The organism is Catellatospora sp. NPDC049133, assembly GCF_040648455.1.
In the GTDB taxonomy this organism is placed as follows: domain Bacteria; phylum Actinomycetota; class Actinomycetes; order Mycobacteriales; family Micromonosporaceae; genus Catellatospora; species Catellatospora aurea.
The window spans coordinates 57,451-103,119 of the sequence record NZ_JBEZDT010000035.1 but is presented as its reverse complement, the minus strand read 5'-3'; the positions used below and the strand labels follow the sequence as shown (position 1 = coordinate 103,119).

Annotated in this window: 35 protein-coding genes (1 of these 35 only partly in view); 17 read left to right on the top strand and 18 right to left on the bottom strand. The window is 70.4% G+C overall.

The window, feature by feature from the left end; genetic code table 11:
* The first annotated feature begins 249 nt into the window (after positions 1 to 249).
* From AB0B35_RS32545 to AB0B35_RS32530, 4 genes are all read left to right on the top strand, one after another.
* A complete protein-coding gene (locus AB0B35_RS32545; protein ID WP_361052779.1) occupies positions 250 to 1,725 on the top strand; it encodes an endo-1,4-beta-xylanase in 1,476 nt (491 codons plus the stop codon).
* A gap of 191 nt (positions 1,726 to 1,916) precedes the next feature.
* Positions 1,917 to 3,959, top strand: a complete 2,043-nt coding sequence (locus AB0B35_RS32540) for a family 43 glycosylhydrolase (protein WP_361052794.1) — start codon at positions 1,917 to 1,919, stop codon at positions 3,957 to 3,959.
* A 158-nt stretch (positions 3,960 to 4,117) separates the two neighbouring features.
* Positions 4,118 to 4,801: a hypothetical protein gene (locus AB0B35_RS32535; protein ID WP_361052776.1), complete on the top strand. Its 684-nt coding sequence runs from the start codon at positions 4,118 to 4,120 to the stop codon at positions 4,799 to 4,801.
* 73 nt (positions 4,802 to 4,874) lie between these two features.
* Positions 4,875 to 5,357 (top strand): hypothetical protein, encoded by a 483-nt coding sequence (locus AB0B35_RS32530; protein WP_361052773.1) that lies wholly within the window; start codon positions 4,875 to 4,877, stop codon positions 5,355 to 5,357.
* 40 nt (positions 5,358 to 5,397) lie between these two features.
* Here AB0B35_RS32530 and AB0B35_RS32525 read toward each other — a convergent pair whose 3' ends face one another.
* Positions 5,398 to 6,264, bottom strand: coding sequence for an alpha/beta hydrolase (locus tag AB0B35_RS32525; RefSeq protein ID WP_361052770.1), 867 nt, complete (start codon positions 6,262 to 6,264; stop codon positions 5,398 to 5,400).
* A gap of 183 nt (positions 6,265 to 6,447) precedes the next feature.
* Here AB0B35_RS32525 and AB0B35_RS32520 point away from each other — a divergent pair, with 183 nt between their 5' ends.
* Positions 6,448 to 7,950 (top strand): class I SAM-dependent methyltransferase, encoded by a 1,503-nt coding sequence (locus tag AB0B35_RS32520; protein ID WP_361052767.1) that lies wholly within the window; start codon positions 6,448 to 6,450, stop codon positions 7,948 to 7,950.
* Positions 7,951 to 8,026: 76 nt separating this feature from the next.
* A complete protein-coding gene (locus tag AB0B35_RS32515; protein WP_361052764.1) occupies positions 8,027 to 8,662 on the top strand; it encodes a DUF998 domain-containing protein in 636 nt (211 codons plus the stop codon).
* Here AB0B35_RS32515 and AB0B35_RS32510 read toward each other — a convergent pair.
* Entirely contained in the window at positions 8,648 to 9,331 is a 684-nt protein-coding gene (locus tag AB0B35_RS32510) for a HEAT repeat domain-containing protein (RefSeq protein WP_361052761.1), read from the bottom strand. The genes AB0B35_RS32515 and AB0B35_RS32510 overlap by 15 nt on opposite strands.
* A 140-nt stretch (positions 9,332 to 9,471) precedes the next feature.
* Between AB0B35_RS32510 and AB0B35_RS32505 the strand changes: the two genes are divergently transcribed.
* On the top strand, positions 9,472 to 10,185 hold the full coding sequence (locus tag AB0B35_RS32505) for a GNAT family N-acetyltransferase (RefSeq protein WP_361052758.1): 714 nt from the start codon (positions 9,472 to 9,474) through the stop codon (positions 10,183 to 10,185).
* A 76-nt stretch (positions 10,186 to 10,261) separates the two neighbouring features.
* Here the strand turns inward: AB0B35_RS32505 and AB0B35_RS32500 are convergent, their stop codons facing one another.
* Positions 10,262 to 10,498 (bottom strand): hypothetical protein, encoded by a 237-nt coding sequence (locus AB0B35_RS32500; RefSeq protein WP_361052755.1) that lies wholly within the window; start codon positions 10,496 to 10,498, stop codon positions 10,262 to 10,264.
* 168 nt (positions 10,499 to 10,666) lie between these two features.
* Positions 10,667 to 11,152: a hypothetical protein gene (locus AB0B35_RS32495; RefSeq protein ID WP_361052751.1), complete on the bottom strand. Its 486-nt coding sequence runs from the start codon at positions 11,150 to 11,152 to the stop codon at positions 10,667 to 10,669.
* A gap of 970 nt (positions 11,153 to 12,122) precedes the next feature.
* Between AB0B35_RS32495 and AB0B35_RS32490 the strand changes: the two genes are divergently transcribed.
* The 4 genes from AB0B35_RS32490 to AB0B35_RS32475 are packed head-to-tail and all read left to right on the top strand — an operon-like array spanning position 12,123 to position 17,206.
* On the top strand, positions 12,123 to 13,529 hold the full coding sequence (locus AB0B35_RS32490; protein ID WP_361052748.1) for an MFS transporter: 1,407 nt from the start codon (positions 12,123 to 12,125) through the stop codon (positions 13,527 to 13,529).
* A 37-nt stretch (positions 13,530 to 13,566) separates the two neighbouring features.
* Positions 13,567 to 14,436: a hypothetical protein gene (locus AB0B35_RS32485; RefSeq protein ID WP_361052745.1), complete on the top strand. Its 870-nt coding sequence runs from the start codon at positions 13,567 to 13,569 to the stop codon at positions 14,434 to 14,436.
* Between the two features lie 2 nt (positions 14,437 to 14,438).
* On the top strand, positions 14,439 to 15,197 hold the full coding sequence (locus AB0B35_RS32480; protein ID WP_361052743.1) for an MBL fold metallo-hydrolase: 759 nt from the start codon (positions 14,439 to 14,441) through the stop codon (positions 15,195 to 15,197).
* Positions 15,185 to 17,206: a phage holin family protein gene (locus tag AB0B35_RS32475; RefSeq protein ID WP_361052740.1), complete on the top strand. Its 2,022-nt coding sequence runs from the start codon at positions 15,185 to 15,187 to the stop codon at positions 17,204 to 17,206. The genes AB0B35_RS32480 and AB0B35_RS32475 overlap by 13 nt, the downstream gene beginning before the upstream one ends.
* Here AB0B35_RS32475 and AB0B35_RS32470 read toward each other — a convergent pair.
* The 3 genes from AB0B35_RS32470 to AB0B35_RS32460 all read right to left on the bottom strand — a co-directional run bounded on the left by AB0B35_RS32470 (position 17,203) and on the right by AB0B35_RS32460 (position 19,611).
* On the bottom strand, positions 17,203 to 18,249 hold the full coding sequence (locus AB0B35_RS32470; protein WP_361052737.1) for a questin oxidase family protein: 1,047 nt from the start codon (positions 18,247 to 18,249) through the stop codon (positions 17,203 to 17,205). The genes AB0B35_RS32475 and AB0B35_RS32470 overlap by 4 nt on opposite strands.
* Before the next feature lie 80 nt (positions 18,250 to 18,329).
* Positions 18,330 to 18,965 (bottom strand): hypothetical protein, encoded by a 636-nt coding sequence (locus AB0B35_RS32465; protein WP_361052734.1) that lies wholly within the window; start codon positions 18,963 to 18,965, stop codon positions 18,330 to 18,332.
* A 40-nt stretch (positions 18,966 to 19,005) separates the two neighbouring features.
* On the bottom strand, positions 19,006 to 19,611 hold the full coding sequence (locus AB0B35_RS32460; protein ID WP_361052732.1) for a TetR/AcrR family transcriptional regulator: 606 nt from the start codon (positions 19,609 to 19,611) through the stop codon (positions 19,006 to 19,008).
* 66 nt (positions 19,612 to 19,677) lie between these two features.
* Between AB0B35_RS32460 and AB0B35_RS32455 the strand changes: the two genes are divergently transcribed.
* Positions 19,678 to 20,586 carry an alpha/beta hydrolase gene (locus tag AB0B35_RS32455; RefSeq protein WP_361052729.1) on the top strand — a complete coding sequence of 303 codons (909 nt, stop codon included), beginning with the start codon at positions 19,678 to 19,680 and terminating at the stop codon, positions 20,584 to 20,586.
* A 7-nt stretch (positions 20,587 to 20,593) separates the two neighbouring features.
* Here AB0B35_RS32455 and AB0B35_RS32450 read toward each other — a convergent pair whose 3' ends face one another.
* Positions 20,594 to 21,655 (bottom strand): saccharopine dehydrogenase NADP-binding domain-containing protein, encoded by a 1,062-nt coding sequence (locus AB0B35_RS32450; protein WP_361052727.1) that lies wholly within the window; start codon positions 21,653 to 21,655, stop codon positions 20,594 to 20,596.
* A 103-nt stretch (positions 21,656 to 21,758) separates the two neighbouring features.
* On the opposite strand from AB0B35_RS32450, the gene AB0B35_RS32445 reads away from it, so the two are divergent.
* Entirely contained in the window at positions 21,759 to 22,739 is a 981-nt protein-coding gene (locus AB0B35_RS32445) for a helix-turn-helix domain-containing protein (RefSeq protein ID WP_361052724.1), read from the top strand.
* 33 nt (positions 22,740 to 22,772) lie between these two features.
* Here the strand turns inward: AB0B35_RS32445 and AB0B35_RS32440 are convergent, their stop codons facing one another.
* The 3 genes from AB0B35_RS32440 to AB0B35_RS32430 are packed head-to-tail and all read right to left on the bottom strand — an operon-like array spanning position 22,773 to position 26,055.
* A complete protein-coding gene (locus AB0B35_RS32440; protein WP_361052721.1) occupies positions 22,773 to 24,419 on the bottom strand; it encodes a CotH kinase family protein in 1,647 nt (548 codons plus the stop codon).
* Entirely contained in the window at positions 24,419 to 25,096 is a 678-nt protein-coding gene (locus tag AB0B35_RS32435) for a DUF4956 domain-containing protein (RefSeq protein WP_361052718.1), read from the bottom strand. Before AB0B35_RS32435 ends, AB0B35_RS32440 begins: the two co-directional genes overlap by 1 nt.
* Positions 25,093 to 26,055: a polyphosphate polymerase domain-containing protein gene (locus AB0B35_RS32430; protein WP_361052715.1), complete on the bottom strand. Its 963-nt coding sequence runs from the start codon at positions 26,053 to 26,055 to the stop codon at positions 25,093 to 25,095. Before AB0B35_RS32430 ends, AB0B35_RS32435 begins: the two co-directional genes overlap by 4 nt.
* 260 nt (positions 26,056 to 26,315) lie before the next feature.
* On the opposite strand from AB0B35_RS32430, the gene AB0B35_RS32425 reads away from it, so the two are divergent.
* Both AB0B35_RS32425 and AB0B35_RS32420 read left to right on the top strand, forming a co-directional pair.
* Positions 26,316 to 27,017 carry a response regulator transcription factor gene (locus tag AB0B35_RS32425; protein ID WP_361052712.1) on the top strand — a complete coding sequence of 234 codons (702 nt, stop codon included), beginning with the start codon at positions 26,316 to 26,318 and terminating at the stop codon, positions 27,015 to 27,017.
* Entirely contained in the window at positions 27,014 to 28,366 is a 1,353-nt protein-coding gene (locus AB0B35_RS32420) for a HAMP domain-containing sensor histidine kinase (RefSeq protein WP_361052709.1), read from the top strand. Before AB0B35_RS32425 ends, AB0B35_RS32420 begins: the two co-directional genes overlap by 4 nt.
* An 87-nt stretch (positions 28,367 to 28,453) precedes the next feature.
* Here the strand turns inward: AB0B35_RS32420 and AB0B35_RS32415 are convergent, their stop codons facing one another.
* Together AB0B35_RS32415 and AB0B35_RS32410 are read right to left on the bottom strand one after the other, a co-directional pair.
* Positions 28,454 to 29,845, bottom strand: coding sequence for an MDR family MFS transporter (locus AB0B35_RS32415; RefSeq protein ID WP_361052706.1), 1,392 nt, complete (start codon positions 29,843 to 29,845; stop codon positions 28,454 to 28,456).
* 322 nt (positions 29,846 to 30,167) lie between these two features.
* Positions 30,168 to 30,455 carry a hypothetical protein gene (locus AB0B35_RS32410; RefSeq protein WP_361052703.1) on the bottom strand — a complete coding sequence of 96 codons (288 nt, stop codon included), beginning with the start codon at positions 30,453 to 30,455 and terminating at the stop codon, positions 30,168 to 30,170.
* 284 nt (positions 30,456 to 30,739) lie between these two features.
* Between AB0B35_RS32410 and AB0B35_RS32405 the strand changes: the two genes are divergently transcribed.
* Positions 30,740 to 30,886, top strand: coding sequence for a hypothetical protein (locus AB0B35_RS32405; RefSeq protein ID WP_361052700.1), 147 nt, complete (start codon positions 30,740 to 30,742; stop codon positions 30,884 to 30,886).
* A 123-nt stretch (positions 30,887 to 31,009) separates the two neighbouring features.
* Here the strand turns inward: AB0B35_RS32405 and AB0B35_RS32400 are convergent, their stop codons facing one another.
* Positions 31,010 to 31,384, bottom strand: coding sequence for a PRC-barrel domain containing protein (locus AB0B35_RS32400; protein WP_361052791.1), 375 nt, complete (start codon positions 31,382 to 31,384; stop codon positions 31,010 to 31,012).
* 492 nt (positions 31,385 to 31,876) lie between these two features.
* Between AB0B35_RS32400 and AB0B35_RS32395 the strand changes: the two genes are divergently transcribed.
* Positions 31,877 to 32,665 carry a trypsin-like serine protease gene (locus AB0B35_RS32395; protein ID WP_361052697.1) on the top strand — a complete coding sequence of 263 codons (789 nt, stop codon included), beginning with the start codon at positions 31,877 to 31,879 and terminating at the stop codon, positions 32,663 to 32,665.
* 181 nt (positions 32,666 to 32,846) lie between these two features.
* Here the strand turns inward: AB0B35_RS32395 and AB0B35_RS32390 are convergent, their stop codons facing one another.
* The 4 genes from AB0B35_RS32390 to AB0B35_RS32375 form a co-directional block, all read right to left on the bottom strand.
* Positions 32,847 to 36,473, bottom strand: coding sequence for a LamG-like jellyroll fold domain-containing protein (locus AB0B35_RS32390; RefSeq protein WP_361052694.1), 3,627 nt, complete (start codon positions 36,471 to 36,473; stop codon positions 32,847 to 32,849).
* 5 nt (positions 36,474 to 36,478) lie between these two features.
* Positions 36,479 to 39,535, bottom strand: a complete 3,057-nt coding sequence (locus AB0B35_RS32385) for a DNRLRE domain-containing protein (RefSeq protein WP_361052691.1) — start codon at positions 39,533 to 39,535, stop codon at positions 36,479 to 36,481.
* 539 nt (positions 39,536 to 40,074) lie between these two features.
* On the bottom strand, positions 40,075 to 40,413 hold the full coding sequence (locus AB0B35_RS32380) for a hypothetical protein (protein WP_361052688.1): 339 nt from the start codon (positions 40,411 to 40,413) through the stop codon (positions 40,075 to 40,077).
* On the bottom strand, positions 40,413 to 45,669 hold the 3' portion of the coding sequence (locus AB0B35_RS32375; protein ID WP_361052685.1) for a polymorphic toxin-type HINT domain-containing protein. It continues 1,541 nt past the right edge of the window; 5,257 of the gene's 6,798 nt are visible here — the last part of the coding sequence; its start codon lies off the right edge, out of view; it ends in the stop codon at positions 40,413 to 40,415. Before AB0B35_RS32375 ends, AB0B35_RS32380 begins: the two co-directional genes overlap by 1 nt.

The window sequence follows — 45,669 nt, the reverse complement described above, 5'->3', positions numbered from 1 at the left end:
CAGACCATGACCATCGACCCCTGCAACCTGCAACTGCTCTACCAGGGCCGCTCGCCCAACTCCGGCGGCGACTACGGGCTGCTGCCCTACCGGCCGGGCCTGCTCACCCTGCAGCGCTGACGCCACCGGCACCACACCGGCCGTGCGGGCACGCCCATGCCCGCACGGCCGGCACAACGACCTATCGCACCTCCCGGGCAACCGCCCGGGCGGCTCCACGGACCTGTCCACCGCTCCCAGGAGACAGACATGAAACGAACGAACGTCCGCACGTTCCGTGCGGCTCTGACGGCGACGCTGCTCGTGGCCGCGACCGCCCTGACCACCATCGCCATGGCGAACTCCGCCAGCGCGGGCACCACCCTCGGCGCCTCCGCCGCCGAGCGGGGCCGCTACTTCGGCGCCGCGATCGCGGCGTACAAGCTCAGCGACTCGACCTACGTCGGCATCCTGAACCGCGAGTTCAACTCGGTCACCCCCGAGAACGAGATGAAGTGGGACGCCACCGAGCCGTCGCAGGGCAGCTTCAGCTACGGCAACGCCGACCGGATCGTCAACCACGCCCAGGCCAACGGGATGCGCATCCGCGGCCATGCCCTGCTCTGGCACGCCCAGCAGCCCGGCTGGGCGCAGAACATGTCGGGCAGCGCCCTGCGCTCGGCGGCGATCAACCACGTCACACAGGTGGCGACCAAGTACCGCGGCAAGATCCACTCGTGGGACGTGGTCAACGAGGCGTTCGCCGACGGCAGCGGCGGCGGTCGGCGTGACTCGAACCTGCAGCGCACCGGCAACGACTGGATCGAGGCCGCGTTCCGCGCCGCACGGGCGGCCGACCCGAACGCCAAGCTCTGCTACAACGACTACAACACCGACGGGATCAACGCGAAGTCGACCGGCATCTACAACATGGTGCAGGACTTCAAGTCCCGCGGCGTGCCGATCGACTGCGTCGGCTTCCAGTCCCATCTGAGCAACTCGGTCCCCTCGGACTACCAGGCGAACCTGCAGCGTTTCGCGAACCTGGGCGTCGACGTCCAGATCACCGAACTGGACATCTCCGGGTCGAACCAGGCCGCGGTGTACGCCACGGTGACCAACGCCTGCCTGGCCGTGGCCCGCTGCAACGGCATCACCGTGTGGGGAATCCGCGACAGCGACTCCTGGCGCACCGGCCAGAACCCGCTGCTGTTCGACTCCTCCGGCAACAAGAAGGCCGCCTACACCTCGACGCTCAACGCCCTCAACAACGGCACGCCGTCGAGCCCGGCACCGTCCACGCCGAGCGGCTCCATCGACACGAGCGCCTGGTACGTCCTGGTCAACCGCAACAGCGGCAAAGCCGTCGACGTGTACAACTTCTCCACCGCCGACGGCGGCCGCATCACCCAGTGGACGCGCGGCAACGGCAACAACCAGCAGTGGCAGTTCGTCGACTCCGGCGGCGGCTACTACCGCATCAAGTCCCGCCACTCCGGCAAGGTCCTCGACGTCTACAACTTCTCCACCGCCAACGGCGCGTCGATCGTTCAGTGGGCCGACGCCAACGGCACCAACCAGCAGTGGCGCGTGATCTGGTCGGGCGGCTACCTCCGGCTGATCAACCGCAACAGCGGCAAGGCCCTCGAAGTCCAGGGCGCGTCCACCGCCGACGGCGGCAACATCGTGCAGTACGACGACTGGGGCGGCAACAACCAGCAGTGGCAGCTCATCCGCGTCGGATAGCCCACCATGATCAGCCGTCGGTGCACGGGTGGCCGCAGCCCCGCACCGGCGGCCTGCTCCACGAATCCCCGCCGCGAACCTCGGCGCGGCGGGGCCCGCCATGAGACAAGGAGGATGCCGTGAGCGGCATCGGCACCATCACCCATGTCCGGCCTCCCCGGCGAGGCTGGCGCGCCGCGCTGATCACCGTCGTGGTCACCGCGCTGGCCGGCACGGGCCTGGCCGTCGTCACCACCAGCGCGGCACAGGCCGCGACCGTGGACACCAGCGCCTGGTACATCCTGGTCAACCGCAACAGCGGCAAAGCCCTCGACGTCTACAACTTCTCCACCGCCGACGGCGGCCGCATCACCCAGTGGACCCGCGGCACCGCCAACAACCAGCAGTGGCAGTTCGTCGACTCCGGCAGCGGCTACTACCGCATCAGATCCCGCCACTCCGGCAAGGTCCTCGACGTCTCCAACTTCTCCACCGCCAACGGCGCATCCGTGGTGCAGTGGTCCGACCTCAACGGCACCAACCAGCAGTGGCGGCTGGCCGACTCGCCCGACGGCTACGTCCGGTTCATCAACCGCAACAGCAGCAAGGCCCTGGAAGTGCAGGGCGCGTCGACCGCCGACGGGGCCAACATCGTGCAGTACGACGACTGGGGCGGCAACAACCAGCAGTGGCAGCTCGTCCGCGTCGGGACCAACCCGAGCCCGAGCGCGTCCTCCTCACCGCCGCCATCGGGTGGGACCTTCGCCAACCCGGTGCTGTGGCAGGACTTCGCCGACATCGACATCATCCGCGTCGGCGACACCTACTACTACTCCGCCTCGACCATGCACTACTCCCCCGGCGCGCCGATCCTGCGCTCGTACGACCTGGTCAACTGGGAGTTCGCGGGGCACTCGGTGCCGACACTCGATCATTCCAACGCCTACAACCTCAACGGCAACGGGCGCGCCTACGTCAAGGGCATCTGGGCGTCCACCCTCAACTACCGGCCCTCCAACAGCACCTTCTACTGGATGGGCTGCATGGAGTTCAACAAGACCTACGTCTACACGGCCTCGGCCGTGGACGGCACGTGGTCGAAGCGGTCCACGATCAACAACTGCTACTACGACGCCGGGCTGCTCGTCGACGACAACGACACCATGTACGTCGCGTACGGCAACTCCAACATCAGCGTGGCCCAGCTGTCGGCCGACGGGCTCAGCCAGGTGCGCACCCAGCAGGTGTTCACCACCCCGTCCAGCGTCGGCACCCTGGAAGGGGCCCGCTTCTACAAGCGCAACGGCAGCTACTACATCTTCCTCACCCGCCCCGCCAACGGGCAGTACATCCTCAAGTCGTCGAGCCCGTGGGGCCCGTACACGATGCAGCAGCTCCTGCTCAACCTGCCCGGCCCGGTCTCCGGCGGCGGCGTGCCCCACCAGGGCGGCCTCGTCCAGACCCAGAACGGCGCCTGGTACTACTTGGCCTTCGTCGACTCCTACCCCGGCGGGCGCATCCCGGTGCTCGCCCCGGTCACCTGGACCGCCGACGGCTGGCCCCAGCTCCAGCTCGTCAACGGCGCCTGGGGCAGCAGCTACCCGAAGCCGAACCTGCCCGCCCCGCCGCGCCAGGTCAAACCGATGATCGGCACCGACACGTTCAGCGGCACGGCACTCGGGCCGCAGTGGGAGTGGAACCACAACCCCGACACCAGCCGGTACACCGTCAACAACGGCCTGCGGCTGCAGACCGCCACCGTCACCAACGACCTCTACAACGCCCGCAACACCCTGACCCACCGCATCCAGGGACCGAGCTCGACCGCCACCATCGCCCTCGACTACTCGTCGATGCGCGACGGCGACCGGGCGGGCCTGGCGATGCTGCGCGACTCCTCGGCCTGGATCGGCGTCAAACGCGACAACGGCACGACCCGAGTCGTCATGACCAACGGGCTCACCATGGACGGCAGCTGGAACACCACCGGCACCGGCAGCGAGAACGCCTCGGCGTCGATCTCGGGCGGGCGGATCTGGCTGCGCGTCAACGCCGACATCCGGCCCGGCAGCGGACGCCAGGCACGCTTCTCCTACAGCACTGACGGAACCAACTTCACCGCACTGGGCTCCGCGTTCACCCTCAACAACGCCTGGCAGTTCTTCATGGGCTACCGGTTCGGCATCTTCAACTACGCCACCCAGGCCCTGGGCGGCTCGGTCACCGTGTCCCGGTTCGACCTGACCACGCCGTAACCCGGTCGCCGCAGGCCACGGCAGGGCCGGTGCGGACACACAGCTCCGCACCGGCCCTGCGCCGTCCGCGCACCCCTGAACCCGCCGGACGGCTGATACAGCGCGCATGCGTGGTACGGCAGCCTGGAAGGCCGCCGACCCGTTACCCGAGGATGACCGTGCTCGACTTCGAAACCCTGCTGACGTCGTTCCTCTTCTACCTCGTCCTCGGCCTGGTGCTGATCGCCGTCGCAGGCTCCGGCCAGCACCGCGGCATCGACCGGCGGGAGCGGGCCAGGAAGCGGCGGGAGGCGGACCTCGCCGCGGCGGAGCAGTTCTACGCCGTACACGGCGAATTCCACGGCCTATGGCAGGAATGGACGGCCGTACGCCGGCAGACGTTCAGCGCGGCCGACCGCGAGCAGCACCGCTGGACGCTGTTCGGCCGCGCCACCGCAGCCGATGCCCGGGTGGAAGGGCTGGTCACCAGGCTGGCCACGGAGCGCCACCTCACCGATCGGGAGCGCACCCTGCTCGGCTGCTACCGCCAGGCGTACCGGACGCTCGGCAGCTGCCTGGAGGCCGACCTTCCACTCGGAGTCGCCCTGCGCCGCCAGCCGGACGGCGGCATAGTGCCCGCGGACCACGAGGTCTGGGCCGGCTCGCAGACCGACTCGTACCTGACCTTCACCGAGCTGGCCACGGCGGTCGGCGCACTGATCGCCGCGTCGGGCCTCGTGCCGTCGGAGACCCACGCCCGGGCGTCCATGCGCGTGATCACCAGCGACGAGTTCCAGAGCCCGGCCTGGGTGCCCCTCGCCCGCGCTGCCCTCGACGTGTCACCTGACGCGCGGCGCGGCTGAACGTAGCGGGCCGGCTGTCGGTGGTGGGCGGCATGATCCGAGCTACCCACCCGCTCGCCGCAGGGAGACCATCGTGAACGACGGCCGTGCCGACTTCGACTTCATCTTCGGGCGGTGGCGGGTGCGCAACCGCAAGCTGCGCGACGTCGCCGATCCGGCCTGCACCGAGTGGGTCGAGTTCGACGCCACCGCCCACGCCGAGCCGATCCTCGGCGGGCTCGGCCACGTCGACCGCATCTGGACCGACGCCCCGCCCGGCGAGCAGCCGTTCGAGGGGTTCACGCTGCGGCAGTTCGACCCGCAGGCCCGGGTCTGGCGGATCTGGTGGGCTTCCAGCCGCAACCCGGGCCACCTCGACCCGCCCGTCGAGGGCGCCTGGCGCGACGGGCGGGGTGTCTTCGACTGCGAGGACGTGCTCGGCGGTCACCCGGTCAAGGTCCGCTTCGAGTGGACCCGGGACGGCATGGACGCCGCCAGGTGGCAGCAGTCGTTCTCGTACGACGAGGGCGTGACGTGGCGGGTGAACTGGGTCATGGACCTGTCCCGTACCGCCTGAGCGGGCGGGACGGCGACCGCGGCCGCCCCGCCCGCGGGCCTCAGGCGTTCTCGGCGAGGACCTCGCGCAGCTTGGCGGCGAACTCCGCCGGCTTGCCGGGCATGCCGAACTCACCGCCCATGAAGCCGCCGTGGTTGCTGGGGAACACCACCGCGGTGGTGCCCAGCCGCTCGGCCAGCGCGACCCCGCCGCGGTAGGCCATCGTGCCCGCCGACTCCTCGCCGACGGCCGGCACGATCCGGGTCGACGCCGCACGCAGCGCGTCGAGGTCGGGCTCGTAGTGCGTGCAGCTGATCAGGTTCTGGCCCAGCAGCACGTCGTCGCGGGAGCCGTCGTCCTCGGCCGGCATGCCGAACTGCGCCGGGTCGGGCGCGACCGCGTAGTCCGCCGGGAACTCGCCCTGGTGACCGACCGCGGCGATGAAGGCCGCCATGCCCGCACCGGAGCCTTTCGCCTGGTACGTGTCGCGGATGAAACGGATCGCGGCGAGCGCCTGCTCCCGGTCGGGCAGCAGGGTCCCGGCCGGCGGCTCGTGGGCGACCAGGATGCGCACGTCGGCCGGATGCCGGGCGACCAGGGCCAACGTGTTGACCGCCCCGCCGCTGCTGGCGAAGATGTCGACCGGTCCCCCGCCGAGCTCGGCGATCAGCCGGTGCAGGTCGTCGGCGTGCACGTCGGGGGTCGACTCCTCGGCGTCCGGGGTGCGGACGCTGCGCTCCGCGCCGCGCGGGTCGTAGGTGACCACGGTGCGGTCGGGGAAGTATCCGGCGAGCGTGGTGAACCCGCGCGCGTCCATGGGCGAGCCGATCAGCAGCAGGGCCGGTTCGGTGGTGTCGGCGTTCTCGCGTACGTCGTAGTGCAGGACCGCGCCGGGAACGTCCAGGGTGTGGGTCTTCGCGTCAGCCATCGGTGCCACTCCTTCTCGGGTCATGTCCAGGTAGACCGTCGCCGCCCGGGAAACTCATCGGTGCGCGGCCGAGAACTTTCCCGGCGTCACCGAAACGGGCAAATGCCTCAGCCAGCATAGTCCGGTGTCCCACCGCCGACCTGCGATGAACAGCTCCGCCCGCGCATGCGGTATCAAGTTCCGATGGAATTCGTGCTGTTCCCCGGACGCCACCACCTGCTGACCCGGTTTCAGGCCGACCGGCTCGTCGAGCTGGCCGCCCGGCACGGCGCGACGATCGTCTGGGCGGTGACCTCGGCGAACCACGACAACACGCGCCGCAACCCGGTTCCGTACCACCGGCGGGAGGCGGCCGTCGAACGCTTCAGCGCGACCACCGGCCTGCGCTCGGTGGTGGTGCCGGTCTTCGACATGCCGCCGACGCCGCGGTTCGCCGAGGTCACGATCAAGAACATCACCGCCGCCACCGGTATCGAGCTGACCCCGCGCAACACCGTCGTGGCCTGTTCCACCCCCGACGTCGCCGCGCTGTACGAGCGGCTCGGCTTCGCGATCGACCCCGTCGAGGCCGGGCAGTCCCCCGCCGCCGAGCGCCCCTGGGACGTGCTGCTGCGCCTGGCCGCGGGCGACGAGACGTGGCGCGAGCTGGCCCATCCCGCCACCGTCGACGTGTTCGACCGCTACCGCCTCACCGAGACCGTGCGCACCGTCGTCAACGACCCGGTCGTCGGCGACGAGGGCGGCCTCACCGCGACCCGCGACTACCGCGCCTACGTGGAGGCGTTCGCCGACAGCGCCGCCCGCAAGTGGGCCGCGGCCCGCGAGCACGTGCAGCCCGGCCGGGTCGTCGACATCGGCTGCGGCGCGGGAGCCGTGCTCGAACTCGCCGACCGCGAGCCGGCCCTGCGCGAGAGCGACCTGATCGGGGTCGAGGTTGCCCGCCACCTGTTCGACGAGTGCGTGCACCGCAAGGCGCAGGGCGTCTTCGCCAACCCCAACGTGTTCTTCTACCGCCGCAACGTGCTCGGCGGCGCGGTGTTCCCCGCGCGTTCGATCAACACGACGCTGACCTTCGCGCTGACCCACGAGATCTGGTCGTACGGCGACCAGGAGAAGTCGCTGCGCGCCTTCGCCCAGGCCATCTTCGACCACACCGCGCCGGGCGGGGTCTGGATCAACAGTGACGTCTGCGGCCCCGGCGACCGCGACCGTCAGGTGCTGCTGCGCCTGGAGCGCGGCGACGGCGAGAACCCCGACCGGCCGCGCACCGACCTGGCCGGCCTGCCGTCCGCGCAGGTCGCCGCATATGTCGCCGGGCTGTCCACGCGGGCCCGCTTCGACCAGTTCACGGTCGACTTCGCCTTCGGTGTGCCGCACGTCCCGGCCGGTGACACCGTCCGGCTCTCGTTGGGCGACGCCATGGACTACCTGACCCGCAAGGACTACTCGGCGAGCTGGCTGTCGGAGACCCGCGAGCAGTTCTGCGGTATGGCGTACGCGGACTGGCGGCGCCTGCTCACCGACGTCGGCTTCGAGCTGGACCCGGCCTCGGGGACCAGCCGCAACGACTGGATCGTCGACAACCGGATCGCCCCGGTCGCCGCGCTGACCGACCTCGACGGCACGCCGCTGGACTGGCCGGTGACCCACCTGCTGGCGGTCGCCCGCCGCCCGCTGAACTCGTGAAACCGACAGTCGGGGTCAGCGGATCCGGCCGCCTTCGCCGGGCGCGCGCCCCTTGGTCGATGAGTCTGATGTCGACATGGTGAGACAACGGCTGGGTGCGGCCTGCTGGATGCTGACGATCGTCTACTTCCTGGTGCAGCCGGTCGTCGCGGCGGCCTGGGATCCGGCATACAGCTTCGCCGACAACACGATCAGCGATCTCGGCAACGCGATCTGCACGACCTCGGACGAATCGTGGCGGCCCGGGGTCTTCCTGTGCTCGCCCCGGCACGTGCTGATGAACGCGACGTTCGTGCTGGTCGGCCTGTGCACGGCGGTCGGTGCGCTGACCACCCGGGGCTGGTGGCCGCGGCATCGCCTGGCGGGGTCGGGGCTCGCCCTGATCGCCGTCAGCGGCGTCGGCGCCGTGCTGGTCGGTCTGGCGCCCGGTGACGTGAACATGCCGCTGCACCTGGTCGGGGCGGGATTGCAGTTCCCGGCCGCGCTCAGCCCACTGCTGCTCGGGCTGGCCACACCCCGGGAGCGGCGGCGCGAGCGGGCGTTCTCGCTCACGATGGGCGTCGTCGGGATCGTCGGCTGCGTGCTGTTCGCCAGCGGGCTGCATCTCGGGCTGGGCGTCGGCGGCACGGAACGGCTCGGCTTCGACCCGCTCACCGTCTGGACGGTCGTGCTCGGCACGGTGATCTGGCGCGGCGGATCAATCCGGCGCTGACCCGCCGCCATCCCCGGCGGCCAGGTGGACCCGGGCCAGCTCACGGATCTGCTCGTCGGGGTCGTCCACCAGATCGGCGAGTGACCGGGCGACGAGTTCGGGATCAGCGCCCGAGATCTCCTCGACCATCGCGTACAGAGCGTAGTACCGGGTGTCGGCCTCCTCGTCCCGGCACAGCGACCGCAGCGCCTCCAGCGCCTTCGGCTCGATCCGCTCCGGGTCAACCAGCGCCGGAAGCACCGCCGCGACGTGGAAGCGGACCCACCGGTTCGGGTGCCCGGTGAACCGGAGCACCTCGTCGAGGGCCTCCCACGCCGCGTTGTACCCGAGCGCCGAGATCACGTTCTGGAGCACATACGGGTCCTGCTCCCGATCGAGCCGCCCGACCAGCAGCGGTATCGCCTGCGTGCTGAACGGCCTGCGTCCCGCGTCGTCCTGCCGCCCCAGTTCCCGCAGGACCCGCACGCCGAGTTCGCGCGCGTCCGGGTCCTCGTCGTCCAGCAAGCGCACCGCGGTGGCGTACACCGCCCGGGTCGGCCGCTCGTGCAGGGCGACCAGGTGTGGAGCCGGGTCGAGAGGGTCGCCCTCGGAGACCTCGGTCGCCGCTGCGGCGAACAACTCCGCGTCCGGCATCCAAGCCGGTTCGACCCTGCGGTCCTGATTCCCCATCAGGCCATTGTCGGCCGCCGCTCAACGGGGTTTCGCGCCGGAGCCCAACGCGGCCTTGGCCGTCGAATCTAGACTCCATTCACGACCGTCAGTGTCGGGCTGGAGTCCGCACCGGCCCTCGCAGCGACCTGGGGACCAGAATGGCCGATCCGCTCGACGACCCCGTGCGATCCGCGCTGACCGGACCGCACGCCCACCTGGCGCAGCGGCGTGGCCGCATCCTGCGCTATCCGCCGGAACTGTCGAGGTTCATCGCGATCCCGCATCCGACGACCGCCGAGGACTGGGCCGACGCCGCCGCGCTGGTCGGCCCCGAGCGAGCCCCGGTCGCGGGCGTCGTCGTCGCGCCGTACGACGGTTGGAAGGTCACCGGCGTCGGACCCGGTCTGCAGCTCGTCGAGGACGCCGTCGAGCCGCGCTACGACGACGAGGCGGTGCGGCTCGGCCCGGCCGACCTGCCCGAGATCGTGGCGTTCGTCGCCCGGCACCGCAACGGCCGCTTGTTCACGCCGCGCACCCTCGAACTGGGCACCTACCTCGGCATCCGCCGTGGCGGTGTGCTGGTGGCGATGGCCGGGGAGCGCCTACGGCCCGTCGGCTGGAACGAGCTCAGCGCCGTCTGCACCGACCCCGCCCACCGCCGCCAGGGCCTGGCCATGCGGTTGGTCCGCGCGCTGATCGCCGGTATGCGCGAGCGGGGCGAGCGGGCTTTCCTGCACGTGAGCGACGGCAACCCCGGCGCGTACGCCATGTACGAGCGGCTCGGCTTCCGCGTGCGGCGGCCGATCACCATGGGCTCGGTGCACATTCCCGAGGTTCACCTTCCGGCCGCGTTCCGGCCGGGCCACAGCTGACGCCAGGAAACGGGCAAGGGGGTGGCCGGACCGGCCGCCAGGTGCGCGAACGCCCCCAGTGGCCGGTCCGGTTCGTTCACCGGCAGGTCAGGCAGCCCTCGGACGCAGGCAGACCGGGGTGCGGCAGGTCGTCGCGGTGCTCGGGCTGGGCCTTGGTGATCCGGGGCGGTGACACCAGCAGGAAGCCTCGGGACAGGTCGGAGTCGATGAACCCGACGAGGACCGGGTTGCGCGGGTTCGCCGGGTCGTTCTCGAAGCCGGACGCGGCCCATCCGGGCACGGTGTTCACGGCCGCGCCACGGGTACGCAGCACGTTCTTCGCCGCGGTGCGAGCCGCGGGCCCGGTTCACGGGCCAGGGCTCACCGACCGGCCCACCAGCGGCCGCACACCCCGAGCAGCACGCACATGAAGCCGGTGAGCAGCAGCGATACGACGTCGGGACCGCCCGTCACCGGGAGCACGCCGGTCGCCACCACCCGGTCAGCGAACTGCCTGAAACGTCACGTTCCAGTTCGTCGTCCACGTCATGCCCTGGCAGATCAGGGGCGCGTCGCCGAACTTCACCCCGTCGCCGATGGTGTAGTCGAAGTCGCCGCCCTTGGCCAGCGTCGGCAGCGCCGGGTACATGCCCTGGTTCGTGATGACGTACGCCTTGCACGTGTCCACGTCTGCCTCGGCCACCCCGCTGACCGTGACCGCGCCGGGGCTGATGCCGGTGACCTGTGCCCGCACGTTCGAGTTCGGGTTGTGGATGGCCAGTTTCACGTTCGACGACTCGCCCGGCAGCAGCGGCGAGCTGAGCTGCTGCCCCACGACGGTGATCTCCTGGACGATTTCGGCTCCACCGGTGGCTCCGGCCACGATGGTGGAGCCGAACACGGCCCACGCGGCGGTGGCGGCCACGATGGTGCCGAGCACGGCCGTGCCGACGACGGCGGTCCGCTTGGTGATCCGCTGGTGCTTCATGGTGTCCTCCTGGGCACAGTGGGTCGGCCCGCGCGCCACACGGCGCGCCGGCTGCTGGTTGACGTGGTGTTACGCCGCGGACGCGGGCGTCGCGGGGACAGGTGGCGACGGGTCGGCCGTCGCGGTTTCGGGGGTCGGGGTTTCGGACGGCTCGGATTCTGGAGCCGGGTCAGGCACCGTCTCGCCGGTCGGCGGCGGATCGGCCGTCGGTGACGGCGACGGCGACGGTGAGGCCGTCGGCACCGGCGAAGGGCCGGTGGACGCTGACGCGCCCGGCTCTTCGGTGCCCGGTCGGGTGGTTCCGGCCGGAGCCGGGGCCGCTGGGGTGGCTGTCGGCCCGGCGTGCGCCGACGGGCTGGGCCACCTTCCGGCAGCGTGGCCTTCGACCGGTGCCTGTGCGGAGCCGCGCCAGGACGGAGCCGCGGCTGCGACAGCACCCGCCGCGATCAGCACAGTGGCGGCCGCCAGCGCACCGGTGGCGAGCATGCGTCGGCCTCGCCGGGTCAGCGGCTGGTGCACCACGGGCGGCCTCCTGTGTCGGGTGCCGCTGCGCGGATCGCCGGGAGGCGTCCGGTCGCGGCCACGCGAACAACCCTGCCGCATCAGGTATGGAATGGGGCATAGGGAACACGGTGCGCTACCGCTGACACATAGGGCGGCTGTCCAGCGCAGACGTGCATCGACCGGCTCCGGGCGAACTACCCAGAAAGGATGAATCGAACAATATGGATAGACTGCTTGCCGTGCATCCCCCATGCCGCAACAAACGCCAAAACGCAACCGGGTGCTCGCTGCGGACTCCCGAGGTGAAGGGAATACGCGGTTTATCATCGGCCATTTGCAATATAACGACATGAACCGGACACGCTTAATACGCTGTAGGGCACCCGCGCCCTGCGAACAGGCGCGTGGAGAACCTGGACAGGCTGCTCGATGCGGCCCACGCACACGGGCGATCGAGGAGGCACCCATGACCACGGCCCGATCCCCCGCCGCCGAACCGCCCGCGCGGGCCCTGCGCCAGATGCTCGTGCCGCTCGCGCTGGCGCAGTTCATCTGCAGCTTCGCCGGCTCGAACATGAACGTGATGATCAACGACATCAGCCAGGATCTGGACACGACCGTGCAGGGCGTCCAGATCGCCATCACGATCTTCCTGCTGGTGATGGCCGCCCTGATGATCCCCGGCGGCAAGCTGACCGACCGGTACGGCCGCAAGCGCTGCTTCCTCGCCGGCCTCATCCTCTACGGCATCGGCGCGCTGCTCAGCGCCGTGTCACCCGGGCTGGGCGTGCTCATCCTCGGCAACTCGATCCTGGAGGGTGTCGGCACCGCGCTGCTCATCCCGCCCGTCTACATCCTCACCACCCTGCTGTTCAGCGGCGTCGCCGCGAGGGCCAAGGCGTTCGGCGCGATCAGCGCGATGGGCGGCGTCGGCGCGGCGGCGGGACCGCTCATCGGCGGCCTGATCACCTCTGCGCTGAGCTGGCGCTGGGCCTTCGTGTTCCAGGCCCTGGTGATCGTGGTGATCATCGTGCTGGGCCGCAAGGTGCTCGACCCGCTGCCACCGGACCCGACGCGCCCGTTCGACACCCGCGGCGCGGTGCTGTCGGCGGCCGGGCTCATCCTCGTCGTCGCCGGCATCCTCGCCGCCGACGACAACGGGTGGCTGATGCTCGGCCTGATCGCCGCGGGCGTGCTGCTGCTGTTCCTGTTCTTCCGGTGGGTACGCGCCCAGGAGCAGGCCGGCCGCGAGCCGCTGCTGTCGACCGCGCTGTTCCGCAACCGCACCTCCAACCTGGGCCTCATCACGCAGAACGCCCAGTGGCTGATCCTGATGGGCACCTCGTTCACCGTGGCGGCGTACCTGCAGGTGGTCCGCGGCTACGACGCGATCCAGACCGGCGTCATCTTCACCGCCGCGACGGTCGGCCTGCTGGTCTCGTCGCTGGCGGCCGAGCGCCTGGCCAAACGCCGCCCGCAGCGCACGCTGATCCAGGCGGGCTTCGTGCTCACCGCGGCCGGTGTGCTGGTGCTGCTCGCCCTGGTCGCCGGGACGCCCGGGGTCTGGGCGTTCGCGCCGGGGCTGCTGCTCATCGGGCTCGGGCTGGGCCTGATGCTGACCCCGTCGGTCAACGTGGTGCAGTCCAGCTTCGGTGACGACCTGCAGGGTGAGATCTCCGGCCTGTCCCGCAGCGTGTCCAATCTCGGCTCGTCACTGGGCACCGCCGTCGCGGGCACCATCCTCGTCGCGGGCATCACCGCGACCCCCGGGCGGGCGTACGGGCTGGCCATGGCCGTACTGGCCGTCGTGGCGCTGGCCGGGCTGTTCGCGGCCGCGAAGCTGCCGAGAACAGCCGCACCCTCAGTGCCCTGATCTGCCCATGTCCCAGACCTACCAGGCAGGAGACCACGTGGACACGTTGCAGCTGCTGCTCAACGCGATAACCGTGATCTTCATTTCGTCGACCATGTTCGCGGCGGGCCTCGGCGCGACCCTGCCCGCCCTGCGCCGGGCGTTCACCGACGTGCCCCTGCTCGTGCTCGTGCTGCTGGCCAACCTGGTCGTCATCCCGCTGCTGGGCTGGGGGCTGGCCGCCCTGCTGCAGCTCGCGACCGCGCCGTTCATCGCGCTGCTGCTGATCGCGTGCTCACCCGGCGGGCCGTTCGGGGCCAAGCTCGGCATGATCCAGCGTGGGGACGTCACCACCGGCGCCGCCATGCAGGTGCTGCTCGCGGCCATCGGCAGCGTCACCTTCGCGCTGACCGCCAACGTGCTGCTCACGGCGGCCGACGTGGGCGGCGGCATCTCGCTCGACGTCGGCGCGCTGGTGCGCACCGTCGCGATCCTGCAGCTCGTGCCGTTCGCGATCGGCCTGCTGCTGCGCCACTACACCGCCGACACGGCCCTGTCCTGGCACCCGGCCGCGGTCAAGGTGTCCAACGTGACGTTCCTGATCGTGCTCGGCGGGATGCTGCTGGGCAGCTGGAGCGACGTCGTCGACCTGCTGGGCTCGCGGGCGCTGCTGGCCGGGTTCCTGTTCTCCGCCCTCGCCTTCGCCCTGGGCACACTGCTGTCCACCGGGTCACCGGCCCGGCGCACCACCATGGGCGCCGTCACCGCCGTACGCAACCTCGGCCCGGCCCTGGCCGCCATCGGAATCGCCTTCAGCGACCAGCCCGCCGTCCTCGGCGCGCTCGCCGCCATCCTGCTCAGCGGGCTCTGCGCGGCCATCCCCATCACCGCGGCCCTCGCCCGCCGCCGCAGCGCGTCCCGGACCTGACAGTGGCCTGCTCCCTGGTGTTCCTCGGTCACTCGACGGTCCTGCTCGACCTCGACGGCGTCCGGGTGCTCACCGATCCCGTGCTGCGCGGCCGTCTGACGTTCCTGCGCCGGATCGCCGCGCCGGTCACGCCCGCCGACCACGCCGACGTCGACGTCGTCGTGCTGTCCCACCTGCACCACGATCACTGCGACCTGCGCTCGCTGGCACTGCTCGGCCGCGACGTGCGCATCGTCGCACCCGACGGCGCCGGGGACTTCCTGCGGCGGCGGGGCTTCCGGCGGGTGGTCACGTTGCAGGCGGGCGAGTCCCACCAGGTCGGCCCGGTGACCGTGACCGCGACCCCGGCGGTGCACGACGGCAGGCGCGAGCCGTTCGGGCCCCGGGCCGCCGCGGTGGGATACCTCATCGGGACCGGGCGGACCGCCGTCTACTTCGCCGGCGACACCGACCTGTTCGCCGGGATGCGCGACCTGTCCCCGGACCTCGACCTCGCCCTGATCCCGGTCTGGGGCTGGGGACCGAACCTCGGCCCGGGGCACCTGGACCCGCGGCGCGCCGCCGAAGCCGTCGCGCTGCTGCGCCCGCGCCGTGCCGTGCCCATCCACTGGGGCACGCTGTTCCCGTACGGCCTGCGCGTCTTCTACCGCGACCGGCTGCGCGAGCCCGCCCGCGCCTTCGCCGCCGCCGTCGCGGCCCGCGAGCTGCCCACCGAGGTCACGGTGCTGGCCCCCGGCGGCGGGCTGACATGGCAGCCGTGAACCTGCGCCGCGTCGGCGGCCGGCTGCGCCCGGCGATCGTCGTGCTGCTGCTCGACTGGGCGGCGCTGAGCATCGCGATCGCCGTCACGCCGGGCCTGTCCGCGAGCACCGGATGGGACGTCCTACTGGCCGCGGTGCTGCTCGCGATCGCCGCTGCGGTGCTGCGGCCGGTGTTCGCCGTGTTCGCCGCCCGGCTCGGCTGGACCGGAGTCGTGGCGGGCTGGCTGCTGACCCAGTCGCTGCTGGTTTACCTGGCCCTGATCCTCGCCCCACACATCACGGTGGACGGCTTCTGGCCCGCGTTCTGGGCGTCGTGGATCTACTCCATCCTGGTCAGCGCCGGGATGTGGCTCGTCACCGCGGGCGACAACTCGGCGATGCTCGCGCATCTGCTGCGGTCCACGAAGAAGACCCGCCGCGAAGCGGTCGCCACCGCGGTCCCCGGCGTGCTGATGATCCAGATCGACGGGTTGTCGGCACCGCTGGCCCGCTGGGCGATCCAGGCGGGAAACCTGCCGACGCTGACCCGCTGGATCCGCTCGGGCAGCCACACGCTGGCCGAATGGCATGCCCAGCTGCCCGCGACCACCCCCGCCAGCCAGGCCGGCCTGCTGCACGGGGCGAGCGCGCACGTGCCCGCGTTCCGCTGGCTGGAGAAGGAGACCGGCCGCCTCGTGGTCACCAACCACCCCAAAGACGCCGAGTACGTCGAGCAGAGCTTCTCCGACGGGCGGGGGCTGCTCGCCGACGGCGGGGTGAGCCTGTCCAACGTCTTCTCCGGCGACGCGCCGGTGAGCCTGCTGACCATGAGCACGGTGGGGCGCAAGGGCAGCCGGCGCGGCCCCACCCGGGAGGTCAGCAGCTATCTGGTCGACCCGTTCGGCCTGACCCGCTCGCTGGTGCTGACCGCCGGAGAAATGATCAAAGAGGTGTTCCAGGCGCGGCGACAGCGGGCCCGCGACATCGAACCCCGGGTGCACCGTGCCGCGTCCTACGTCGCGCTGCGCGGCGTGACCAACGTGCTGCTGCGCGACCTCAACCTGAACCTGGCGGCCGAGCACATGATGCGCGGCGCACCGGCCCTGTACTGCGACTTCGTCGACTACGACGAGATCGCCCACCATGCCGGGCCGACCCGGGCGGAGTCGCTGGCCTCCCTGGACGGCATCGACTGGGTGCTGGGCACGCTGGAGCAGCTCGCGCGCAGCGCGCCACGGCCGTACCACATCGTGGTCCTGTCCGACCACGGGCAGAGCCAGGGCGCGACGTTCCTGCAGCGGTACGGCACGACGTTGGAGGCCCTGGTCCGAAAGCTGATGGCGGGCGACGGCGCGGACGTGGCGACCGCGCCCGAAAACGAGCAGTGGGGCCGGGTCCGGGCCCTGCTCACCGAAGTCAGCGGTGAGCAGAAGGTCGTCGGCCGGCTGACCCACGACGTGCTGAAGGCGCGGGACCAGGAACCCGCGCCGGGGCCCGCCGCGGGTGCGGAACTGGTCGTCGTCGCGTCCGGCAACCTGGGCATGGTCTACCTCGCCCGGGAGCGCCGCCGCCTGACGCTGGAGGAGATCGAGGCCCGGCACCCGAACCTGCTGACCGGCCTCGTCGCCCACCCGGGCATCGGGTTCGCGATGGTGCGGTCCAGTGCCCGTGGACCGATCGTGCTCGGCCGCGACGGCGTCCGCCACCTCGCCGACGGGCGGATCGACGGCGCGGATCCCCTCGCCCCCTTCGGCCCGCACGCGGCCGACGATCTGCGACGGCACGACACGCTGCCGCACGTCGGCGACGTCGTGCTCAACAGCCTGCTCGATCCGGCGACCGGTGAGGTGGCCGCGTTCGAGGAGCTGGTCGGCTGCCACGGCGGGCTGGGCGGGTGGCAGACCCGGCCGGTGCTGATCCACCCTGCCGAGTGGCCCGCGCCCGGCCCTCTCGTCGGCGCGGACGCGGTCCACCGGCAGTTGGTGCGCTGGCTGGCGAACCTCGGACTGCGGACGCGGCCGCCCGGCTAGCCCCGGACGATCAGGTCGTTGGCGTACGTCGCCACGTCCAGCACCGCCTGCTCGCCGGTGCGCCGGTGCACGTCAAGGGCCGCGTCGATGAACTTGATGCCGTGCGAGTCCTGATCGTGCAGCCCGCGCGCCATCAGGTCGGCCGGATCCGTCGCTGCGCGGACCGGCATCGGCCGGGCCTCGGCCGGCGAGTACGCGCTCGTCACCGCCGCCGTCGCGGCCCACGCGGCCTGGATGCTGGGCTCCCACAGCGCGGCGGGCAGCACCGGCAGCACCCGCGCGATCGCGTTCGGCGCGGTGGTCGCGTGCACCAGCATCACCGGGTTGCCGTGCCCGTGCGTACCGAACCGCAGCGCCGCCGCCTCGACGATGGCGGCGAGCCGGTCCGGCGCGCCCGCCTCGGCGTCGCCTGGCACGGCCCCGGCCGACTCCGGCCATCCCGGCAGGTCGGCGAGCTGTGCGAGCCGGTTGCGGATCCCGGACCGCTGGTGCGGCACCCGGGGCACCGCGTCGAGCGCCGAACGCGGATCGCTCGACCGGTACGGTCCCTTGCCCGCCGGTGCGAGCGGCTGCCAGCGGGCGGCCCAGTAGCCCAGGCCCGCGCCCAACTCGGCCACCCGGGCCGGGGTCGCCGCGCCGTCCTGCTCGCTGTCGAGCAGGGCGCGCACCGCGTGCCCGACCCTGATGACGCCGTGCGTGGCCCCGGCGGCCACGCCCGGCAGCAGCCGGGGCCACCACTGGATCAGCACCTCGCGCCAGGGCCGCTCGGTGAGCTGCCGTTCGAAGAAGGTGAGCCAGTCACCGGTGCGGACCGGGTCGCCCAGCGGATCGCGCCACTCGCCCGCCGAGATGCGCTGGATGCCGCGCGGGCGTTCGGACAGCCGGTCGGCGTAGCCGTCGATCCAGGCGTGCACCTGGTCGGCGTGTCCATGCCGGACCAGTGCCTCCGCCGCCATGGGCGCGTGGTTGGACAGCCAGCCGTCGCGCTCCGGCCCGGTGTGCTGCAGCCGCTGGTATACCTCGTCGAGAACCCCGTTTGTCATGCTCAACATCTTTCGACTTCAAGTCGACTTGATGTCAAGAGCGTCTGAACGGGCAAAAGTACGCGAACAGCGTCGGCGGGTCACCATCCCCCGGCGGCTTCGCCGAGGATGCCGCCCCGGACCGCGCGGGCCAGTCCCTGTGCCAGTTCTTCGTCATGCGGGCCGACGTGCACGTACAGGCTGTGTCCTGGCGGCGGATCGCGGTGCCACATCTCCGCCCCGTTGAGACCCAGCTCGAATCCGGCCTCGTTGTGCCGCCCTTGCCAGCACACGTGCCAGGAGACCGACGCCGGATCGGTGCCGACCGCCGCGACCACGAGATCGGCCGGGTCCTCATGCAGCTCGTGCTCGCGGGTGAAGACCGTGGCTTCGAGCCGCGGCAACCTCGACAGCGCAGCGACGACGTCGTCGCTCAGGTCGGCCATCAGGTATGCGCTGCCGTCACGTCGCCGGGTCATCCGGCGGGCGGCCGGCAGGAGCGGGTCGAGCACCGCCGCCACCTGCTCGAACAGCTCCGCAGGGACGTCCACCGAGACGTGGGCGCGGTCCAGTGGCAGGTAGCGGGCGAGGTCCCGGTGGGTGTCGAGCTCGATGTACGCCGAGACGTACGACGGGCAGCAGGTCGGCGACCGCAGGTCGAGCAGCTGCCGCGTCTTCGCGTAGACGGCGTCGAGGTCGTCGCTGGTGTAGATCCGGTACACGGTCGAGTTGCCCACGGCGGAGCATCATGCCACCAACCGCGGCGCGCCGACGAGGTCAGGCGTGCGCGGTGGCGGTGGTGAGTTGGGCGAGGTGACGGTCCACGACCGCCAACGCGTCCCGGTGTGACAGCGCGCCGGCGAGCACCGGCAGCCGCAGCCCGTCCAGCAGCGCGGCGAGGCGCTGGGCTTCGGCGGGCGCGTCGATCGCCGGCCCGGCGCTCTCGAACACGGTGCCCAGCGTGCGGACGAACCCGGCGAAGGCCGGGGCGAGCGCGGCGGCGAGCGCCGGCGCGACGGCCGCCCGGGACAGGAACGCGACGGCGACCAGCGCATCGGCCCGTCCGGCCGCATCGTGCGGCAGGTACTCGGCTGCTATCGCGCGCAGCATCGCCGCGGGTTCTCCCGCGGGTGCACCGGCGAGCCGGTCGCGGACCCGGCCGGCGAAGCGGTCGTGCACGCTCAGGCTCAGCCAGTGCTGCAGCGCGTAGAGCAGCATCTCGTCCTTGGTGGCGAAGTAGTGCTGGACGGCGCCCATGGACACGCCGGCCTCGTGGGCGACCTCGCGCAGGGATACCGCTTCCAGGCCCTGCGCTCCGGTGATGCGCAGCAGCGACTCGACGATGTGGCGGCGGCGCTGATCATGATCGACCTTGCGGGGCATGGCCAGAACGTACCTTCCCGTGGTTACAATGCAGTCGCATTGCAAAACTACCGCGAAGAGGCCACGGTGACCATACGGACGGCACACAACGGAGAAGTCGAGCTCGCGTACGAGACCTTCGGCGCGCCCGGCGGCGAGCCGTTGCTGCTCATCATGGGCCTGGACTTCCAGATGGTGTTCTGGCCCGACGACTTCTGCCAGGCGCTGGCCGACCGCGGCTTCCACGTCGCTCGCTACGACAACCGCGACGCCGGGCTGTCCACGCACTTCACGTCGCCGCAGCGGGAGAACCCGTTCCGGGTCCTGTTCAGCGGCAGCCGCAAACCCGTCTACACCGCCTCGGACATGGTCGACGACGGGCTGGCCGTCATGGACGCCCTCGGCTGGGACTCCGCCCACCTGTGCGGCGTCTCGCTGGGCACCGGCCTCGCACTGGCCACCGCCGTCCTGCACCCGCAGCGGGTGCGCACCATCACCGCCGTCGCCGGCGGGCCCTCCGGAAAACTCAGCCTGCTGCGTTACGTGAAGTTCGGCGTGTTCGGCCGCTTCGCCCGGATCAAGCACCCCGACACCGACGCGGGAGCGGTGCAGACCCTGGTCGACATGATCCGGCTGCTGTCCTCCCCGCACCATCCGTTCGAGGAGGAGTGGGCCCGATCCGTGGCGCGGCTCAGCCACGCGCGGTCCCCGCGTGATCCCAGCACGACGCAGCGCCAGACCGCCGCCGGGCTCAACCTCGGCGCGACGGGCCGCCGGCTCGGCGAGATCACCGCACCGACACTGATCGTCAACGGAACCGACGACCCGCTCATCCGCGCGTCCGCCGGAGCCGCGCTGGCCCGCCGGATCCCCGGCGCACGGGCTGTGGTGTACCCCCGCATGGGCCATGTCCTGCCCGAACACGTGTGGGCCGCCATGGCCGACGCCATGGCGGCCCAGGCCGGACTCGCCGCCGGACCGGTCACCACCGGCTGAGGCCCGATCAGGCGAACTGCGCCACGCGAGACTCGTGGCGCGGCTCGACCGACAGGTGAGCCGACAGCGCACCCAGGAAGTCGGCCGCGTCGAACATCTCGCCGGCGGAGGCGACCCCGGTCGTCTTCGCCTGCCCGGCGAGGATGCGGTGGACCGCTTCGACCGCGAGCGGCGCGCTGATCGCGTAGATGTCCCGGCCCGTGGCGACGACGCGGCGTTGCGTGTCGCCGGTGCGCACGACGACGTCGACCACGAACGTCTGCGCGGACCGGCCGCTGTCGTCGACCGCGGCCGGCGCGGGCGAGTCCGGGGCCGCCAGGTCCCTGGCCGCGTCGGCGGTCATGTACGTGCGCACCTCGGGGATGTCCAGGTGGCTGGGGACGGCGACGACGTCGGCCATCGTGAACCCGCCGAGGACCGGCCGACTGCCCAGCGGAGCCGGGAACTCCCAGTCCAGGGTCGGCAGGTCGCGCTCGGCGGCGTAGTACTCCATCCGGCCGCCCGTGTAGCGGACCCGGCGGCCGTCGCGCCGGTCCCGCGAGACGGTGCCGGACACGACGGTCCCGGGCGTGGGGTGCCAGCTGCTCAGCCCGTACGCGACGTGCGCCTCGTCGGCCGTGGTCCAGTCCCCCATCGCCGTGGTGACCAGCAGGTCGCCGAGCCCGCCGAAGAACGCCATCGCCGGGACCACCGCGACCCCCGCCTCCCGGGCACGGTCGGCGAAGTGCGCGAACGTGTCGAGGTTGGCCTCGATCTCGGCGGCCACGTCCACGTACGGGATGCCGCCGCGCAGGGCGGCCTCGATCACCGGGCCCGCCGTCGAAGCGAACGGACCGGCGGCGTTGACGACCCCTGCCGCGCCCCGCAGCGCCCGGTCGAGCGAGGCCGGATCGTCCGCCGACGCCACCCGGTGCTCCAGCCCCGGATGGGACTCCGCCAGCTCCTGGAGCTTGCCCGCGTCGCGGCCGACGAGCAGCGGCGCGAACCCGCGCGCCGCCAGCTCGGCCACCACGAACCGGCCGGTGTGCCCGTACGCCCCGAACACCGCCACGGTCTTGTCCGTACCCATCTTCAGCTCCTCAGCGCTCTTCAAAGATCGACTGAAGAGATCCTCCCAACGGCGACGGTCTCGGACGAGTGTCTGGAACGCCACGCCCCATACACTTTCGGACATGGCCACGATCGCGCTCGCCGCCACCGACGGAATGCTCCACTTCGAACTCGCCATGGCCTGCGAGATCTTCGTCCGCGACCCCAGCGGCCTGGCCGACCCGTGGTACGACCTGGTGGTCTGCGGTCCGGGCCCGGTCGGGATCGGCAGATTCCGGATGGAACCCGACGCCGGGCTGAACCGGCTCGCCACCGCCGACACCGTGATCATCCCGGCCATCGACGACGTCGACGCCGACCCGCCCGCCGACCTGGTCGAGGCCGTCCGGGCCGCTCACCGGTCCGGGGCCCGGCTCGTCTCGCTGTGCACCGGTGTGTTCGTACTGGCCGCCGCCGGGGTGCTGGACGGGCTGCGCGCCACCACCCACTGGGCCCACACCGACGCGCTGGCCACCCGCTACCCCCGGATCGACGTCGACCCGGACGTGCTCTACGTCGACAACGGCAACGTGCTCGCCTCCGCCGGCAAGGCCGCCGCGATCGACCTGTGCCTGCATCTCATCCGCCGCGACCATGGCTCGACGGTCGCCAACGCCGTCGCCCGCCGACTGGTCGTGCCCCCGCACCGCGCGGGCGGCCAGGCCCAGTTCGTCACCACCCCGGTGCCCGCCCGCGACGACCATCCCCTCGCCGACCTGTTCCCGTGGGCGATGGAGCGGCTGAACCGCCCGCTGACCGTGGAAGACCTGGCCCGGCAGGCGAACATGAGTTCGCGCAACCTGGCCCGCCACTTCAGGTCGACGACCGGCACCACCCCGCTGCAGTGGCTGTCCACGCAGCGCATCCGCCGCGCACAGGAACTGCTGGAGAACACCGACAGCGGCATCGACGCCATCGCGGAGGCGGCGGGCATGGGCACCGCCACCACGCTGCGCCGGCACTTCCACCGCACCGTCGGCGTGGCGCCGGACGCCTACCGCCGCACCTTCCGCACGCCGGGAGGCCGCCTCCCGCACGGGGAGGCGGCCTCCGGCCTGTCCTGATCCGCCCTGTCGCGATCCCGGGACGATGCCAGGTCAGCCCTTGATCACTGCGTCCTCGGCCAGCGCCTCGGCGCGCTGCTGGACCGTGGCGCGGAGCTTGTCGACATCGGTCTTGACGGCGGCGGTGTCGGCCCCCTGCACGGTGTTCAACGTGGCCGTGATCCGGTCCAGGGCCTTCTCGGCCGCCTTGTCGGCGTAGATCTTCTGGTACAGCTCGCGGTAGGCGTCCTCGTACGTTGTCTTGAACGCGTCCGAAGCCAAGAACCTTTCCTTGAGCTTGTTGCCGCCCATCATTGGGCCCCGGCCGCCGCCGGGTCCGCCGCCCGGCGGAGTGAACCCCTCCGGCAGTTCCATGCCCTCCGGCAGCGGGAAGTCGCCGCCGCCGCCGGGGAAGCCGCCCATCGACATCGTGTCGTGGGGTCCGGCCGTGGCGCTGCCGCTGAAGGTCAGGTTGTGGTCCCAGCTGATGACCTTGAACTTCTTGGTGTCCAGGTCGTACCACAGGTAGTAGTTCTTGCCCGGACCCGACATGTCGTCGAAGTTGAGCAGCAGGTTCTGCAGGGCGAGGTACCGCGCGAACGAGGCGACGTCGACGTGGTCGGCCAGGTGGGCGTCGAAGTCGGCGTCGGAGGCCTCGTCGGCCCACCTCACCAGGTCGATGACCGGCGCGAGGTCGTGGCTGCCCTTGTTGTTGACCTGCTTGAAGTCGTCTTCGTACTCGGTCGGGTCCGCACCCTGGTAGGTGAACTGTCCCGTGGCCAGCGACTTGTAGAGCACGCCGTTGCCGAGGCTGTCGGCGAAGTCCTCGTCCGGGTGCTCGACCAGCAGGCGCGCCTTGACGGGCCGGCCGTTGACCTGCAGGGCCGTGTAGGCGTACCGCTGCGTGGGCTGCCCGGCGGCGGCGGCCACGGCCAGCGAGAGGGCCTCGTTGACCACCGTGGTGCCGCCGCCCATGCCGGACACGCGCACGGCGACCTCGCTGCGGCCCTGGTAGCGGCGGCCTTCGGCGAACTCGTCGAAGCTGATCAGCCACGGCAGTTCCTCGGGCTTGGCGCTGTCGAGGCTCGCCCGGCCGAAAGCGCCGCCCATCATCCCGCCGGGTCCGCCCCGGCCGCCGCCCTGGTTGCCGCCCTCACCGGCACCGGGCAGCTGCGGGAACCCGCCCTCCGGCATGCCTGGGAACCCGCCCTCGGGCATGCCCGGCCGGCCGCCGGGACCGCCCTCGCCGCCCCGGTCCTCGAACAGCGACCGGGTCTTGCCCTCGTGGGTGACGCCGGACAGCGTGGAGTTGCCCTTGAGGCGGATGCCGACGTCGCGGATCAGGGTGCCGTCGACGGTCGCGTCGACGCGCACGTACTCCTTCTCCCCCGTCTGCATGTACTCGTCGAACATGCGCTGGTAGTCGGCTTCGGTGTAGGTGATGGTGACGGTGTGCGCGACGGTGGCGTCGAACAGGTCGACGGTGCCGTCGATGTTCTCCACGACCTCGTCGTGCTTGCCCGCCGCCTGGCTGGTCACGATCGGCGCGATCCGCACGTTGCCGGCGACCACGACCAGCGCCGCGACCACTGCCACGCAGGTGGCCAGCAGCTTCCAGTAGTGCCGGACGCGCACCGGGATGCGGTGCTTGAGCCGGGCCCGCGGCGGCGCCGCGGGCCCGGGCGCAGGACTCGTGGTCATCACAGATCCGTCTGGTCGTATCCGGTGAGCACGGTGACCCGCTGGCCCGAGGTCAACTGGCTCAGCGCGCTGATCAGGTCGCCGGGCTCGCTGCCCTTCTTCAGCCGCACCGTGTACATCAGCTCGGTCAGCGCGCCGCCGCGGATCGACTCCATGCTGACCAGCTCGAACTCGGTGGTGTGCGCGATCAGCGCGTCGTTGATCGTGGCGGTGTAGTTGCCCTCCGGCGGGACCTGCACCTTGACGACCTGCCGCTGCACCGACAGCTGGAACCAGCTGAACCGGAACATCACGAAGATGACCAGGCAGATCGCCACCGTCGCGATCACCGCGAGGCTGTAGAACCGCGTGCCGACCGCCATGCCGACGCCCATGACCAGGAAGATGAACCCGACGTCGCGGGTCTCCTTGATCGCGTTGCGGAAGCGGACCACCGACAGCGCACCGACCAGGGCGAACGCCCGCGCGATGTTCGACCCGACGACCAGCATGATCAGTGACACCAGCATGCCGAGGATGACCAGGGTCTGCACATAGGACTGGCTGTAGGACACGTTGCGATGCGTAGCCCGGTACACCCAGCCGATGATCGCGCTGAGCAGGAACGCCAGGGCCATGGCCATGACGATGTCGGTGACACTGAACGTGCCGGTGAGGTCCTGGAGTTCGAAGTTCATCGGGTTGCCTTCATGATCAGCGCCGGTGCTGCTGCCGCGGCGACGTCGAGGTGGGTGGGGTCGTCGGTGTCCTCGGCGGCCGGGGCGGGCGCCTCGGCGTCGTGGTCGGGGATGTGGAACAGCGAGCGCGGGGCGCGACCGAAGGCCTCGACGCTCTGGCAGTACTTCGACACGCGCACGACGGACAGTTCGGCGCGGGCGGCCAGGTCGGTCAGCCAGTACGGCACGCGGTCGTTGGCCTTGACCTCCAGCACCGACAGCGACGCCGGGATGATCAGCCGGTTCTCGGCGGCGGAGCCGAGGTCGAACTCGCGGTCGCGGCCGCGGACCCGGTGGTCCAGGGTCACCCGCAGACCGAGGTCGGCGTCGCGGCCGACGTAGGCCTCCCGCTGGTAGCCGGTCATCGCGACCGGGCGCAGGTCCAGGCCCTGGACCAGGCCGAGGACCTCCTGGATGAAGCCGGTCTGGCCCGGCTTGTGGCGGACCATCTGCCGGCCGTCGCACAGCAGCCGCGCGTCGCCGTACGGCATCGCGACGCGGCGCTTCTGGGTGACCCGGTTGACCCGCTGCTTGATCTCGACGTACACCGTGGTGTCGTCGTCGATGTCGAAGCGGTCGCCGTAGTGGCGCACCCGGATCTTGCGGCGGAACCGCAGACCCTCGATCTTCTCCCAGTAGAAGCGCAGCAGCCGGGTGTCGTAGTAGACGCTCCACACGCCGTAGCCGCCCTCGGTGGCGTGACTGTCCAGGTCGAGCCGGGCACGCAGCTCGGCACGGATCGCCGCCAGTCGCTCGGTCGGCACCAGGTACTTGATCTCGTACCGGTTGAACGCGTGCAGAGCGCTGGGGGCCCGTAGCGCGTGGCCGCCGTGGTCGTCGGACGTTCTGCCGGATGCCTGCTGGGCCGGGCCGCCGCCGCTGTCGGGTCCCGTCGGCGCTGAGCGCGGGAGCAGTCGCATTCGCGTACCATTTCTCTCGCCCCGGGAGGCGTGCGGGCATCGATGGTGAACGGTGCCTGAACCCCGGGTTGACTGTGGGTGAACACGGATCAGCCTGGCGAGCCAATCTAAGAAACCCCGGTGGAAAGGCTAAGAATTCTTTAAGAAAAGGTCGGAGCCCTCGAAACGGCACAAAGACCCGGACAGCATGTGACCGCCCCCGCCTAAGAATTGGCTAAGAAAACTGCAGGCCAGCACTGGTCGGTCCCTATGGTGGTGCCATGACACCGGGCAACCGGCTACTGGTGGCCGACGACGACGCGTCCGTGCGCCAAGCCCTCGACCGTGCTCTGCGCCTGGAGGGCTACACCGTCCACCTCGCCGCCGACGGAGCCGAAGCGCTGGCCAAGACCCTCGAACTCCAACCCGACCTGCTGCTGCTCGACGTCATGATGCCCGTCCTGGACGGCCTGAACGTCTGCCGCCGGCTGCGGGCCGCCGCCGACCGCACCCCGGTGCTGATGCTCACCGCCCGCGACGCCGTCGCCGACCGGGTCGCCGGCCTGGACGCCGGGGCCGACGACTACCTCGTCAAACCCTTCGCGCTGCAGGAACTGCTCGCCCGCGTACGAGCCCTGCTGCGCCGCACCGCGCCGCCGGCCGACGCCGACGACGTGCTGCGCCTGGGCGACCTCACCGTCAACCGCACCACCCGCGAGGTACGCCGCGGCAGCACCCCGATCGAGCTGACCCGCACCGAGTTCAGCCTGCTGCAGACCCTGCTCGAACACCAGGGCCGGGTGCTCAGCCGCGCCCAGCTGTTCGAACACGTCTGGGGCTTCGACCTCAACCAGTCGTCCAACAGCCTCGACGTCTACATCGGCTACCTGCGCCGCAAACTCGAAGCCGACGACCGGCCCCGCCTGCTGCACACCGTCCGCGGCGTCGGCTTCGTGCTCCGCGCGGGCGAGCAGCGCCCGTGACCGGCAGGCCCTCGCTCACCAACCGGCTGACCGTCATCGCCGCCGCCGCCGTCACCGTCGTGGCCGTCGCCGTCGGCATCCTCGCGCTGCTCGCGCTGCATGAGACCCTCATCTCCCAGGCCGACCGCGAGCTGCGGGGCATCGCGAGCGGCCCGCTCAGCGACCTGACCCCGGCCACCGCCGCGAACATCCCCCCGAACCCGCTGGACGCCCAGCAGGACCTGCGGCTGCAGATCCGCTTCCCCACCGGCACCATCACCGTGCCCCGGGACAGCACACCGCTGCCCTGGACCGCCGACGACGAAGCCGTCGCGACCGGTGCCCGCCCGCGCAGCACCTACACCGCCGACACCGATCAGGGCCGCTTCCGGGTGCTCACCTTCGTCGGCCCGCACGGGCAGACCATCCAGGTGGCACGCTCCCTGGCCGGTGCCGACGCGACCGTCCAGCGGTTCGGCACCCTCATCGCCGTACTGATCATCGCCGCGGCCGCGACGGCGGCCCTCGCCGGCCGTTTCGTCGCCCGCGCCGGCCTGCGGCCCGTCGGGCAGCTCACCGCCGCCGCGACCCGCGTCGCCGAGACCCGCGACCTGAGCAGCCCGATCCCCGCCTCAGGCCACGACGAGATCGCCCAGCTCGGTCAGGCCTTCAACCACATGCTCGCCCGGCTGGGCGACGCCCAGCAGCAGCAACGCGACCTCATCGAGGACGCCGCCCACGAACTGCGCACCCCGATGGCCAGCATGCGCACCAATGTGGAAGTCCTCATCCGTGCCGGGGACCGCCTCGACGACACCGACCGCGCCGCCCTGCTCACCGACCTCGACCTGCAGAGCGTCGAGCTGGCCGACCTCGTCGCGAACCTCGTCGACCTGGCCCGTTCGCGCACCGCCGACGAGCCCATGACCCAGGTCGACCTCACCGAACTGGCCGGTTCGGCGATCAGCCTCGCCGAGGCGCACTTCCCGCAGACCCACTTCCGGCTGCATGCTCCGGCGACGGTGGTCGCCCGCGCCCGGCCCGCGACCCTGCAGCGCGCCCTGGTCAACCTGCTGGACAACGCCGCCAAGTTCGGCCCCGTCGACCAGACCGTGGAACTGCGTCTCAGTGCCGGACCGGCGCGCACGGCACAGCTCAGCGTCCTGGACCGCAACCCTGTCGTGCCCGCCGACCAGCGGGAGCGGATCTTCCAGCGCTTCCACCGCCTGGACACCTCTCGCGCCGTACCGGGCTCCGGCCTCGGCCTGGCCATCGTGCAGCAGGCGGTGACCGCCCACGACGGCACCGTCACCGTCAGCCCGAGGCCCGGCGGCGGCAACAGGTTCCAGATCTCGATCCCCGCCGAGTGAGACGGCCGGCCTCGTCCGGCTCGGCTCAGAGAGCATGAAAGAAGGGCACACCCCGCGACGGGATGTGCCCTTCCTTCATAGCGCTGCTCAGTGAGCGTGTACCACGCCTTCGGCGTTGCTGTCCGCCCTGGCGGGCAGCAGCAGAGCGGTGATGACCACGCCGATGGACAGGACCACGCCGATGATGAACGCGAGCCGCATGCCGTCGAGGCTGGCGGCCGTGGCGGCGACGCCGTCGGCCTTGAGCGAGTCGGCCCGCGCGCTCATCACCGTGACCACGAGCGCGGTGCCGAAGGCCGCCGCAACCTGCTGCAGCGTGCCCAGGATCGAGCTGCCGTGGGCGTAGAGGGGCGGCGGAACCGCGCCGAGACCCAGGGTGAAGACCGGGGTGAAGGTCGCCGCCAGGCCCACCATGAGCAGCGCGTGCATGGCGAGCAGCTGCCAGTAAGGCATGGTCATCGAGACCTGGGTGAAGCCGGCGAGCGCGAGCGAGATGGCGATCGCACCGGGGATGACAAGGACCCGGCCGCCGAACCGGTCGAACAGGCGGCCCACGGTCGGTCCGAGCAGGCCCATGGCCAGGCTGCCGGGCATGACGAGCAGCCCGGCCTGCAGCGCGCTGAGCCCGCGGATGTTCTGCAGGTACAGCGGCAGCAGGATCATCGAGCCGAGCATCGCCATGAACGCGACCGACATCAGGATGAGCGCGATCGTGTACGTGCGGTGCTTGAGCGTGCGCAGGTCCATCAGCGGTGAGCCGGACTTCTGCAGCGACAGCTGACGGAAGACGAACACGGCGATGGCGACCAGCCCGGCCGCGACGATTCCGGCGGCCATCCCGAGGTCGTCGCCCTGGAACTGGCTGAGCCCGTAGACCAGGCCGCCGAAGCCGAGTGCGGCCAGCGTCACGCTGAACCAGTCGATGGTGCTGACCTCGGGCTCGCCGACGTTCTCAAGCTGCTTCAGGCCACCCCAGGCGATCACGGCGGCGATGGGGAACACCACGGCGAACAGCAGCCGCCAGGAGCCGAAGTTGAGGATCACGCCCGACAGCGCCGGGCCCATCGCGGGCGCGACCGAGATGGCCAGGGTGACGTTGCCCATGACCTTGCCCCGGTCGTGCTCGGGCACCACGTGCATCAGCGTGGTCATCAGCAGCGGCATCATCACCGCCGTGCCGGACGCCTGGATGATGCGCGCGCCGAGCAGCATCTCGAAGCTCGGCGCGACGGCGGCCGCCGCGGTGCCGAGCAGGAACAGGCCCATCGCCGTGGCGTACGCGCCACGCGTGGACACGCGCTGCAGGAACCAGCCGGTGATCGGGATGACCGCGGCCATGGTCAGCATGAAGGCGGTCGAGAGCCACTGCGCGGTCTGCTCGGTGATCTTCAACGCGTCCATCAGGTTCGGGATAGCGTTGATCATGATCGTCTCGTTGAGGATCACGATGAACGTGGCCAGCACGAGAAGCCGGATCACGGGCGGGGTGCGACCCGACGGCGGTGTCGCGGATTTGGCGGGTGAATCGAGCAGCTGGCTGGACACGGTACCTCTATCGGGGGTCTCGGGGATTCAGGCGGTGACTGCCGGTGGACTCACCGCCAGTCGCTGTCTTGCCCAGACTGACCGATGCCACCGACAAAACGCATCGCAGCTACTCACACTGCTACAAGTTCTGGCAAAGGTCACCCGGTTTTCACCAGCGGACGACTCCTACCGGGTGACGACACCTACAACACATCGCCGGCCGAAACGGTGTCGCCGAAGAGAGCCTCGTTCACCGGAACGACAGTGGTGTTCGTCACGCTCGCGGGCAGTCGGGTGCCATGCAGTCGCGACGCCGGCGATGAATGCGCAGGTCGTTTGCGCTGATCTGCACCACGCTCAGCCGTGGGCGCACCGGGCCGGGCCGCCAGTAGCGAAAGTCCGCGGCGGCGGTCCGTACCGCCTCGGCTTCGGTCAACCGCGGCAGGACGAACTCGTGGGTCGCGGGGTGGGACCAGTCGCGGCGTACGACGTACAGCACCTGGTTGTCGCGGACGCGGTACGACAGCGTGCCGCGCCGGAAATCGCCTGCCCACAGACGCATCACGCCCGCCCGCCCTTCGACGAGAACAGGACCGCCCCGATACGGGGCAGCCACCTAGTTCGAACATACGTTCGAACATCGAGGATGGCAACGACCGCCCGGAATTCGTGGCCGGCGTTCGTGACGGCCGTCACTACGAGTAGGCATACCTAGAGCGGGCAGGGCGGCCGTCTAAGTAGGTCGCGTGCAGGCAAGATACGCCGTCGGTGCGGATGGGCAGAGCCCGTCGCAGGAGGAGTATTCATCTCGTCAGTAACACAGTGTCAAGGACTGAGGAGTCTGCGATGTTCGGATCGCCCGAGATGGACTTCGCTCTCGCGAAGATGCATCACCGAGAACTCATCGAACAGGCCGCCACGGAGCGGGTGGCCAACCGGCTGCACCGCAGCGGCCGCAAGCGCCGCCAGGCGCGCGACCACACGGCGCGATGAGCATGAACCGACAGGCCCGGGTACCGCAAAGCGGACCCGGGCCTGTTCCTTTCCTGGTCGTCGGCGCAGAGCGGTCACCGGACGGGGTGGGCGGCCTGCCCACTGCCACCTGCGGCCAGGTCGTCAGAGTTGCCGGAACTGGCCGTAGTACGAGCCCAGCGAGTCGAGGTAGGCCCCGTCCTGATGCCGCTCGGCCTCGTACTCCGGCGCGTCCTTGACCTGGTCCTTGGTGCAGTCGATGTAGACGCGCTCGTCGTCGAGGTCGATGCTCTTGATCACGCCTGCGGGCAGCACCACCTTGCTGCCGAAGATCCACGGGCCGGTGTCGACCACGAGGATCCGCGAGCCGGCCTCCCCGGCCTGCTCGTCGATCTTGCCGATCGAGCCGTCCGTGGCCTCCACCCGGAAGCCGGTCAAGTCCCTCTCCCCGCCCTCGATGACGGGCTTGTAGTCCAGGGTCTCGTGGTAGTTCCACGGATCCCAGGGCGTGGGGTTCATCAGCGTCACGACAGCCTCCTTGCTCACAGCCAAGTACGCTGCCCATCTACCCGCCGGCGGCCCCGCCAACCATCGCGAGATCCTCGAGCCGATCCGTCCGGCGAACACCTCGGACGCGGATTCGGCTCCCGCAGGCAAGGCTCGCCCGCAAGACGACCGGCAGGGTCAGCCGCGAAGCAGCCGGTCGATCGCCTGGCGCAGGCGCGGCCATTCGTCGGCAATCGCATACGTGGCCACGTTGAGCAGGTCGAGCGGCTCATCCCCGGGCCGGCACGGCGGGGAGGGCGCAGCGTTCCCGGGCGAAGACCGAGTCGGTACCTGATTTCATGATCCGGTCGGGGCCGGGTCACACATCGACAGCCCGGAGATCACAACCAAGCGCCGTGTCGTCGACGTCTATCCACAGTGGAAGGGAAGTTTGTCGTCGCCGCCGTCGAGGCAGTCGATGACAGACAGACGCGGGCCCTCCCGCGCAGAGCGAAGGATGAGTTCTTGGACGTCACACACAAGCACCGCATTCGACGGGCCGGGCTGCTGCTCTCGTCGACGATCATCGCGGCCGGCCTCGGAATCTTCTCAGCAGGCCCCGCGAACGCCGTGGCGAACAGCGAGATCGTGCCCAACGGCCAGTACGAGTTCGCGGTCAAGCTGACCATGACCGGGATCCCGACGGCCGACGGCGGTCGCCGCAACAGCGCCTGCTCCGGTGCGCTCATCGCACCACAGTGGATTGTCACTGCGGGACACTGCTTCCGGGACTTCAACGGCGTCCGGGTCGAGCGACCGGTCGCCGACCTGACCACCGCCACCGTCGGTAGGGCAGACCTGACCACCGACATCGGTCACGTCGCCACCGTCATCGCCGTGCGCCAGTCTCCCACCACCGATCTGGCGCTGGCGAAGCTCAGCTTCCCGATCAAAGGCATCAAGCCGCTGGCCCTGAGCCGTAAGGCGCCGAAGATCGGCGACGTCCTGCGGATCACCGGTTTCGGCTCGGTCACCAGCTCCAACCCCGTGCCGTCGCAGCAGCTGCGGACCGGCCAGGTCACCGTCGTCACGGTGACGGAAGCCAGCGTCGGCGTGACCGGCCTGGCACCATCGCCCGACACCAGCGCCTGCCCGTACGACTCCGGTGCGCCGTACTTCACGGAGCACAGCAAGGGGCATCCCACCCTGGTGTCGGTGGAGAGCGGCGGACCGTCCTGCCCGCACTCGCTGGAGGAGCGGACCTCCCGGGTGGACAACATCGCCGGCTGGATCAAGCAGATCATCCGCGGCTGACGCGGAGGCGACCGGGCCGGCTTGCCTGCCCGGTCGCCCACTCACGGGTGGAACAAGTGGCCCTGACGCAGCCGCTCGAGGAGCCTGGCCCTGGTCTCGGGCCGCTTGGCCTGATGGAAGCGACCCATGTGGGCGTGCAGCGGGGGCGGCCCGTGTCGGACCGCCCCCGCTCCGGGTCATCTCAGAGTTCGGACTGAGGCGTCAGGTCCGCCAGCCGCGAGATGGTCACCGGTTCGAGCACGCCGGTGTAGACGCGCACGTCGTCGATGACACCGGAGAAGTACGACCCGTACGTCGGCGTGGTCGTGGTGCCGTCCAGCAGCGCCCGGCCGACCTGGATGCCGCGGTCGGTGCCGTTCCAGACCGCGGTGTGATCCACGGTGCCGGACAGCTGGCCGTTGACGAACAGCTGCACCTGCTTGGTGTAGTCGTTGTACGTCACCGCGAGGTGCGAGCCGGCCGCGTCGTTCGGGTTCGGCAGGCGAACCGTGTCGACCACGGTCGTCCAGCCGGTGGTGGTGCTGTCGCTGTTGGCGACGGCGAGCTGCCAGCGCTGCTGGCCGCCCACCGTGGCGCAGCGCACCTGGAACCGGCTGACGCTGGTCCCCGGCTGTGACAGCACCACCTGGTCGGCCGAGCACGCCGCGGCGAGCTTGGCCCGCGCGGTCACCGAGAAGCTGCCGGTGGTGCCCGCGAGCGGCAGGCTGTTGGCCGCGTACTGGCCGGTGCCGTAGAGCTCCAGGTGCCCCGCGCCCATGAGCGGCGACTCCGCCACCGGATCGATGTCGTAGTCCGGGACGTACAGGTGCGCCCCGCCGGAGAGGGTCAGCTCCTTGGCCGGGTCGGCCTCCAGTCCGTCACCGACGACCTCGGGGCTGACGTACGTGCCCGGAGCGGTGTCGACCTCGTCGGCGCTGTCCAGCGACCAGTACACCTGCCGCTGCAGGCGCGGCTCGGCGATATCGCCGATCTCCGCACCCATCAGCAGCCGGTCGTACACGATCACGTCGGCGAGCCCGCCGGACCAGGCGTCGGTGTAGCCGGTCTTGGCGGTTCGCCGTCCCAACTGCAGCGGCCCGTGGGAGGCCCACTCCGACGATATGACCGAGTTCGCCACGAACGTGCCGTTGACGTACAGCGACAGCTTGTTGAGCACCGGGTCGAACATGCCGGTCAGGTGGGTCCAGCCGGTGGACGCGGTGACCGTCTGCCCGGTGCTGACGCTCCAGGTGCCCAGCGTGTCGAGGTCCGACACCGGCACGCGGAAGGTCCACCGGCCGGAGCCGTCGTAACCCAGCACGAAGCCGGGCTCACCCGTGCCGTCCTGCGACACCGCGGCCTGGGGCCGCGACAGGTCGTTGACCTTGACGAAGGCCGACACCGTGAAGCCCTTGCTGGTGTCGAGCAGGCCGGCCGTCGTGGTGCTCAGGTGGCTGTCGGCGCTGCCGTCCAGCAGCACCGAGCGGTGCAGGACGCCACCGGGTCCGGGCTGGCCGAACGACACGGCCGCGCCCGCGGTCGCGTGGTTGACGCCGGCCGTGTCCGAGGCGGACGGACCCGCCTGCTCGTCGAGCTTCCACTGCCCGATCGGCGCGTTGCCCGCTCCGATCCGGAAGGTGCAGCTGCTGGTGTCGCTCTCCTTGCCCGCCGCGTCGACCGCGATGACCGACACGGTGTGCGGCGCCTCGGTCAGCGGCAGCCAGGAGACGGACACCGGGCCGCCGGCCGTCGTGGCGATCGAGGTGCTCGGAGCACCGTCGAACGAGTACTTGTACGAGACCACGTCGGTCGCGCTCGTGTCGAACGTGAAGCTGCCGTAGCGGCCGACGCCGTCGTGCCAGACGTCGCCCTCGATGCAGCCGGCCGGGTTCGTCCCGGCGTTGTCGGTGGCGTCGTCCGGCAGGTAGTTCGCGGAGTCGATGTCCGGACCGGCGGGCTTCGTCGTGTCCAGGATGAAGCCGCAGGTGGTCGACTTCGTGCTCCACGCGGTGCCGTCGGACGACTCCACGTACCAGGAGACGACCGTGTTCTGCGGCAGGAGGGGCACTCCCGTGACGGGCAAGCTCAGGTCGTAGTCGAACGTCGACTTGTTGGCCTTCTCCCCGCTGGTCCAGACCTTGGTCTGCTGGGTGCCGTTCTCCATCCACTGCACGGTGAACCGCGCGGTCAGGGGCTCGGCGTCCTTGTCGTCCGAGTCGGCCAGGTACGCGGACAGCTTCGGCACGCTGGAGACGTACCAGGAGTTGTCCACCGTGCCGGTGCGGCAGGGGCCGCCCGGGTTCGAGGTCAGCGTCGTCGGCACCGCCGGTACGCGGTTGTAGGTGACCGACAGCACCGCGTTGTCGCAGAACCGCTTGATGTAGTACTTGCTGTCCTCGTCGTTGGCCCGCAGACCGAACGTGGTCGTCGCCCAGTCGTTGGACTGCGCCTCGAGGACCGCGGCCTTGGCGTTGAAGGTCACGTTGTGGTTCGTCGTGGTGCACGAGCCCTGCGAGACCGTGGGGGCCTTGGTCTCCTGCGCCTTGCTCCACGCCGGCTGGTTGCGCCAGTTCGTCGCGGACGAGATGCCCGCGCCCATGCGGTACAGCGTGACGTTGCGGGCCGAACCGTCGTACGTGTGCACCATCGTGATCTTGAAGGTGGCGGCCGAGATCACGAGCGTGTCGTCCTGGTAGGGCGTCGGGATCGCGTACAGCAGCCGCTTGATGTACGAGTTGTTGCAGTAGTTCGGCGAGTCGCTCCGGTTGCACAGGCCGATCCGCTCGTCGCGGTCGCCGTCGAACTTCCAGTTCTCCTCGTCCGGGTAACCCGAGTCGACCATCGCCCACGAGGTGTTCGTGTGCGGGGCGGTGTACGGGTCGAGGTACAGCGGGTAGCGCAGGTCCGTCCGGGCGAGCATCGCCGCGTCGGGCGTGAGCACCAGCATGCCGTCCTTGACAGCGGCCTTCATCTCGGCGCGGATCGACGACTGCGGCGCGGACACCGCCGACAGCGAGCCGTCGGCCCGCTCCTCGGGGGCGCCGTGGTCCCACATCTTCGGGACCGGCGCCTCGAACACCAGGCCACCGGAGCCCTTGTCGTGTGCGACCAGGCGGCCACCGTCGACCGAGTAAGTGAGATGGTCGCCGCTCAGGCCGTACTTGACCTGGGCGAAGCGCGGGTCGCGCATCGCCTCGGGGGTCTTGACCACCAGCACGTGGCTGTAACCGGTGGAACTGACCCGGAGAACCAGGTCGACGTCCTTGTCGAGCGCGTAGGTCGCGGTGTCACCGGCCAGCGTCGGCGTCGGCAGGCCACCGGGCCAGGTCAGCCGCATGGTGCGGCCGGTCCGGGTGATGGTGGCCAGCGGCATGTCACCGCCGCCGGAGAACCGCATCGACGTGACGGCCGCCTTCGGCCCGACGCTGCCGTCCGGGTAGCGGATCATGGTCGTGTCGATCGGGACCCACTTCCCCTTCTGCAGCGTGCGGTACGGCTGCACGTGCGTCTCCTGGGTGAAGGAGCCGTCCGGGTTGGCGTACGTGACCTGCCGGGTGTTCGCCCGGCCGGCCACCTCGACCTGCTTGCCCGACTTCACCGCGGCGACCTGCGCCTGCTGATCCGTCCACGGCGTGCTCGGCGCCGCAGCGCCCGCCGCCCCCATCGCGACCACATCGCCGGAGCCGCTGTCCGGCACCGCCACCCACCATCCGGCGGCGACCAGGCCCAAGGCCGCCGTCGTCGCCAGCGCGCGGACGCGCCACCCCCGTACCATGCCGTCCTGCTCCTTCATCGAATTGCCGAACACCTTCTGCAGACTTCTTCGCATCGCCGTCACCCGACCTGCGTGCCGAGAGCGACCGAACCGGTGGCGGGCAGGCCGGTGCCGGGAGCCAGGGTCTTGGTGACCGTGACCGTGTCGGCGCCGAGCGATGCCCAGGACAGGCCCCACACCGCCTGGTTCTGGTACGGCGAGGAGACGAACAGGTCCGTCGGCGACGCGCCCATGCTGATGCCGATCAGCTCCCGCTCACCCGCGGTGCCGGGCAGGGACCCCGCCACGCGCTCGACGACGACGTCGTAGGTGATCGTGCCCGCCCCGCCGGCGTACACCCGGATCGTGCCCGCGTCGCGGGTCGAGCCGAGGTCCTCACCCGGCGCGCCGACCGCGACCAGCACGGTGGAAGCGGTGGGTGCGGTGCCGGGGCTGGTGTTGACCACGATCACCTTCGCGCCGAACTGGTCGCCCGCCTCGTTGTCTCCCGAGACACCCGCCGTGTTCTGGCTGGTCGCCTTGAGCTGGGTGAGGGATGTGCCGGACACCCGGAACTCGTGCACCATGCCCGCGTCGGCGCCGTCCACGGCGTCCTCGCCCGGCACGCCGACGACCATGATCGAGTCTCCGACGGGCCAGTACGGCGCCATCGCGATCGACTGGCCGAACAGGTCGCCCGCCTCCGAATCCCCGTCGACGTTGGGGGTGTTCTGCGTGGCACAACCGCCCCGGGTGGGGAGGTTGCTGGTCAGCGTGTGGCTGTAGGCGCACACGAAGCCGGAGAACTCCGTCCCGGTCGCCTGCGCCTCACCCGGCGTGGACACGCCGATGTGGTACGGCGTGGCGGCCACCGCGTAGCCGAACCGGTCGTCCGTCTCAGGCGTGCCGGCGGCACCGTTGAACTGGTCGAACGCGACCTTCACCGAACCCCGGTAGTAGTACACCGAGCCGCTGTTGTCCTTGGCGTTGGCGTCGTCGCCGGGCACGCCCACGACCAGGAACGGCTGGCCCGCCGACGTCTTGCCGCCGGCCAGGGAGTAGCCGAACCAGTCGCCGCCCGCCTGGGTGCCCGGGGCGCCGCCGGTGCCCTGCGCGTACCGGATCGCCGGGGTGTTCGGGCCACGGCCCAGGCCCTCCGGAGCGCCGAACACGAGCTGGACCTCACCGGCGTCGACGAGCGAGCCGTCGTCCTCGAACGGGGCGCCGATCGCCACGTCCGCGCAGCCGTCGAGGTTCGCGTCGTAGATGGCCAGCGAGTGGCCGAACCGGTCGTCCGGCTCGGAGTCGCCGATGATCTCCGTGTCGTCCTGGGTGATGGCCCGGGTGGCGCCGTCGGCGCCGTTGACGATCCGGACCAGGCCGGCCTTGGCGTCGCCGTTCACCGTGGCCAGCGGGTCCGCGACGAGCATGTCACGCGTGCCGTCGCCGTTGAAGTCACCGTCGACGCCGAACTGGCAGCCGGGTGCGGGCGGCGGCAGGACCATCACGGTGAACTCGCAGAACGACGACCAGGGGCTCGTGAGCGAGCCGTCGCTGCCGCGCACCCGCCACTGGTAGCTGCCGCCCTCGGCGAACGCGCCCGCCGGGACCGTGACGGTGCGTGCCGTTCCGGAGGCGCCCGCGGCGGTCACCGTCGAGCCGATCTTCGCCGAGCCGCCGACGGCCCACCACTCGAACTCCGCCGTCACCGAGGCACCGGTGTCGACGTCGGTGACGGTCGCGGACAGCTGCGGGGTGACGGTGTCGATCGTGGGCCGGCCGGCGCCGGTGGTGCAGCTCGTCGCCGGGGTCGTGGACCGGGCGGTCACGCTCGGGTACGAGTTGTAGTCCACCACCGCGTACGGGATCTGGCTCACGTCCGAGTAGTTCGAGGAACGCAGCTGCTTGAAGTAGGTCCCGTCGCTCTCGTTGGTCCTCAGGCCCATGTCGGCGGCGGTGTCGCCCGCGTTGGCGGCGGCCTGCAAGAAGGCCTTGCCGTCGATGCTCACCCAGCCGTCGCTGCAGGCGTCGCCGCCCATGGTCTGGCTCGACGTGGCGTGGAGGGTGTTCCAGGTGGGCTGGTTGTCCCACAGCACGCCGTTCGGGATCGTGCCGGTGGTCCACAGCTCCCAGTTCCGCGACCCGCAGATGCCGGACCAGAAGTTCCAGAAGTAGAACGTGGCCGAGGTGATCGAGGTGCCGACCAGGGCGGTCGTGTTCAGCCGGGCGAGGCCGCGGTGCTTGAGGCCGGACCCGATACCGATCTGGATGTCGCCGTTGCCACCGTTGTGGGTGGTGTCGGTCTCCTTGACGTAGATGTCGTAGGGGGCCGACAGCGGGTTGATCTGCGGGTCGATGGTCAGCGGGAACTGGCGCGACTTGTCCTTCAGCCACGCCTCGTCCGGACGCAGCCGGAAGTTCACGCCCGTGCGGGCGGTACGGCCGGAGACACCGGCTTCGGCCGCCTGCGCCGTGGCGCTGACCTCGGTGTCGACCTTCTTCAGGTGCGCCGGGTCGCCGGTGGCCGTCTTGGCCGCGTCCCACATCTCCGGCGCGGGAGCGATCGCGACGTCACGCCCCCCGGCATCCTTGAGGGTCACGTTGCCGTGCTTGTCGCTCACCGAGGCGGCGGCGCCGGGCCCGGTCACCGGGAACGACACGTCGCGCACCTGGGCGATGGCGGCGGCGGTCTTCACGACCAGGAAGGTCTCGACCCCGCCGCGGGTCACCTCGACGACGAGGTCCACGCCGGGCTTGGCGTCGACGTAGGTCGCCTTGCTGCCGGACAGCACCGGCTCGGGCAGCGCGCCGTCCCAGGCCATCGACAGCCGGTCGGCGGCCTTGCCGATGCCCAGCAGTTCGCCTGAGCCGGCCGGGCGGGCGCCGGACACCGTGATGTCGTACGGGTCGGCGACGGTGCGGATCGCACCGGTGGCCGGGTCCTTGACCAGCGTCAGGTCGACCGGCACCCAGTCCTCGCCGCGCTTGGTCCGCACCGGGCCGAGGCTCAGCGTCGCCTGGAAACCACCCTCGGGCATCGCCCAGACCTCGGTGGTCTCGTCCGTGAGCTCGTCGACCCGGACGCGCCGGCCGGACGCGCGCGCCTCGGCGGCCGCCTCCGTCTGCGCCTGAGCCACTGACTTCTCGGCCGATGCTCCACCGGCCTCCGCATTCTCCTTAATCGCACCGGCGGTGACCGCCGGTGCCTCCTCGGCCGAAGCCGGAACTACCAACAGGCTGACGGTCGTCACGGTTGCCGCAAGAGCGGCACCGAACGACCTACCTACACTCCGTCGACTGACGGCGAGCAGACCCCGCATGACTCAACCTCCAAGGACACTTGGAGTGGCACGCTAGGCCAATGTCTGCGATCGCGTTGTCCCGCGGCGCTGTAGAGCGGCCGTCCGACGCGCTCGCCAGGGAGTCAATGCAGTCGATTTCTGCAACCGTCTGACGAAGCGCGATCACGGAGAGTGATTCATTCCCGAGGCGCTCCCGGTCATTGCCCTCGCCGGCTATGAGCTATCTCACACGACTGTTGAGACATGACGAAACCCGGCTCATTGAGTCCATTTTCGGCACCCTGCGACCGGATCAGCCCGACGCGCTGGCACGAACCTACGGATCCGGCAGGGCCGTGAGCCCTGCCGGATCCGTAGGCGGCACCTCGCCGCCGTCAGTCGAGCGTCGCCGCCCGGGGCTCGGCTGACAGGAACCCGTCGAGCATGTCCAGCAGCACGTCCTTCGCCTGCTCCTCCAGCTCTTCGGGCATGCTCAGCCCCTTCCTGGCACGGCCGGCGACCGACTCGGCTATCTCGGCCGACCAATGCAGGGAGCTCAGGTAACCAGGGCCGTGGAGCCGCTCCTGCACCCACTCATTGAAACCCCGCAGAAGGTCCCCGTTCGTCAGCTGGTTACCACCTTCCAGGAAGGCGACGAGCGTGGCGAACCGGTCGTCGGGCAGGAACATGCGCGGGGTGACCCGGAGTCGCCGCGCGAGCTCTAGATGATCCATCAGAATCCAAAATCGATATTGTCGCGGTAGTCGAACTTGCCATTCCATTGTGCCTTGAATTGATCGGGCGTCAGGCCGTTCTTCCCGGTCGTGCCGTCGTAGACCCGACCGTCCTTGACCACGACATAGTGATGTGTCCAGTCACCGTCCGGATTATGGGTGGAAGTACCGAGGAATGAGCCCTGCTTCGGTTTGATGTACACGATCTCCCCACCACCGAGCTTCTTCTGGATCTTGAGAGCGCACTTGTAGCAGTTCCCACCCTCCTGCTTCGGCCAACCGTTCATCGTCTTGTTGCACGTCGGGCCGCCCTTGGGCCCACCGGTGTTGTGCACCAGGACCGGGGTCTCGCCGGCGAGCACATAGTAGGTGTGGATGTCGGCGACGGTCAGGTTGTACATCAGCTCCTGCCCGACCCGGTTCCGCACATCGAGGACGGTGGCCGTCACGCCGTCCGCCGTGCGCAGGTCGTCACCGAAGCGGAGATCCGCGGCCTCGGCCCAGTAACGGGCAGACGCGACCCAGAACGGGTGTTCCCAGGTGGTGTGGACCGTGCTGACGCCGTCCACACCGTCAACCCGGATCGAGACGTCGGTCAGCAGCTCATCCGCATTCTCGTGAAGCGCCGTCACCTCCCTCACCGCGGTGACGCCCGTCTCGGGGTCGGTGGCCACGACCTGGTCACCGACGCGTACGTCCTCGATGGGCTTCGTCGTCCCGTCGGCCATCAGCACCAGCGTTCCGGGAGCGAAGCTGTTGCGGCCGGTGACGGTGCGTGGTGCGGTGCGCGGAGATCGCCAACCCCCGCAGCCGGCGCCGGTGAAGCCCGAGAAGACCTCTGCCAGCAAGGCGGTGAACATCATCTGCCCGAGCGAGGGGTTGCTCTCCGCCGCGACCAGAGCGGCGTGGTAACTGTGCAGGTCGTTCTCCAGGAACGAGCTGCATACCCACGTTGCGGCGTTGAGACAGCCGTTGGAGAGCAGGACGATCACGTCGAGCTCGGTCAGCTCCTCGGCGTTACGGCTCTTGCGCCACTTCACGACCTGCTTGTCGACACTCTCCGCCAGAACGTACGGGTCCGGCACGTCCTTCTCGTTGAAGCAGAAGCCGTCGATGCAGTAGAAGGGGTCGCCGTCCTCGATGACGAGGGTCAGCTCGGTGCCGTTCGGATAGGTGGTGGTCCACTGCGGGCCGTCGATGACAGGGTCCGCTCCGCAGTCCCCCTCCTCCGGGTGGCACTCCACCATTCCGCTCGGATCGCTCTTGGTGACGGGACTGCTGCTCGAGTACGTGTATGCGTTCCACTGCTGCGGATTGCCCAGGTCCTGGAGCGGATCGGGGTTGACGAACCGGCCGATCCCCGGATCGTATTCGCGAGCCCCGATGTGGGTGAGGCCGCTGGTCGGATCCTGTGTTCCGCCGATGAAGCCCTTCTGGTCCGGCCAGAACGTGGGCGCGGTGCCCCGAGCGGTGCCGAAGGGTGTCGTCCGGCGCAAGGTGATGTCGCCGGTGGCCGCGTTGATGGTGCTGCCGGCGGTGCCGTGGTGGTCCGCGGCCTGGAAGAACACGCCGCCGGAGGTCCGCACGGCCACGATCTGGCCCTCGAAGGAGTAGTAGCGGGTGCCCGCCACCACGGTGCCGGTGCGGGTGAGCTCCATGCCCGGCAGGTAGAGCGTGGTGCTGCCGTTCGGCTCCTTGCGCACGATGCGGTTGCCGTCGGCGTCGTAGATGAAGCTGGTGGGCTGCCCGCCGGCGGGAGTGCTCGTCGCCAGGTGCCCCTCCGCGTCCCAGGTCAGGTCCTGGTGGCCGCTCGGCGTCGTCGTGCAGACGTTGCCGGCCGCGGAGTTGGGCCGGCACGCGGTGTTACCCGCCTGGTCGTAGCCGTAGTTGTACGTCTTGTTGCCGTTCGGGCCGACCTCGTCGATCCTCGTGACGGTGTGCGGCTGGTTCTGGCCCTGGCCCTGTGCCGGGTTGGTGTAGTCGCGGACCGTGTCGGCGACGCCGGGCACGGTGGAGTGAATGGTCTCGACGTCGCGGTTGCCCGCCTTGTCGTACGTCCACGAGTGGTGATACGGCGCGGGGCCGCCCACCCCGGTCTGGGCCACCCCGTCGGCACAGGTCTTGACAGCGCTGGCGTGCGCCCAGGCCTTGGTGAGCCGGCCCAGGTAGTCGTAGTCGAAGCACTGGATGTCGCTGGGCCGGTTGACGGGCGCGTCGGCGATCGACAGGACGTTGCCGGAGTCGTCGTACTGGTAGCGGGCGTCCATGTCGATGAAGGAGATGTCCTGCCGGTCCAGGCGTGCGCGCGTCAGCCGGCCGGTTCCCCGCTCGTACTCGTAGCTCAGCCAGGCCTTCTTGCCGGCGCCGGTGTAGAGCTGGATGCCGAGCAGTTCGTCGAGGTTGCCGTACCGGGTGCCCTCTGCCACCACGTAGCTGCTGCTGCCGGTGAGCGCGGTCGGGCGCAGCAGGCTGTCGTAGGTGGTGGCGACGGCCTCCGCGGCCAGGCCACCCGCGGCGGGCATGCCGAAGGACTGGGCGGTGCCGTCGGTGTTGTACGCCGCCGTGAACTCGTAGGCGGCGCCGAGCTCCGTGCCGACCCCTGCCGAGGGGAACGCGTACCGGACCTTGGTCGGCCGGTACAGCGAGTCGCGGGTCGCGGTCACGATGGAGTAGGTGTGCCCGCCGGCGAACCGCTGGCTGTAGTGCAACTGCCCCTTCGCTCCGGCGAGGGTGTCGTACACCCAGGCCGACAGCTTCGTGCCACTGCCGACGGCGCCCTGCCACGTCTCGATCTTGCGTCCCAGCACGTCGTACTTGTGGGAGAGCGTGAGCTGCCGGGCGTCCTTGGAGGAGGTCACGTCGCCGGAGGTGTTGTAGGTGCGTTCGGTGTTGCCGCTGTCGGGGTCCTTGGTGAGGATCTCCTGGCCGCGCTGGTTGTAGTCGTGGTCCCACACGTTGCCGGCCGCGTCGGTGGACTTGTCGAGCAGACCGGCGGCGGTGTACGTGAAGCGGGTGACGTCGGCCGGTCCGGTGGGGCTCGCGCCGTGGTACTGGTGAAGCTCGGTGGTCTGGCCGCGGGCGTCGGTGACGACCGTGGTCGGCGTGCCTCCGGTGGGCGGGTCGGTGTGCACCCGGTCGCCCTCGTAGGAGGTGGTGGTCGACCATCGCGCGTCACCCGCCACGGAGAACGTCTCCACGATCGGCCGGCCGGCCTGGTCGAACGTGGTGGTGGTCTGCCCGTTGACGGATCCCTCGGGCGTGATGATCGGGATGTCTCCCGCCGTGCCCGTCGCCAGGTAGGCGGCGTTCACCTTGAAGGCGCGGCCGAGCCCGTCGTGGAAGGTGTCGGTCAGCAGCCAGCCGCCCGAGCCGGGCGCCTGGTTCTGCCGGGGGCGCAGCAGCCCGTCGAAGAGCTCGTGACTGATCCGGTATCCGCCGTCGTTGTTGATCATCTCGGTGGAGATCACGGTCGACTTGTCGTTGCGCACCAGGTAGGTGAACTTCGTGTTCGCGCCGGCGCCGTCGGCCTTGCTGCGGTCGGGCAGCCATACCGCCTTGATCCGGCCGAGACCGTCATAGACCAGGTCCGTGCGCTTGCCGTTCAGGTCGACCGACGCGGTCGGCGCACCGTACGCCGGATCCACCGTGTTCGTCGTGGAGTACCCGAGCGCGTTGGTGATCTTGACCTGCGTGGTCAGTCCGAAGGTCTCGATGTACTCGGTCTGAACCGCGTAAGGTCGCGCCTCGGCGATGGCACGCGCGTCCTTGGCCGACAGCGCGCGGCCGTGCGTGTCCAGGCTCGTGATCTCGCTGTCGACGATGTACAGGGTGTTCGTGCCGTCGTACCGGTCGAGCGTCTCGCTGCGGGTGGCGATGCCCTTGGTGGGCGCCGCGCCCCAGGCGCCGAGGTCGTAGCTGGTGCGCGCATCGGCGAGCAGCTGGGTGTTCAGGTTGGGGCTGGTCACGTCGCACTTGGCCGCGACGGTCCGCGTCCGCGAGACGTAGCTGTACATGTACTTGGTCGGGCTGTCGGCGTAGTAGGTGAGCGTGCACCGGTCGTCGCCGTCCTTGCCCGTGCCGACCTCGCCGAGGTCGTCGAGCTTGGTGACCCGCCCCCAGGTCGGGTCGTAGGTGGTGACCTTCTTCGTCTCCCGCCACACCGGGGTGCCCGGCGGGTTGTCGGGCATCGCGGTCAGCTCGCGGACGACGTCGGTGCCGACGTACGCGGCGACGTTCGATCCCCAGGTCTCGGTCTGGGTGCGGGTGATCTGCCGCCACGGCTGCTTGATCGTCTTCGAGACGATCTGGGAGCCGTTGTAGACGATCGTCTCCAGCGCGTGCCCGGACCACTCGTCGTGGTCGGTGTAGCCGGCACCGGTGGAGTCGGTGCGGGTGACGACCGGCTTCGTGCCGTCAGACAGTTCGGCGCCGCTCATGCCGCGCAGGAAGAAGTGGTCGATCCGGCCCGGCATGCTCTGCCCGTTGCCGTTGCGCACGGTCACCTGCTGGTATCCGCGCCACTGGGACCAGGTGAGGTACTCCTCCTTGGTGATCCCGTCCGGGTCGGTCTTGCGCCAGGCGGGCGTGCCGACGTACTCGTACTTGGCGACCATGTCGTCGTTGCCGCCGACCAGGTCGTCCTCGACCACGCTGTCCACGACGTACTTGTGGAACCAGTCGGTGACCCGGTCCTCGTCGTCGCCGCCCAGCGGGTTCCAGACCACCGGGTAGCAGCGCAGAGTGGAGTTGCCGGCCGTGGGCAGGTTGTCCTTGGTGCAGTCGGGCGCCTTGTAGTTGATCGTGATCTGGGCACCGGTGTCGGTCTTGACGGTCGACAGGCGGTAGCGGATCAGCGGGCCGAGGTTGTCGCCGTCCTTGACGATCCGGTTGGGCAGCTGGATGCCGTCCAGCTCGGTCGGGGGCAGGGTGACGTCCGTGCCGCCCCAGTGGCCGGTGTGGGTGATCTTCTTCAGCCACAGGGTCCGGGACGCGTCGTCGTTGGCCTTGAAGTCGTGCTCCAGCGCCCAGGACTCCACGGGCAGCCAGTCGGTGGCGCCGCGTACCTGCGTCTGGATCTTCGTGAGGCGCTTGCGGGTGAAGAAGGTCGGGGCGGCCTGGGTGGCCTCGCAGTGGGTGCCGGCGGCGCAGATCAGGTCCTCCGGCACGTCCGGCCACGAGGCGGCGGTCGTCTCGGTCAGGTCCTGCTCGTCGCAGTCGACGCCGCCACCGGGGATGCACCGCTCGAACGTGCTGAAC

Coding starts and splice junctions, on each gene's coding strand:
- AB0B35_RS32545 (WP_361052779.1), top strand. CDS start 250: ATGAAACGAACGAACGTCCGCACGTTCCGTGCGGCTCTGACGGCGACG.
- AB0B35_RS32525 (WP_361052770.1), bottom strand. CDS start 6,264: ATGGCTGACGCGAAGACCCACACCCTGGACGTTCCCGGCGCGGTCCTG.
- AB0B35_RS32520 (WP_361052767.1), top strand. CDS start 6,448: ATGGAATTCGTGCTGTTCCCCGGACGCCACCACCTGCTGACCCGGTTT.
- AB0B35_RS32515 (WP_361052764.1), top strand. CDS start 8,027: ATGGTGAGACAACGGCTGGGTGCGGCCTGCTGGATGCTGACGATCGTC.
- AB0B35_RS32510 (WP_361052761.1), bottom strand. CDS start 9,331: ATGGGGAATCAGGACCGCAGGGTCGAACCGGCTTGGATGCCGGACGCG.
- AB0B35_RS32505 (WP_361052758.1), top strand. CDS start 9,472: ATGGCCGATCCGCTCGACGACCCCGTGCGATCCGCGCTGACCGGACCG.
- AB0B35_RS32495 (WP_361052751.1), bottom strand. CDS start 11,152: ATGAAGCACCAGCGGATCACCAAGCGGACCGCCGTCGTCGGCACGGCC.
- AB0B35_RS32490 (WP_361052748.1), top strand. CDS start 12,123: ATGACCACGGCCCGATCCCCCGCCGCCGAACCGCCCGCGCGGGCCCTG.
- AB0B35_RS32475 (WP_361052740.1), top strand. CDS start 15,185: ATGGCAGCCGTGAACCTGCGCCGCGTCGGCGGCCGGCTGCGCCCGGCG.
- AB0B35_RS32470 (WP_361052737.1), bottom strand. CDS start 18,249: ATGACAAACGGGGTTCTCGACGAGGTATACCAGCGGCTGCAGCACACC.
- AB0B35_RS32460 (WP_361052732.1), bottom strand. CDS start 19,611: ATGCCCCGCAAGGTCGATCATGATCAGCGCCGCCGCCACATCGTCGAG.
- AB0B35_RS32450 (WP_361052727.1), bottom strand. CDS start 21,655: ATGGGTACGGACAAGACCGTGGCGGTGTTCGGGGCGTACGGGCACACC.
- AB0B35_RS32445 (WP_361052724.1), top strand. CDS start 21,759: ATGGCCACGATCGCGCTCGCCGCCACCGACGGAATGCTCCACTTCGAA.
- AB0B35_RS32440 (WP_361052721.1), bottom strand. CDS start 24,419: ATGACCACGAGTCCTGCGCCCGGGCCCGCGGCGCCGCCGCGGGCCCGG.
- AB0B35_RS32435 (WP_361052718.1), bottom strand. CDS start 25,096: ATGAACTTCGAACTCCAGGACCTCACCGGCACGTTCAGTGTCACCGAC.
- AB0B35_RS32430 (WP_361052715.1), bottom strand. CDS start 26,055: ATGCGACTGCTCCCGCGCTCAGCGCCGACGGGACCCGACAGCGGCGGC.
- AB0B35_RS32425 (WP_361052712.1), top strand. CDS start 26,316: ATGACACCGGGCAACCGGCTACTGGTGGCCGACGACGACGCGTCCGTG.
- AB0B35_RS32410 (WP_361052703.1), bottom strand. CDS start 30,455: ATGCGTCTGTGGGCAGGCGATTTCCGGCGCGGCACGCTGTCGTACCGC.
- AB0B35_RS32405 (WP_361052700.1), top strand. CDS start 30,740: ATGTTCGGATCGCCCGAGATGGACTTCGCTCTCGCGAAGATGCATCAC.
- AB0B35_RS32400 (WP_361052791.1), bottom strand. CDS start 31,384: ATGAACCCCACGCCCTGGGATCCGTGGAACTACCACGAGACCCTGGAC.
- AB0B35_RS32390 (WP_361052694.1), bottom strand. CDS start 36,473: ATGCGAAGAAGTCTGCAGAAGGTGTTCGGCAATTCGATGAAGGAGCAG.
- AB0B35_RS32380 (WP_361052688.1), bottom strand. CDS start 40,413: ATGGATCATCTAGAGCTCGCGCGGCGACTCCGGGTCACCCCGCGCATG.